This is a genomic window from Paraburkholderia sp. A1BS-2L, assembly GCF_051125205.1.
GTDB lineage: Bacteria > Pseudomonadota > Gammaproteobacteria > Burkholderiales > Burkholderiaceae > Paraburkholderia.
Genome location: NZ_CP120428.1, coordinates 2,855,584 through 2,912,027 on the forward strand (window position 1 = coordinate 2,855,584; position 56,444 = coordinate 2,912,027).

A 56,444-nucleotide genomic window follows, 5' to 3' on the forward strand; every position below is an offset into this window, starting at 1 on the left:
TCGCCGTGCTCAAAATCAATCTGCCGAATCTGCCCACCATCACGCTCGGGCGCATGGAACGGGCGCGCGTGGGCGACGTCGTGCTCGCCATCGGCAACCCGTTCGGCGTGGGTCAGACGGTCACGATGGGCATCATCAGCGCGCTCGGGCGCAACCATCTTGGCATCAACACGTTCGAGAACTTCATCCAGACCGACGCGCCCATCAACCCGGGCAACTCGGGCGGCGCGCTCGTCGACGTGAACGGCAACCTGCTCGGCATCAACACGGCCATTTATTCGCGCTCGGGCGGCTCGCTCGGCATCGGCTTCGCCATTCCCGTCTCCACCGCGCGCAGCGTGCTGGAGAGCATCATCACGACGGGCACGGTCACGCGCGGCTGGATCGGCGTGGAGCCGCAGGACGTGACGCCCGAGATCGCCGAGTCGTTCGGGCTGAACCAGAAGCAAGGCGCGATCGTCGCGGGCGTGCTCCAGGGCGGCCCCGCCGACAGGGCCGGCATTAAGCCCGGCGATGTCCTGACTGCGGTGAACGGCGAGGACATCACCGACACCACGCGCCTGTTGAACGTCATCGCCCAGATCAAGCCGGGCACCGCCGCCAAGGTTCACCTCGTGCGCAAGAACAAGGACATGGACCTGAACGTGACGATCGGCAAGCGCCCGCCGCCGCCCAAGCAGCAGAATCAGGACGACGAAGGCGACGACGGCGGTTGACGGCTCGCACGCAGCCGGCAAACGCAAGAAAGAAAGGCCGCGAACGGTACCGTTCGCGGCCTTTCTTTCTTGCTCCATGACTGGCTCAGGACTCGCTCGCCGCCTCGCTCTCGTCGGTGGCGCTCTTCTCGCCCGTCCCGACGAAAAGCCGCGCCGCAATAATCCCCGCTTCATACAGCACGATCAGCGGCACTGCGAGAATGAGCTGCGAAAACACGTCCGGCGGCGTAACGACCGCGGCAACGATGAACGCCCCAACGATCACGTAAGGACGAATCTCCTTGAGCTTCTTCACCGTCAGCACTCCCATGCGCACGAGCAGCACGACGATGATCGGCACCTCGAAGGTCACGCCAAAAGCGATGAACATCGTGAGTACGAAGCTCAGGTAATTGTCAATATCCGTCGTCATCTCCGCGCCGAGCGGCGCGTTGTAATGCGCCATCACCCGGAAGATGGTGGGAAACACGACGAAATACGCGAATGCCATGCCGCACAGGAACAGCGTGTAGCTGCTCCCCACCAGTGGCGCGACCAGCTTCTTTTCGTGCTGGTAGAGGCCTGGCGCGACGAACGCCCAGATCTGATAAAGCACGAACGGCAGCGCGATCACGAAGGCGACCAGCATCGTCACCTTCATCGGCACGAAAAACGAGCCGGTCACGTCGGTGACGATCATCTTGCCGTCACGCGGCAAGTTCTGCATCAGCGGGCGGGCGAGCAGCCTGAAGATGTCCGGCGCCCAGTACACGAGCCCGACGAACACGACGATCACGGAAATGCCCGCGCGAATGATGCGGTCGCGCAGTTCGACGAGGTGCGAGATGAAGGTCTCTTCAGCGCCCTCGTCTTGTGTTTGGTGGGGGTCGCTCACACCGGCCCTCGGGGGTTGGAGATAGACAAATTCAAACTCGACTGCGGTAGCGGGGCATCAGAGAAAACGCGTGGGCCGGCGCAAGCTGGCCGGTGTGTGCTGCGCGACGCGCGCCGCGCCCGATTGCACGCGCGTGCGCCGCAGCGTCGCGCGCTTGTACCAGACCGGCGTAGCCGTTTGCTTCACGCGCCAGTTCTTGCGTTTGACGCCTGCCGCATTCGCGCCGCCCGAGCGCCACGAGGTGCCGCCCGAAGCCCCCGTACCGCCGGTCACGCCGGCCCCAACCGGATCGGCGCTGCCCGCTGTGCTGGAGGCGCCACCCGTGCCCGCGTTCCAGGCGTCGTTCAGCTCGGTTTCGTGCTTGCGCAGGTTCTCGTGAACGGTGTTCTCGACGTTTTGCGCAGCCTGCTCGAACTCGCCCTTCATGCGGCGCAACTCGTCCAGTTCGATCTCGCGCGTGACTTCCGCCTTGACGTCGTTGACATAGCGCTGCGCGCGCCCGAACAGCGCGCCTGCCGTGCGCGCAACGCGCGGCAGACGCTCCGGCCCGAGAACGACCAGCGCGACGACACCGATCAGCGCCATCTTGGTTAGACCCAGATCGAGCATGAATGAAGCTTTCCGTCAGCCTTGGGGCGGGAAATAACGGCTGCCGCGCTTAGCGGAAGTCGTTCGAACGCGGGGTCTTGTCCTTGGCGTCGACATCGACCGTGCCGCCGCTCTTTGGCAGTTCGCGCTTTTGCGCATCAGCGCCGGACTCTTCGCCCTCGCGCATGCCTTCCTTGAAACCCTTCACCGCACCGCCCAGATCGCTACCGATATTGCGCAGCTTCTTCGTGCCGAAGACGAGCGCCACGATCAACAACACGATCAGCCAATGCCAGATGCTCAACGAACCCATGATCAAAACTCTCCTTAACCCCGTTGCCGCGCCTCATGCGCAGCGAATAAACATTGGCGCGTGAACGCGCTTCATGACACTCGCGACTATCGACCGGTCCGGCGCAGCGCCGTGGATTCCAGTCTCAGGCGGGTTGTCCGGCAATGCCGCCCGGTATGCTACCTGTAAGCTATTTCGGCTGCGTGGCAATGCGTCCCTTTTTCAACCACTCTTGGGGATTCTGCCGTACCGGCACGCAGGCGCGCTATCCCATGCGCTGCCACGGACGCGGTCCGGCCAGCAGATGCGCATGCAGGTGATAGACTTCCTGCCCGCCTCCGGGCCCCGTGTTGACCACGGTGCGATAGCCCGTCTCGCCCCCTGTATAGGACACGCCCAGCTCTCTCGCCAGCTGTGCCACCAGCACAAACATTCTACCAAGCAGCGCAGCGTCGTTTTCACCGCAGTCAGCAAGGGTGGGTATATGTTTTCGCGGGATGACCAGCACGTGAGTTTGTGCCGCCGGCCGGATGTCACGGAACGCGACGAACTCGTCGTCTTCATAGACGCGCGTGCTCGGGATCAGGCCGTCGGCGATCTTGCAAAAGAGACAGGTGCTGCGGTCGTGACTCATAGTGTTCCTGGGCAGCCGTACGGAGAGAAAGCGTGCCGGGTTTCGCTCTGAGACCCGGCGCTACCGCGTCAAAACCACGCGCGCGGGTCGGACAACGGCTTGTTGTCGTGCAGATACAGCCAGCCTTTGATGATACGGTACAACGTCCAGATCGCGACAGCCCACAAAATTGGAATGCCGATCAACACGAAAAAGAGCGCAATACCGATCAGATGTCCTGCAAGCCCGAGCCAGAACGTGCGGATCTGCCACGTGAAGTGCTGCTCGTAGGGTGTGCCCGCCGCTTCGTCGCGCTTGATGTAATTGATGATGATCGCCACCAGCACGGTGACGCCGCCGGTGAGCCAGTAGAACGCATAAAGCCCGTAGAGGACGTGCGTGAGCGTGCGCAGGCTGCGCAGACGATCCGCGTCGAGCGGATCGCGCTCCGGGGTTCGGTAAGCAGGAGGCGGATAGCCGCCGGGGGTGGACATATGTGGCATCTCCCTGTCGAGCACGACTCGCGTGCATCTCATGGGCGAGGGCCACTGATGGCCCGGCCCAAAAATTCGACTCGAATCCGGGGCCTGAATTCAATCTCGCAGCATCAGTCGCCGTTTTCTTCGCGCTCGCGGCTCTTGCGCAGGGCCTTTTCTTCGAGACCCGAGAGCCCTTCGCGGCGCTCCAGTTCCGCCAGCACGTCGGCGGGGCTCAGCTCGAAATGCGAAAGCGCGACGAGGCAATGGAACCACAGATCAGCCATTTCCCCAACCAGCGCCTTCGGCGCGCCGCCCTGGCGCACGTCCTTGGCGGCGAGCACGACTTCGGTAGCCTCTTCGCCGACCTTCTTGAGCACGGCGTCATCGCCCTTGTGGAACAGGCGCGCGACGTAGGAAGCGTCGGGGTCGCCGCCCTTGCGGCTATCGATCACCGCGGCAAGGCGCAGCAGGGTGTCGTTGGTGTTCAATTGCGTCATTTGTAGATGTGTTCGGGGTCTTTCAGCACCGGATCGACAGCGACCCAGCGGCCTTCGTCGGCGGTGCCTTCGAATTGCTGGAAAAAGCACGAGTGACGGCCGGTGTGGCACGCGATGCTCGACACTTGCTCGACCTTGAGCAGCACGACGTCTTCGTCGCAGTCGAGGCGGATGTCGTGAACGTGCTGCACGTGGCCCGACTCCTCGCCCTTGAACCACAGGCGCTGGCGCGAGCGCGAAAAATACACCGCGCGGCGCAGTTCGACCGTCCTGGCGAGCGCTTCCCGGTTCATCCACGCGAACATCAGCACGTCGCCGGTCGTGGCCTCCTGGGCGATCACGGGCACGAGGCCGTTGGCGTCCCAATTGACCTTGTCGAGCCAGCCAGCCTTCGCAAAATCGTTCGTTTCAGCGTTGCTCATGGCGTCACATCCTCACCGAAATGCCCTGCTCGGCCATGAAGCGCTTGGCCTCGCCCACGGTGTGCTCGCCATAGTGGAAGATGCTCGCCGCCAGCACGGCGTCGGCATGGCCCTTTACGATGCCGTCCGCGAGATCCTGCAGGCCGCCCACGCCGCCCGAGGCGATCACGGGAATCGGCACGGCGTCGGACACCGCGCTCGTGAGGGCGAGATCGAAGCCGCTCTTGGTGCCGTCGCGGTCCATGCTCGTGAGCAGGATTTCGCCCGCGCCCAGCTCAGCCATCTTGCGCGCCCATTCGACGGCGTCGATGCCCGTGGCCTTGCGGCCGCCGTGCGTGAACACTTCCCAGCGCGCGGGTTCGCCCGGCGCTGAAGTACGCTTCGCGTCGATGGCGACGACGATGCACTGCGAGCCGTATTTGTCGGCCGCATCGCGCACGAGCTGCGGATTGGCGACGGCCGACGAGTTCATGCTGACCTTGTCGGCGCCGGCGTTAAGCAGCCGCCGCACGTCGGTGACGGCGCGCACGCCGCCGCCCACGGTCAGCGGAATGAAGACCTGCGAGGCCACCGCTTCGATGATCGGCAGAATCAGGTCGCGCTGGTCCGAAGTGGCCGTGATGTCGAGAAAAGTGAGTTCGTCGGCGCCCTGGTCGTCGTAGCGGCGCGCGATTTCGACGGGGTCGCCCGCATCGCGCAGCTCGACGAAGTTGACGCCCTTGACGACCCGCCCGGCGGTCACGTCGAGACAGGGAATGATGCGTTTGGGTAGAGCCATGATCTTGCCGATGTTGCCAGGCGCGCCGAAACCGCAGCAGCTACGCCTATAGTCGCGCGATAGCGGTTATCGCGAAATTAGCCGGAGGCCGTATCTTCGGGAACGGACTTGCCGCCCCTTGCCGGTCGCACCGAGAACCCAAAGTGGATCCGACCTCCACCCGGGAGGCCGTCCACGCGACGCATCAAGCGTCGTCCTTAAGCGTCGTCAGACTCACGCAGGCTGTCTGCGTGCGTTTGCGCCTGGGCGAAATCGAGATCGCCCGAGTAGATCGCGCGGCCGCAGATTACGCCTTCGATGCCTTCGTCCTCGACTTCGCACAGCGCGTCGATGTCGGCGAGATTCGACAGGCCGCCGCTCGCGATCACCGGAATCTTCACCGCGCGCGCGAGGCGCACCGTCGCTTCGATGTTGATGCCCTGGAGCATGCCGTCGCGGCCGATGTCGGTGTAGATGATCGACTCGGCGCCGTAGTCTTCGAACTTGCGCGCGAGATCGACCACTTCGTGGCCCGTGAGCTTGCTCCAGCCGTCGGTGGCAACCTTGCCGTCCTTCGCGTCGAGCCCGACGATGATATGGCCCCCGAACGCCGTGCACGCTTCCTGCAGGAAGCCCGGGTTCTTCACCGCGGCCGTGCCGATGATCACGTATGAGAGGCCGTCGTCGAGATAGCGCTCGATGGTGTCGAGGTCGCGGATGCCGCCGCCAAGCTGCACGGGGATCTCGTCGCCGACTTCGCGGATGATCTCGCGAATCGCGTCCTCGTTCTTCGGCTTGCCGGCGAACGCGCCGTTCAGGTCGACGAGGTGCAAACGCCGCGCGCCGCGCTCGACCCAATGTCGGGCCATGGCCGCCGGTTCCTCGGAAAAAATCGTCGCCTGGTCCATATCGCCTTGTTTAAGGCGAACGCAGTGACCGTCTTTGAGATCGATGGCCGGAATCAGCAGCATAGCAATCGGGTGATATCTGGGAATGTGGTTGGAATCAGCCGGCAACGGCCGGGAAGAACCCCGATCCGACGCCGTTTCGCTAGTTTAGTACAACTCTTTCGGCAGCCTTGCTGATGCAAATCGGCTTTGGGCGATGCTTGCACGCAGGCCCTCCGGCCGGGCGCTTCGAACCAACAGCGCCGTCCGTGAATCAGGGGTTCCAGTGAACGAAGTTGCGATAGACGCGCAAGCCCGCCGCAGCGCTCTTTTCCGGGTGGAATTGGGTGGCGAAGATGTTATCTCGCGCCACCGCCGAGGTAAAGTCCGCGCCGTAAGGCGTTTCGCCTACGGTGTGAGCCGGATCGGCCGGAACCACATAATAGCTGTGCACGAAATAAAAGAAGCTCTCGTCGGGCACGCCGTCCCACAGCGCGTGAGCGCGCGACTGGCGCACGCGGTTCCAGCCCATCTGCGGCACCTTGAAGCGCGAGCCGTCGTCCTGAAGCCGCCCTTCGAGCTCGAAGCGCACGACCTTGCCCGGCAGCAGGCCGAGACCCTTCGTGTCCCCTTCGGCGCTCCAGTCGAACAACATCTGCTCGCCCACGCACACGCCCATCAGCGGCTTGGTGCGCGAGGCTTCGAGCACGGCGTCCTGCAAGCCCGATTCCGCGAGGCTGCGCATGCAGTCAGGCATCGCGCCCTGGCCCGGCAGCACGACGCGGTCAGCCGCGCGAATCGCCTCCGGGCGCTCGACGATCTGCACGTCGGCTTCCGGCGCAGCCTGTTTCAATGCCTGGGCCACCGAACGAAGGTTGCCCATCCCATAATCCACAATCGCAATTGAAGTTTTCATCTCGGATACCGCTTACAAGCTGCCCTTGGTAGACGGAATCTTGCCCGCCTGGCGCTCATCGAGCTCGGAAGCCTGGCGCAGCGCGCGGCCGAAGGCCTTGAACACGGTTTCCATCTGGTGATGCGCGTTCAGGCCGCGCAGATTGTCGATGTGGAGCGTCACGCCCGCGTGGTTGACGAAGCCGCGGAAGAATTCGATCGACAGGTCGACGTCGAACGTGCCGATGCGCGCGCGCGTGAACGGCACGTGGAACTCGAGGCCCGGACGGCCCGAAAAGTCGATCACCACGCGCGAGAGCGCCTCGTCGAGCGGCACATAGGCGTGGCCGTAGCGGCGGATGCCCTTCTTGTCGCCGATGGCCTGCGCGACTGCCTGACCGAGCGTGATGCCGACGTCTTCCACCGTATGGTGGTCGTCGATATGGGTATCGCCATGCGCCTCGATTTCCAGATCGATCAGACCGTGTCGCGCGATCTGGTCGAGCATGTGGTCGAGAAACGGCACACCGGTCGCGAGCTTCTGCTCGCCGGTGCCGTCCAGATTGAGTTTCACGCTGATTTGCGTTTCGCTGGTGTTGCGAACGACTTGCGCGACGCGCATGGCAATTTCCTTCAAACAGCCCGTAACGGAGGGTTCATGGAACGAAAGCCCGGAGCGCTCGTGACACTGTGCGCTTCAGGCCGGTGAGATCGGATTACTTGAGCACGAGCTTAAGGGCGGCGAGCAAGCGCGCGTTTTCGTCGGGGGTCCCGACGGTCAGGCGTACGCAATTCGCCAGCAATGGATGCATTTTACTCACGTTTTTGACTAAAACCCGCGCCGTCAGCAGGGTATCGAACACGGCGGAGGCATCGGGCACGCGCACAAGCAGGAAATTGCCGGCGCTTTCGAACACTTCGGCGCCCGGCAACTTTGCAACGTCGGCAGCCAATTGCGCCCGGTCTGCGCGCAATTGGGCCGCCTGCGTGTCGAGCACGTCGAGATGTTCGAGCAGGAAATCGGCGGCGGCCTGGGTGAGCACATTTACGTTATACGGCGGGCGCACCTTGTCGAATTCGTTGAGCCATGCAGTACGGCCCGCGAGGTAGCCCAGACGGATGCCCGCCAGCCCGAGCTTGGACATCGTGCGCATCACGACCACGTTGTCGAACGCGCCCGCGCGCGGCATCCAGCTCGCCTGCGCGAACGGCTGATAAGCCTCGTCGATCACGACGAGCCCGCCGGCTGCATTGGCAGCCTCGATAATGCGCTCGATGTCGGCGTCCGCGAACAGCGTGCCGGTCGGATTGTTCGGGTACGCCAGCCAGATCATGGCCGGCTGGTGTTCGGCGATGGCGACCAGCATGGCATCGCAATCGAGCGTGAAGTCGGCCTTGAGCGGCACGCCGACAAAATCCACCTGCGCAAATTTCGCCGACATCGCGTACATCACGAAGCCCGGCACCGGCGCGAGCACCTTCGCGCCCGGCTTCGCGCACGCCACCGTGACCATGCTGATGATCTCGTCCGAGCCGTTGCCGAGCAGCACGTCGCAGCCGGGCGGCACATGCATCGCGGCCTTGAGCTTCGCCATGAGCGCCTCGGGGCGCGGAGCCGGATAGCGGTTCAGCGCGATGCCCGCGAGATGCTCGCCAAGTTGCGCCGCCAGAGCGACCGGCAACGTGTACGGGTTCTCCATGGCGTCGAGCTTCACGAAGCCGGTGGCGTCGGGAACCGGGTAGCTCGTCATGGCGAGCACGTCGGAGCGGATGATGTCTTGTGGTGTTGTCATTGTCGATTGGCGCGCGCGAGGCGCGCAGCCGGCACGAACGGCCAGCTATGGCGCGCGCGGGTTACTTCGGTGTTCCAAACATCGGGCTCAGGCGAGCGTATTTCAAGCCGATGCTTGCGCACGTCTCCTCGGGGGTGCGGCACGCATGAAACTCATGCATGCCGCGCTGTTTTGATTCTGGTACCGCTTCAGACCTGCTTCATGCGGTACTCGGCGCTGCGCGCGTGGGCCTGGAGGCCTTCGCCGTAGGCGAGTTCCGCGGCGATCTCGCCGAGCGTCTGCGCGCCCTCCGCGCTCACCTCGATCACGCTCGATCGCTTGATGAAATCATAGACGCCGAGCGGCGACGAGAAACGTGCGGTACGAGACGTAGGCAGCACGTGATTCGGCCCCGCGCAGTAGTCGCCGAGGCTTTCGCTCGTGTAGCGGCCGAGGAAGATCGCGCCCGCGTGGCGGATTTCGGCGCCCCACTTCTGCGCATCGAGCGCAGAGATTTCGAGGTGCTCGGGCGCGATGTCGTTGGCGATTGCGCAGGCTTCGGCCATGTCGCGCACCTTCACGAGCGCGCCGCGGTTCGTGAGAGACGTCGCGATGACTTCGGCGCGCGGCATGGCGGGTAAAAGCTCGTTGATGGCGTCTTCCACGCGCTTGATGAACGCTTCGTCCGGGCACAGCAGGATGGATTGCGCGAGTTCGTCGTGCTCGGCCTGCGAGAACAGGTCCATCGCGACCCAGCGCGGATCGGTCGTGCCGTCGCACAGCACGAGAATCTCGGAGGGTCCGGCGATCATGTCGATGCCGACCGTGCCGAACACGCGGCGCTTGGCCGAGGCCACATAGGCATTGCCCGGGCCGCAGATCTTGTCGACGGGCGGAATGGTGCGGGTGCCGTAAGCGAGCGCGCCCACAGCCTGCGCGCCGCCGATGGTGAACACGCGGTCGACGCCGCCGAGCAGCGCCGCCGCCAGCACGAGCGGATTCTTCACGCCATCGGGCGTGGGCACGACCATGATGATCTCGCGCACGCCCGCGACCCGCGCGGGAATCGCGTTCATCAGCACGGAAGACGGATACGCGGCCTTGCCGCCCGGCACGTAGAGACCCACGCGGTCGAGCGGCGTGACCTTCTGGCCGAGCACGGTGCCGTCGGCTTCGGTGTATTGCCAGCTATGCGAGCCGCACTCGATGCGCTGCTTCTCGTGGTAGCCGCGCACGCGCGCGGCCGCCGCCTCGAGCGCCGCGCGCTGCTTGGGCTCGAGACTTTCCAGCGCCGCCTCGAGCTCGCTGATCGGCAACTCCAGCGCATCGACGCTGGCAGCGCTCAGGCGATCGAAGCGGTTCGTGTAATCGAGCACGGCGGCGTCGCCGCGCGCCTTCACATCGGCGAGAATTTGCGCGACTGAGCGCTCGATGGCCTCGTCTTCGCTCGCCTCGAAGGCGAGCACGCCATGCAGCGCCGCCTTGAAACCTTCGGCGCTCGAATCGAGTTTGCGCATCGTGATAGCCATGCTGATATCCATCCGGAACGGTTATATGCGGGTAATGCGCGGGTTATGCGCGCGACGCGCGTTCGAACGCGTCGAGAATCGGCCGCAGCGCGGCGCGCTTCAACTTGAGCGCCGCCTGATTCACGACGAGGCGCGAAGAGATCTGCATGATCTCTTCGACCTCGACCAGGTTGTTCGCACGCAGCGTGCCGCCCGTGCTGACGAGGTCGACGATCGCGTCGGCGAGGCCGACGAGCGGCGCGAGCTCCATCGAGCCGTAAAGCTTGATGAGGTCGACGTGCACGCCCTTGGCCGCGAAGTGCTGGCGCGCCGATTCCGTGTACTTGGTGGCCACGCGCAGGCGCGCGCCCTGGCGCACGGCGTTCGCGTAGTCGAAGCCCGACTTCACGGCCACCGAGAGGCGGCAGCGCGCGATGTCGAGATCGATCGGCTGATAGAGCCCGTCGCCGCCGTGTTCGAGCAGCACGTCCTTGCCCGCCACGCCAAAGTCGGCCGCGCCGTACTCCACGTAGGTGGGCACGTCGGTCGCGCGCACGATGATCACGCGCAGGTTCGGGTCGGTCGTCGGCAGGATCAGCTTGCGCGAGGTTTCCGGGTCTTCGGTCACCTCCACGCCCGCGGCCGCGAGCAACGGCATCGTCTCTTCGAAGATGCGGCCCTTCGAGAGCGCCAGCGTGAGCGGCGCGCCGGAGGCGGCGGCCGGCGTGGGCTTGGACTCGACCGTGCTCATGCCGCGTTCCCCTTGATGCGCTTCACGTTCGCGCCGATTCTGGTGAGCTTCTCTTCCATGCGGTCGTAGCCGCGGTCGAGGTGATAGATGCGGTCGATGAGCGTCTCGCCGTCGGCGCACAGGCCCGCGATCACGAGGCTCGCCGAGGCGCGCAGATCGGTCGCCATGACCTTCGCGCCCGACAGCTTCTCGACGCCGGAGACCAGCGCCGTCTTGCCGTCGATCGTGATGCTCGCGCCGAGGCGGTTCAGTTCCTGCACGTGCATGAAGCGATTCTCGAAGATCGTTTCCACGACCTGCGAGGTGCCGTCCGCGATCGCGTTGAGCGCCATGAACTGCGCCTGCATGTCGGTCGGGAAGGCCGGGTATTCGGCGGTGCGCAGATTCACGGCGCGCGCGCGCTCGTGCATGCGCACGCGCATCCAGTCGTCGCCCTCTTCGATCGTCACGCCCGCTTCGCGCAGTTTGTCGGTAACGGCGTCGAGGATGCCCGGACGCACGCGGCGCAGCATGACATCGCCGCCCGCGGCGGCCACCGCGCACAGGAACGTGCCGGCCTCGATGCGGTCGGGAATGACCGTGTGCTGCGCGCCGTGGAGCTGGTCCACGCCCTGGATCACGAGGCGGTCGGTGCCGATGCCTTCGATCTGCGCACCCATCGCCACGAGCAGGTGTGCGAGGTCGCCCACTTCGGGCTCGCGCGCGGCGTTCTCGATCACCGTCTCGCCCTCGGCGAGCACGGCGGCCATCAGCAGGTTTTCCGTGCCGGTGACCGTGATCATGTCGGTGACGATGCGCGCGCCCTTCAGGCGCTTCGCGCGCGCCTCGATGAAGCCGTGCTCGATATTGATCTCGGCGCCCATCGCCTGGAGGCCCTTGATGTGCTGATCCACGGGGCGCGCGCCAATCGCGCAGCCGCCGGGCAGCGACACCTTCGCCTCGCCGAAGCGCGCGACGAGCGGCCCGAGCACGAGAATCGACGCGCGCATGGTTTTCACGAGCTCATACGGCGCGACGAGGTTGTCGACCTTCGAGGCGTCGAGCTGCACGCGGTTGCCATCGTGCCCGGTGCGCACGCCCATCTGGTTCAGCAGCTTGAGCGTGGTGCGCACGTCCTGGAGGTCGGGCACGTTGTCGAGATGGACGGGTTCCGCGCTCAGCAGGCCCGCGCAGAGAATGGGGAGCGCCGCGTTCTTCGCACCCGAAACGGTCACTTCCCCTGCGAGCTGCTGCCCGCCGACGATGACGAGTTTGTCCATGCCTGAGGTTTCCTGATCGGTGCGGCCGGCTTGCGGCGTGGCGTCATGTGGTGCGGCGCCGCTCGCGGCGGCGCCATTGTCCTGGGTAATTCGCACTGAGATTCCAGATTATGCGTTCTGCCATTCGGCGGGCGTGAGCGTCTTCATGCTGAGCGCGTGGATTTCCTCGCGCATGCGCTCGCCGAGCGCCGCATAGACGAGCTGATGGCGCTGGATCAGGCGCTTGCCTTCGAACGCGGGCGATACGATCGTCGCGAAGAAGTGCTGACCGTCGCCCTCGACTTCGAGATGCTCGCACGCGAGCCCTGCCGAGATGTACTGCTTGACCTGTTCCGGAGTCGGCAACATGGTGGGTGGCTCCTGCCTCAATTGCATTTAGTGGCGCAGCTTGTAGCCGCTTGCGAGCAGACGCATCGCCAGCGTGGCCAGCACCACGAAAAAGACGAAAACAATCGCGAGACTTGCGAGCGGGTTAATGTCGGACAAGCCGAAAAAACCGTAGCGGAAGCCGTCGATCATGTAGAAGAACGGGTTCAGCCGCGACACCTCGCGCCAGACCGGCGGCAGCGTATGTGTCGAATAGAACACGCCCGAAAGGAACGTGAGCGGCATGATAAGAAAGTTCTGAAACGCCGCGAGCTGGTCGAACTTCTCGGCCCAGATCCCGGCGATCAGGCCGAGCGTGCCGAGGATCGCCGAGCCGAGCACCGCGAACGCGATGATGTAGAGCGGCGCGGAAAAGCTCATCGGAATGAACCAGATCGTCACGACGAACACGCCCGCGCCAACGGCGAGGCCGCGCACGATCGAAGCGAGCACGTAAGCTCCAAACATCTCCCAGGCGGCCAGCGGCGGCAATAGTACGAATACGAGATTGCCCGTGATCTTCGATTGAATGAGCGACGAAGACGAATTGGCGAAAGCGTTTTGCAGCACGCTCATCATCACGAGGCCGGGAATCAGGAAGCTCGTGTATTCGACGCCCGGATACACCTCCACGTGGCCGCGCAGCGCGTGGCCGAAGATCGTCAGATACAGCAGCGCGGTGATGACCGGCGCGAGCACGGTCTGGAAAGAGACCTTCCAGAAACGCAGCACTTCCTTGTAGAACAGGGTACGAAAGCCGCTCATGCCAGCCCCTCGATGACCTCAGGGCCGTTCATCACCTGCACGAAGACATCCTCCAGATCGGCTTTGCGCACTTCCACTTCTTCCAGTTTGCAGCCGTTCGCGCGGCACAGCGACAAGATGCGCTCGACTTCATCGTAGCTGGCGAGGCGCAACAGATGCTGGCGCTCGCGGCCATTCGGCAGATTCGACGTATCCACTTCGAGCGCGCGCAGTTCGGTGGGCAGCACGCCTTCAGAAAAGCGCACGAACAACTGCGTGCCCGCGAAGCGCTGCAGCAGCGTACTGGTGCGCTCGAGCGCCACCACCTCGCCACGCCGCAGCATGGCGATGCGGTCGCACAGCTCTTCCGCCTCTTCCAGATAGTGCGTGGTGAGCACGATGGTGTGACCTTCGCGGTTCAGGCGCGCAATGAACTTCCAGAGCGTCTGGCGCAGCTCGACGTCCACGCCGGCGGTGGGTTCGTCGAGCACGATCACGGGCGGCCGGTGCACCAGTGCCTGCGCGACCAGCACGCGGCGCTTCATGCCGCCCGACAGCGCACGCATGTTCACATCGGCTTTTTCGGTGAGGTCGAGATTGGCCATGATCTCGTCGATCCACGCATCATTGTTGCGCAGGCCAAAATAACCGGACTGGATGCGCAGCGTCTCGCGCACCGTGAAAAACGGATCGAACACCAGTTCCTGCGGCACCACGCCGAGATTGCGGCGCGCGTTGCGGTAATCGCTCACCACGTCGTGACCGCGCACGGTGATCGAGCCCTCGTCGGCGCGCGCGAGGCCTGCGAGACAGCTGATGAGCGTCGTCTTGCCCGCGCCGTTCGGGCCGAGCAGCCCGAAGAACTCGCCCTCTTCTACGGTGAAGCTGACGCCCTTGAGCGCCTGGAGCTCTTTGTAGCGCTTTTTGACGTTGCGGATTTCTATGGCTGGCATGACTCAGGCGCCGCCCGTCGTGAACGGCGCGGCTGATAGTGCATCTACGCTGCGGGGAAGACCAGAATTGGGGACGGTTTATGCCGCCTTCGAAGCTCCCGAAAACCGGGGCAACGCCCAAAAAACGTTTGATTATAGGCCAAGTCGGAGAGCCCGGCCTGGGCCCGGTCTGGACTTGAAGATGGAAGCGGCGGCCTGCGGCAACTGGGTTCGCGCGCCAAAGCGGCGCTCGACCGGCGTGGCCGCGTGGCCGCCGCGCGTCAATGTCGCTCGTGGAGGAGCGAGTCGACGCCGTAAGCGCGCGCGAGGGACGCGAGCGCGGTGGGGAGATTCAGGACGCTGAGGGTGAGGCCACGCTCGCGCGCGGCGCGCTGCCATGCGATCAGCACGGCGAGCGCCGATGAATCGAACTGCGTGAGCGACGCGCAATCGACGGCGCCGGCGCCTGCCGCGATCTGCGCGAGGCCCGCCGAGAGCGTGGCATTCGCACTCTCGAGATTCAGCGTGGCGCCGGTGGCGAAGCGCTCGCTCACGAAGCGGCCTTGCCGGCGGCGAGTTGCTGGTTACGCTGCGTGAGGAAGCTGATGAGGCCCTGCACGCCGCCCTGCTGGATCTTCTCCTGGAACTGCTGCTGGTAGGCCTGGATCAGCCATGCGCCGAGCACGTTGATGTCATACACGCGCCAGCCTTGCGGCGTCTTGTACAGACGGTAGTCGAGCTCGATCGGCTGGCCGTTGTTCATGACCGTCGAACGGACCACGACATCGGTATCGTCCGGGCTCGCACGGAACGGCTTGTACTCGATCTGCTGATCGCGCACCTGGGCAAGCGCGCCTGAGTACGTGCGGATCAGGAGCGTCTTGAACTGCTCGGTGACCTGTTGCTGCTGCTCGGGCGTGGCCGTGCGCCAGTTGCGGCCCATGGCGAGCTGCGTCGTGCGGCGGAAGTCCGTGTACGGCAGGATCTTCTCGTTCACGAGCTCCGTGATCTTGTTGATGTCGCCGGACTGGATCGACTTGTCGCCCTTGATCTGGTCCATCACCTGCTGCGTGACCGACTTCATCATGGCGTCAGGGTTGTTGGTGTCGACCGTTTGCGCGGACGCTGCGCCGGCAAACGCAAAAAACATGGCGAAAATCGGGAACAGAAAGAATTTCTTCATAGCGAGTCCTGCAAGTTGGGGAACAACGCCCCGTTGGAGGTCAACGATATCACGCGAGCATCAAGGCACCGAGTCAAAGAGTGCCAAGAAACTGCGACAAGCGTTTCAGCTTGTTACGTCAGATTTAAGGGCCGGGACAAGGACCGCCTGGCCCAATCAATGCAGGCGCAGCAGACCCGGCGCGCCAATGCCAATGCGCGCCGGCGGAACGAACTGTTCGCCCGGCACCGCGGCGCCGGATGCGCCCGCCGGTGCCGCGGCACCTGATGCCGGCGTCGCGGGCGCTGGTGTCGCGCCGTCGGGGCTGGCCGGCGCCATGCTGGCTGCCGTCGGCACTGCGGCACGCGCAGCGCCCGATGCCGGAACCGCCGCCGCCGTGCCCGATGCGGGCACGGCCGCACCCTCATCGGGCTCGCCGTAGTTCGGCAGTGGCGCGCCATCGCCGTAATCGGGCAGATTGCTCGACGTATGACCGTCGGAGAGCAGGTACTGGCGGCGCTGCAAATAGGCGTTGCGAATAAACGAATACTTGTCGATGGCCGCGCCTTCGAGCAGATCGCTCGCGCCCAACAGGTTCGCGCGCGCGCTCACCACGTCCAGACCGTAAAGACCCCACGAAAGCGCCGGCGGATTCACGTACGTAAGCGGATTGATGAAGTAGTTGCCCACCATCCCCACGCCGTCGCGCACGGTGCTCGGACCGAACAGCGGCAGCACCAGATACGGGCCGGCCGGCACACCGTAATGGCCGAGCGTGAGACCGAAGTCCTGGTTGTGCTTGGGCAGCTTGGCGAGCGACGCCACGTCGAACAGGCCGCCCACGCCGAAGACCGTGTTGATCACGATCCGCATGACGTCCTCGACCCCATCGGCGATCTTCAACTGCAGCAGATTATTGGCCGCGTTGTAGACATCGCCGATGTTCGCGAAGAAGTTCGTCACGCTGTCGCGTACCGGCTGCGGCGTGACTTTCACGTAGCCCTTTGCAACCGGCTTGAGCGCGTACTGATCGACTGTGTCGTTGAAGGTGTAGATCGAGCGGTTGAAGCCTTCCCAGGGATCGTCCTTCGACGGCGTCTGCACCGTCGAACACGCCGTCAGCGCGAGCGCCACGGCCCCGGCCGTGAGGGTGCGCATGCGAGGGATCGTCATTTTTTATTCTCCTTATTGCGCTGCCGCGCCCGAGCCAGCCGGCGCAGACGCGGGTGCCGGCGCGGGAGCGGCGTGCTCGCCGCCAGCCCCGTTCGCGGGGGCCGGCACGGGCGCAGCGGCGCTGTTGCCCGCGCTGTTGCCGGCGCTGTTGCCCGCGTTGTTACCCGATTTCGAAGCCCCCGAATCGGCAGCCTTGCTGTAGAGGAACTGGCCGATCAGGTTTTCGAGCACGATCGCCGATTGAGTCATGGAGAGGGTGTCGCCGGCCTTGAGCATTTCCGTGTCGCCGCCCGGCTCCAGCCCGATGTACTGCTCACCGAGCAGGCCCGAGGTCAGGATCTTCGCCGACGAGTCCTTCGGAAACTGATACTGCTGATCGATGTTGATGGTGACGAGCGCCTGATAGGTGTTCGTATCGAAGCCGATGGACGCCACCCGGCCCACGGTCACGCCTGCGCTCTTCACAGGCGCGCGCGGCTTGAGTCCGCCGATATTGTCGAACTTGAGCTTGACCGGGTAGGTCGGCTGGAACGAAAGCGAGCTCATGTTGCCGGCCTTCAGCGCGAGAAACAGCAGCGCAATGAAGCCCAGCACCACGAACAGGCCGACCCAGAAGTCGAGAGCAGTCTTTTTCATCGTCATTCCAATCAGAATCCGTTGCGGCGGCGCCATGCACGAGGCGCCCGCGCTCCATCCTTAGCTGAACATCAGCGCGGTGAGCAGGAAGTCGAGGCCCAGCACCGCGAGCGACGCGTACACGACCGTCCTCGTGGTCGCGCGCGACACGCCTTCGGGCGTGGGCTTTGCCTCGTAGCCCTGATACAGCGCGGTGAACGTGACGGCGAAGCCGAACACGATGCTCTTGATCACGCCATTGCCCACGTCTGCCCAGACATCCACGCCGCCTTGCATCTGCGACCAGAACGCGCCCGCGTCCACGCCGATCAGCAGCACGCCCACCACGTAGCCGCCCAGAATGCCGACCGCGCTGAAGATGGCCGCCAGAATGGGCATGGCGACCACGCCCGCCCACATGCGCGGCGCGACCACGACGCGCACCGGGTCGACCGCCATCATTTCCATAGCCGTAAGTTGCTCGCCCGCCTTCATGAGGCCGATTTCGGCCGTGAGCGAGGTGCCCGCGCGGCCCGCGAACAGCAGCGCCGTGACGACGGGGCCGAGCTCGCGCACGAGCGAGAGCGCAACCAGCAGCCCGAGCGCCTGCTCGGAGCCGTAGCGGTTGAGCGTGTAGTAGCCCTGCAGGCCCAGCACGAAGCCCACGAACAGGCCCGACACCGCGATGATCAGCAGCGAATAATTGCCGACGAAGTGGATCTGCTTCGTGACAAGGCGCGGACGGCGCAGCAGCGGGAAGAATTCCAGCACGAGGCGCATGAAAAAGCGCGTGGCATGGCCCGCACGCGAGATCGAGTCGAGGATCGCGCGGCCGAGCGAACTGATGGCGCCGATCATGAGCGGCCTCCGCCGACGCCGAAGTCCGCGTCGAGCGGCACGTCCGTCGGGTAGTGAAAGCGGAACGGGCCGTCAGGCGCGCCGTCGATGAACTGACGCACGATCGGGTCGGTCGAGGCGCGCAGCTCGGCGGGCGTGCCCTCCGCCTGCACGTGGCCGTTCGCGAGGAAATAGACGTAATCGGCAATCGCGAACGATTCGGGCACGTCATGCGTGACGAGGATCGACGTGGCGCCGAGCGCGTCGTTCAAGGTACGGATCAGGTTCGCGGTGATGCCGAGTGAAATGGGGTCGAGACCAGCAAACGGCTCGTCGTACATCATGAGCTCAGGGTCGAGCGCGATTGCGCGCGCCAGCGCCACGCGCCGCGCCATGCCGCCCGAAATCTCCGAAGGCGCGAGGTCGCGCGCGCCGCGCAGGCCCACCGCGTTGAGCTTCATGAGCACGAGGTCGCGGATCAGCTCTTCGGGGAGATCGGTGTGTTCGCGCAGCGCAAACGCAACGTTTTCGAACACCGACATGTCGGTGAAGAGCGCGCCGAACTGGAACAACATGCCCATTTTCCGGCGCAGCGCGTAAAGGCTGTCGCGTGATTGCGCGCCGATGTCCTGACCCTGAAACAGCACCTGCCCGCGCTGGGCGCGCACGAGGCCGCCGATCAGCCGCAGCACCGTGGTCTTGCCGCCGCCCGAGCCGCCCATGACCGCAACCACCTGACCGCGCCGAAAGCGCATGTTCAGGCCGGACAGGACGAGCCGGTCGCCGTAGCCGAAGTCGACGTCGCGCAGCTCCAGAAGGGTCTCAGAGTTCGAGGGCACGTAGCAGGCAGTCCATTTATACGAAGGCGGGATTATAGGGCCATCGTACGAATGCTGCCGTGGCACGCCCAAGCCCCTTGATGCAAGTCGGGCATCCCCGAGGACGCCACGGCTCGCGCTTGCGCGCCGGCCGGCCCGGAACGAATCCGGCGTGCGGCCAGCGGCGAAGCGGGCTAATTATTGCGTAAACGCGTTGCGCAACGCAGCAACCGCGGCAGCCGGGTCGGCGGCCTCGGTGACGGCGCGCACGACCGCCGCGCTGGGCGCGCCGGTTGCGAGTACCGCGGGCAGCGCGGCAAAGTCGATGCCGCCGATGGCGACCATCGGCACCACGCCGTCGAGCAGTTGCACGTAGCGCGCCAGACGCGCGAGCCCTTGCGGGGCCGTCGGCATGGTCTTGGTCGTGGTGGCGAACACGGCGCCGCACGCGATGTAGCTCGGCCGGAAATGCAGCGCGGTGAGCATCTCGAAATAGCCGTGCGTCGACAGACCGAGGCGGATGCCCGATGCGGCAAGCGCGTTCAGATCCGCCTTGCGCAGATCTTCCTGGCCCAGATGCACGCCGTACGCGCCCGCGGCCATCGCCGCCTGCCAGTGGTCGTTGATGAAGAGCTGCGCGTCATGCTTGCGGCCCGCCGCGACGCAGCGCTCGATCTCGCGCGTGAGTTCCGGCGACTTCGGCTGCTTGCTGCGCAGCTGCACGGTCTTCACGCCGTAATCGAGCACGCGCTCGACCCAGTCGGCGGTCGGCAGCACGGGATAGAGGCCGAGCTTCGCGGGGCACGGCGCGAACGGCTGCGCGGGCGCATCGGGCAGGCCGAGCACGCGCGGAAAACGGGCGATGTCGATCGGCCATGCGTCGTCCTGCTGCTCGTCGCCGTCGCGCCAGGCGAGCGCCAGCACGAGCGCATCGTGCGGATCGAAGCCGCAGTCGAGAAACGCCGCCAGCGCCGGGATCCAGTCCTCCGCGAGCGTGCCTTCGAGTGCGTAGCGCTCGCCGCCCAGATGCAGCGTGGCGCGGCCCGCCGAGGGCGTGCCGGCCGCCTCGATCACGCCCGCGCCATTGGTCATCCAGCGCGCGATGTTCGCGAGATGCGGCGCGGCGTCGGTCACGACGATCAGGTCGCCGCCATTGGGCGTGTCGGGCGGCGTCAGGCACAGGCGCCACGGCGCGTGCGTGGGCTGCCAGTCGCCGAGGCGGGCGCGAATGCGCTCCGCCGTTTCGGTGAGTTCGTCCGCGGGCGGCCAGAACAGCTCGCGATCCTTGATTCGCAGCGTTTGGGTCATTGCTCGCCTCCATCCTGATGCCAGAACGGCATGCCGACCACGGGCGTGCTCGCCACGGCCGCCTCGCGCTCGGCCATCGGTCCGGCGAGGAACGCGGTGCGGCCCGCCTCGACGCCCAGCGCGAATGCGCGCGCCATCGCCTCGGGGTGCGTGGCCTGCGCCACGGCCGTGTTCAACAGCACGCCGTCGAAGCCCCACTCCATCACTTGCGCCGCATGCGACGGCAGGCCGAGACCCGCATCGACGATCAGCGGCACGTCGGGCAGCCGCTCGCGCAGCACGCGCAGGCCATACGGATTGATCACGCCCTTGCCCGTGCCGATGGGCGCACCCCACGGCATCAACGCCTCGCAGCCCGCATCGAGGAGGCGCCGGCCGATCACGAGGTCTTCGGTGCAGTACGGCAGCACCTTGAAGCCGTCCTTCACGAGGCGCGCGGCGGCTTCGATCAGGCCCACCGGGTCGGGCTGGAGCGTGTAGTCGTCGCCGATCAGTTCGAGCTTGATCCAGTCGGTCTCGAAGACTTCGCGCGCCATGTGCGCAGTAGTGATCGCCTCGTTGACCGTGAGGCAGCCCGCCGTGTTCGGCAGGAACGGCACGCCGTGGCGCTTGAGCAGATCGAAGAAACCGGCTTCCGCCGTGCCGTCATTCATCTGGCGCCGCAGCGCGACGGTGATCATGCCGGGGCGCGCGGCCTCCATCGAATCGGAGAGCGCTTGCAGCGACGGATAGCGCGAGGTGCCGAGCAGCACGCGGCTCGCGAAGGTTTCGCCGTACAGCGTAAGTGCATCGGCGGTCTGATGATGGGTCATGGCTTGAATCCTGGGCAGGTGGCGGCGGACGGGCGGCGCGCGCAAAGCGAGCAAAGCGGCGGGATCGCGTGTGCGATCAGCCGCCGGCCACCGGGCTGACGACGTCGAGGCGGTCGCCCGCCGAAAGCGTGCGCGCACCGTGCTGGGTGCGCGTGACGAAATCGCCGTTCACGGCGACGGCAAACGGCGGACGCGCGCCGAAGGCGGCGAGCGCATCGGCGACGGTCGCGCCTTCGGGCAGCGTGAGCGGCTTCTGGTTGATCTGAATATCCATGGCAATTCGTCTGACTACGTTGTTTCCGGCAAGGCGCGAACCGTGCGCCTCGGCTCCTGTTTGTGGTGTCGCGCTCGCGGCTTTCGCTTGCGATCGGCTCCCGAGCGCCCTCGAGCCGCCGCGGTTCAAGCGGGCTCGTGGGCACCCTGCGGCGCGTGCAGCATCGACGCCCAGCGCGACTCGCGACGCAGCGACTCGAAGGCGTCGGCATCGGCGAGCTGGCCCGCCAGCAGCGCCTCGGCCACGCGCACCGCTTCGTCGGCCACGGCGGGCGCGATCATGAAGCCGTGGCGATAGAGTCCGTTCACGCGCAGCGTCGTGCCGCTCCCCCGGCCGTCGTCCCGCCCACCGTCCCAGATGAGCGCGGGACGATGATCGGGCAACGTCGGACGGCACTGCGAATTCAATTCGAGAATGCGCGCCTCGCCAAAGGCCGGATGCACGGCGAACGCCGCGCTCAGCAATTCGAGCGCCGAGCGCACGCTCACGGGCGAGCGGTCCTCGCCCTCGATCTCGGTCGCTCCGATCACATAGACATCGTCCTGCTTCGGTGCGATATAGAGCGGATAGCGCGGATGCAGCAGCCGAACGGGCCGCCTGAGGCCGATGCCCGGCGCATGCACGCGCGCCACCTCACCGCGAATGCCGCGCAGCGCCGGCAGCGCGGGCTTGGCGCCGAGGCCCCGGCAATCGATCGTCACGCGCGCGCGCGGCAGGTTGGCGTCATCCACGCTCGTATGCCAGTGCGTTTGCACGCCGCGCTGCGCGAGACCCGCTGCCAGCGCCGCCAGCGCCTGGCGGTTGTCGAGCTGGCCTTCGCCGGCCAGCAGCCAGCCGCGCGCGAAGCGCCCGGCGAGCGCCGGTTCCGCGGCGTCGATCTGCGCGGCCGCCAGCGTCGTGAAATTGGCGTCGGCCAGCGCACGCGGCGCGTTCGCGCGCACGCGGCGCTCGAACAGCGGCGCCTCGGTGCGATCGGCGTGGTGCCAGACCACGAGCGTGCCGTTGCGCTGGAAAAACACCGGCTCGGGCAACTCGGCGAGAATGCGCGGCCAGGTCTCGAGCGAGGCCATGCCCAACTCGGTGATCAACAGTTCGGCGACGGCGGCCTCGGCCAGCGGCGCGAGCATCGCCGCCGCGATCCAGGCGGCCGACTCGCCGCCCTCGGGCCCGCCGCGCTCATAGAGCGCCACGCGATGCCCCGCGCCCGCAAGACGCCATGCCACGAGACGTCCGCATAGCCCGCCGCCGAGCACGGCGAAATCGGGCATCGCGGACGCAGACGCGCAAGCACCGGCAAAAACCGGGGAATGATCAGAATAAGGTGTAGAAGAGACGGTCATCGTATCCTTTCCGTACGGCAAACAAGCATGCGTACCCAAGGACGAAACCGGCTGGCAAGGCCGGCCGTGCAAACGACGTGAAGCGCAAAACCCGACATGCGCGGCACGTGCTGCCCGGCGGGAATCTGGACGCCTGAATGAACCCGGCCGAATCGAACCGACCGGTCGAACTCATCAATCATGACGCCAGCAAGACTTTCCGGAAACTTCCCGCGCCGGTATTACCCGGATCGGGTGCGAAGGGTCTCTCTCAGCCTCACTGCGGTATACCAGTGAAGCACCCCTGTTTCGTCAGCGGTCATTAGACCACAAAAGCCGCGCACGCCGCAAACCACCACGGGACGGCCTGCCATTTCCGCTCTGGCACAATGCCCAAACCGCGGTGAATCGCCCAGCTCGCACGGGCGGTGAGACAATGTCGCACCCCAGTCGCCCGGACGCCGCGCGCTGGCGATTAAGTCTTGCTTAAGCGCTTCGGGACACAATCGCTGCGCCCCGGCGCTGCGTGCGGCGGGTATCGTCTATTCCGGCCGCGGGCCGGCACAACATCAGGACGCACATGACCAACCTCACTCCCCGCGCCACGCCGGATCAGAACGAGCATCACAAGATCACGGCCTGGAGTCTGATCAAGCCCTACTGGGTATCCGAGGAACGCTGGGTCGCCTGGGGCCTGCTGGTGGCGATCATCGCGATGAATCTCACCGTCGTGTGGATCAACGTGCAGCTCAACGACTGGAACCGCGACTTCTACAACGCGCTGCAAAACAAGGATGCCAAACAGTTCCCGCATCTGCTGATGATCTTCACCGCGCTGGCGTTCGGGTTCATCATCCTCGCGGTGTACGGGCGGTATCTGCGCCAGATGCTCGGGTTTCGCTGGCGCCAGTGGCTCACCACGCGCTTCCTGAACGAATGGCTCGGCCAGGGCGCGTTCTACCGCATCGAGCGCGACCGCCTCGCCGACAACCCCGACCAGCGGATTAGCGACGACCTCCAGTCGTTCGCCACCACCACGCTCTCGCTCACGCTCGACCTGCTCTCCACTGTCGTCACGCTGGTCTCCTTCATCATGATCCTGTGGTCGCTCGCGGGCGCGCTCACGTTCGCGGTGGGCGGCACGCCCATTACGATTCCGGGTTACATGGTGTGGGCCGCCGCGCTCTACGCAGTGTTCGGTTCGCTCGTGATCCAGAAGGTCGGCCATCCGCTCGTGTCGATCAATTACCAGCAGCAGAAAGTGGAGGCGGACTTCCGCTTCGGCCTGATTCGCCTGCGCGAAAACGCCGAGCAGATCGCGCTCTACGACGGCATGGACACCGAGCGCAGCAACGCGCAGGGCCTGTTCCACCACATCCGCGACAACTGGTGGCGCGTGATGAAGTACACGAAGCGCCTCACCTTCGTGCTGAGCTTTTACGGTCAGATCGCCATCATCTTTCCGATCGTCGTGGCCTCGCCGCGCTACTTCGCGGGCGCCTTCACCTTCGGCGTGCTGATGCAGATTTCGAGTGCATTCGGCACCGTGAGCGACTCGTTCTCGTGGTTCATCAACAGTTACTCCACCCTCGTCGAATGGCGCGCCACCGTGAACCGTCTGCGCGAATTCGTGCGCGTGGTGCACTCGCCGCGCCTGAAGGAAAGTGTCTCGCCGGCCACCGAGCACGGCGGCATCAATCTGCATTACGTCGACAACAACGCCCTCTCGACCACGCATCTCAAGCTCGCGCTGCCCAACGGCACGCCGCTCTCCGAGGTGCGCGACATCGCCATCAAGCCCGGCTCGCGCTGGCTCGTGCGCGGCCCCTCGGGCGCGGGCAAGAGCACGCTGATCCGCGCACTCGCGGGCCTCTGGCCGTTCGGCGAGGGCTCGATCGACGCGCCCGTCGACGCGCGCATGATGTTCATCCCGCAGCAGAGCTATCTGCCGATCGGTACGCTCAAGGCCGCACTCACCTACCCCTCGCCCGCCGACGACTACAGCGACGAAGACTGTCGCGAAGCGCTACGCGCATGCCGTCTCGAAGACTACGTGGATCGCCTGCACGAGTCCGCGCACTGGACCCGCGTGCTCTCGCCGGGCGAGCAGCAGCGGCTTGCGGGCGCGCGCGTGCTGCTGCACAAGCCCGACTATCTGTTCCTCGACGAAGCAACGAGCGCGCTCGACCCCGACAACGAAAGCCGTCTCTACAAGCTCTTCATGGAACGACTGCCGAAATCGGCGATCGTGAGCGTGGCGCACCGCGAGTCGCTCGCGGCATACCATCCCGAGACGCTCGAGATCGAGCGCACGCCTGAGGAGCGGGTCGCGGCGTGAGCGGCGATACCAACACGCGCGTCGTCCTGATCACGGGCGCAGGCTCCGGCATTGGCGCAGCGCTCGCGCGGCGCCTGGCCGCGCCCGGCGTCGCGCTGATGCTGCACGCGCGCGGCGCCGATGACGCGGCGCGAGCGCGCCTCGCCGCCGTTGCCGCAGCATGCGAAGCGCAAGGCGCGGCCTGCGCGACGGCCTGCGCCGATCTGGCCGTTGCAGGCGCAACCGAGCAGCTCGTCGAAACAACGCTCGCGCGCTTTTCGGCGCTCGATCAACTGGTCGCCAATGCGGGCCACGCGCAGCGTCAGGCGCTCACGGCTCTCGAGCCCGACACGCTCGCCGCCACCTTCGCCTCGATGCCCGCCGCATTCGCGGCGCTGGTGCGCGAGGCTCGGCCTGCGCTGGTGCGCTCGGCGCACGCCCGCGTGGTGGCGCTCAGCTCGTTCGTCGCGCACCGCTACCGCGCCGATGCGCCGTTCGCCGCCACTGCGGCCGCCAAGGCCGCGCTCGAATCGCTCGCCAGGAGCGCCGCCGCCGAACTCGCGCCACACGGCGTGACCGTGAACTGCGTGGCGCCCGGCTACACCCGCAAGGACGCGGGCCCGTCGCCCAAAAACGCGCCGGCCTGGGCGCGCGCCGCCGAGGCCACGCCGCTTGGCCGCGTGGCCGAACCCGCCGACATCGCCGAGCTCATCGCCTTTTTGCTGTCCGACGCCGCACGCCATATCACCGGCCAGACGATCCACGTCGACGGCGGCCTGACGCTGGGCTGAGGCCCGGCGCAACGGGCTTCGCACACCGCCCCGAAGCCCCCCGGGCGAGGCGCCCAGGCAGGCATCACTTGCCCCACCGCACGCCCCGACCTTCAACTCCCCTGCCCGCGAATGCCTTTCGCACCGTAAAATAGCGCCGTTCGAGCGCCTGCTGCGATGCCCGCCCCGCCGGACACCGCATGCGCGACTCACCGCTTCACGGCTTCATGGGTCGTTGCGCGCACAACAAATATGGGGACGGCACAATGGGATCTTTCCAGTGGTTCAGGGAGCTGAACGAGCGCGAGCGGCGCACGCTCTACGCCGGCTTCGGCGGCTATGCGGTCGACGCGTTCGACTTCATGATCTACTCGTTCCTGATCCCGACGCTCATCGCCGCCTGGGGCATGACCAAGAGCGAGGCCGGCATGATCGCGACGAGCTCGCTGATCTCCTCGGCGCTCGGCGGCTGGCTCGCGGGCATCCTCGCCGACCGCTACGGCCGCGTGCGCGTGCTCCAGTGGACCATCGCCACCTTCGCGCTCTTTACATTTCTGTCCGGTTTCACGCATTCGTTCTGGCAACTGCTCGCCACGCGCACGCTGCAGGGCATCGGCTTCGGCGGCGAATGGTCGGTCGTGACGATCATGATGGCCGAGACGATCCGCTCGCCGCAACACCGTGCGAAAGCGGTGGGCACCGTGCAGAGCAGTTGGTCGTTCGGCTGGGGCGCCGCCGCCATTCTCTACTGGGCGTTCTTCGCGCTGCTGCCCGAGCAGTACGCATGGCGCGCGTGCTTCTGGATCGGCATCGTGCCCGCACTGTGGATTTTCTACGTGCGCCGCAACGTGAGCGACCCCGAAGTGTTCCTGCAAACGCGCCGCGCACGCGAGCGCGGCGAAACGCACGGCCATTTCCTGCAGATCTTCGCGCCCGCGCACCTCGCCACGACGCTGCTCGGCAGCGCACTGTGCACCGGCATGCTGGGCGGCTACTACGCGATCACCACCTGGCTTCCCACCTATCTGAAAACCGTGCGCCATCTGTCGGTATTCAACACGAGCGGCTATCTGGTCGTGCTGATCGTCGGTTCGTTCACGGGCTATATCGTAGGGGCCATTCTGTGCGACAAGATCGGCCGGCGCGCATCCTTCATCCTGTTCGCCATCGGCTCGTTCGCGCTCGGCATGGCCTACACGATGCTGCCGATCACCGACACCGCCATGCTGCTGCTCGGCTTTCCGCTCGGCATTGTCGTGCAGGGGATCTTCGCGGGCGTGGGCGCCTATCTTTCCGAGCTCTATCCGAATGCGATCCGCGGCTCGGGCCAGGGCTTCTGCTACAACCTCGGGCGCGGCCTCGGCTCGTTCTTCCCGATCCTCGTGGGCACGCTCGCGCAGACCACGGCACTCGTGAAAGCGATCGGCGCGGTGGCCGGCGCGGGCTATCTGCTCGTGATCGTCTCCGCGCTGTGCCTGCCAGAAACGAAGGGCAAGGCGCTGACCGACGATCCCGCAACTGCGACCGGCAGCGAGTCTGCCCGTCCTTCGGCGGACCCCACTGCACAATGAGCGCGAACGTGGTGCAACACCGTCCGTTCCCGCCCCACTCACTACGACCGGCATGAAAACGATTGTCCTCGGCGCCGGTGTGATCGGCGTCGCCACTGCGTATTACCTGAGCGAACGGGGCTGCGACGTCACGGTGATCGAGCGCGAGCCGGGCGTCGCGCTCGGCACGAGCTTTGGCAACGCCGGCGTGATCGCGCCGGGGTACGTCACCCCCTGGGCCGCGCCGGGCATGCCGGCCAAGCTCGTCAAGTACCTGCTCAAGCCCGCTTCGCCGCTGATTTTCCGGCCCACGCTCGATGCCGCGCAATGGCGCTGGATCGCGCGCTGGCTGCGCGAGTGCGACCTCGAGCGCTTTCGCATGAACAAGCAGCGCATGCAGCGCATCGCCTACTACAGCCGCGCGTGCCTGCACGCGTTTCGCGCGCAGCATGCGTTCGAATATGGGCGCAGCCAGGGCTACCTTCAGATCTTTCGCAGCGACTACGACGTCGAACTCGCCCAACCGGCGCTGGGCGTGCTGCGCGACGCGGGCATCGCCTATCGCGAACTGGACGCCGCAGGCTGCGCGCAGATCGAGCCGGGCCTCGCGTGGTCGAGCTTGAAACCCGTGGCCGGCATCTATCTGCCCGACGACGAGGCCGGCGACTGCGCACGCTTCACGCGCGAACTGCGTGCCGTGTGCGAGACGAGCGGCGTGAAGTTCGTTTTCGACACCGAAGTGCTCGCACTCGAAGCCATCGGTGGCCGGGTGAGCGGCGTGCGCGTGCGGCCCGTGCCCGGGCGGCGCACGGCGAACAACCGCCGCGAGCTGCGGGAGCAGCGCCGCGAGCAACGCCGCGCGCCCGCCGAAGTGCTGCGCCCCGCGGACTTGAACGAGGTAGCCGATACCGAGCCGCAAACGCTCGCGGCGGACGCCGTCGTAGTGGCGCTCGGCGTGGAAAGCGCGGCGCTCGTCGCGCCGTTCGGCGTGCGGGTGCCGCTGTATCCGGTGAAGGGCTACTCGGCCACGCTGCCCGTGGTCGACGAGCAGAAAGCCCCGCGCGCCGCACTCATGGACGAATCGCTCAAGACCGCCATCACGCGCTTCGGGCCCTACCTTCGCGTGGCCGGCACCGCGGAGCTCGGCGATCACCGCACGACGCTGCGCGAGCAGGCGCTGCAAACGCTCATGAAAGTGCTCGACGACTGGTTTCCGCACGCGGCCACGCCTTCTTCCGCGCAGTTCTGGGTCGGACGCCGGCCGATGGTCCCCGACGGCGCGCCGCTGCTCGGCCGTTCCGGCGTTCAAGGGCTGTGGCTCAATGTCGGCCACGGCTCGACCGGCTGGGCGATGTCGATGGGCTCGGGACGTGTGGTCGCCGATCTGATCGCCGGACGCAAGCCCGAGATCGATCTCGATGGGTTGACGCTGGAGCGGTATCGACGCTAATTGCGGCGTCGAGCGGGTTAGACCGCCACGCTCGCGAGCGCCTCATAACGCGCGCCCTGCCGCGCGAGCGTGCTCGAATACAGCACGAGCGAAGTAAACCGCAACGGCGGCAGCGCCGGCGCTCCGTTCTCATGCGGCCCACCGCGCGCGTCGCGCGCAAAACGCGCCAGCGTGATGTGAGGCCGGAACGCGCGCGCATCGAGCGGCAAGCCCACCTCGCCCATCAGGGAGCGCACCCGCCAGTCGAGCGCCGTGAACGCATCGGACATGGCCAGCACGGCCACCATCAAGCGCGGCTGCGCACGCCCCGGCCAGCACTCGATCCTGGTGACGGACGCGGGCGGGAATGGAGACAAAGGCGGCACCGTACGCTCGGCGAGGCGCGCCGCGAGCGACTCGCCCTGCGCGAACGACATCGCGCCAATGAACGCCACCGTGAGATGCAACTGCGCATACGGCACCCGGCGCGCGTTGGGCGGCACGTCGAGCGCGGCGAGTGCGTCGCGCGAAGGCACATCGGGCGCGAGCGCGACGAAGCAGCGCCGCCATTGATCGGTCTCGCGGGCTTCGGACATGATCGGCAGGCCTCGGGATGAGGAAAACCGCCCCATGGTAGCGCGCCTGCCAGTGTTTGCTGGCCTTATGCGCTTGCGCCGGCCCGCGCAGCGACGGCCCACCTCGACGGAAGCCAGCGAAAAAAAGCCGGACCACCCTTACAGGCGGCCCGGCTTGACGGTGTTTACTGCGTGTTGCCCACTGCGGCCAGCGAGGATCGCTCGCCGGCTTGAATCTACTCAACCCATCTCAGCGCGGCAGCTCCGAGCTGCCCATCAGGAACGCGTCGACGGAGCGTGCGCACTGACGGCCCTCACGGATCGCCCACACCACGAGCGACTGGCCGCGGCGCATGTCGCCGGCGGTGAAGACCTTGTCGACCGACGTGTAGTACGCCTTCTCGCCTTCGGTCGCGGCGCGCACGTTGCCGCGCGCGTCCTTCTCGACGCCGAACGCTTCGAGCACCGGCGAGACCGGCTGCGTGAAGCCCATCGCGAGCAGCACGAGATCGGCCTTCATTTCGAACTCCGAACCCGGCACTTCGACCATCTTGCCGTCCTTCCACTCGACGCGCGCCGCGATCAGCTTCTCGACCTTGCCGTTCTTGCCTTCGAGGCGCTTGGTAGCGACCGCCCAGTCGCGCGAGCAGCCTTCCTCATGCGACGACGAGGTGCGCAGCTTGACCGGCCAGTACGGCCACACGAGCGGCTTGTTCTCTTCCTCGGGCGGCTGCGGCAGCAGCTCGAACTGCGTGACGCTCTTCGCGCCGTGGCGGTTCGAGGTGCCCACGCAATCGGAGCCCGTATCGCCGCCGCCGATCACGACTACGTGCTTGCCCTTGGCCAGCAGTTGGTCCGGCAGCTTGTCGCCCGCGTTGACCTTGTTCTGCTGCGGCAGGAACTCCATCGCGTAGTAAACGCCTTCCAGCTCGCGGCCCGGCACCGGCAGATCGCGCGGCGTTTCCGAACCGCCCGCGATCACCACGGCGTCGAACTGTTCCTTCAGTTCGGCGGGCGTGATGGTCTGCTTGGCCGTATTGCCAATGTGCGCCGGCAATTCGCCCTTGCCGATGAACACGTTGGTGCGGAACGTCACGCCTTCGGCTTCCATCTGGCGCATGCGGCGGTCGATCAGCCACTTCTCCAGCTTGAAGTCGGGGATGCCGTAGCGCAGCAGGCCGCCGATGCGGTCGTTCTTCTCGAACACGGTCACATCGTGGCCGGCGCGCGCGAGCTGCTGCGCGACGGCGAGGCCTGCGGGGCCCGAGCCGACCACAGCCACTTTCTTGCCCGTCTTGTGCTTCGCGACTTGCGGCGCGACCCAGCCTTCAGCCCAGGCCTTGTCGATGATCGCGTGCTCGATCGACTTGATGCCTACAGGATCGTTGTTGATGCCGAGCGTGCACGCCGCTTCGCACGGCGCCGGGCAGATGCGGCCCGTGAACTCGGGGAAGTTGTTGGTCGAGTGCAGGACTTCGATCGCGCTCTTCCAATCCTGGCGGAACACGAGATCGTTGAAGTCCGGAATGATGTTGTTGACCGGGCAGCCGTTGTTGCAGAACGGGATGCCGCAGTCCATGCAGCGCGCGCCCTGGACCTTCGCGTCGGCGTCGGAGAGCGCCGCGACGAATTCCTTGTAGTGCTTCACGCGCGTGAGTGGTGCTTCGTACGCCTCATGCTGGCGCTCGAACTCGAGAAAACCGGTTGCCTTGCCCATTTGGTTCTCGTCTATCTCTATCTAATTCGGTGAGGGGACCGCGCCCGCCGCCGCGCGAGTTGTCGTAACTCATGTCGCGCGGCGGGCGCTCCTTCGTCTTGGCGTCGTCGTCGCGAAAACTAAGCGGCCAGCTCTTCCTGGTTCGCCTTCTTCGCGCCGAGCTCGCCCAGTGCGCGCTTGTATTCCGTCGGGAACACCTTCACGAACTGGCGGCGCGCCGCATCCCAGTTTTCCAGCAGCGCCTTCGCACGCGGCGAGCCGGTGAACTGGAAGTGACGCTCGACGAGTCCCTTGAGCAGCACTTCGTCGGTTTCGCGCGCGTGCCACAGCGCGCGGTCCACGGTGCGTTCCTGTTCGGCCTGTTGCAGGACCGGGTCGAGCGCGACCATCGACTTGTTGCACTTGCCGGCGAACGTGCCTTCCGGGTCGTAGACATAAGCCACGCCGCCCGACATGCCTGCCGCGAAGTTGCGGCCCGTCTCGCCGAGCACGACCACCGTTCCGCCCGTCATGTATTCGCAGCCATGGTCGCCCGTGCCTTCCACAACGGCCGTCGCGCCCGAGTTGCGCACCGCGAAGCGCTCGCCCGCCACGCCGCGCAGGAAGGCTTCGCCTTCGAGTGCGCCGTACAGCACCGTGTTGCCGCAGATGATGTTTTCTTCGGACTTGCCACGGAAGTCGTTGGTCGGACGGATGATGATCCGGCCACCCGACAGGCCCTTGCCTACATAGTCGTTACCGTCGCCGACCAGATCCAGCGTGATGCCGCGTGCGAGGAACGCGCCGAAGCTCTGGCCCGCCGTGCCCTTCAGCTGGATATGGATCGAGTCGTCGGGCAGACCGTCGTGACCGTACTTCTTCGCAACCACGCCCGAGAGCATCGCGCCCACCGTGCGGTTCACGTTGCGCACCGGCTGGATGAACGAGACGTGCTCGCCGCTTTCGATCGCGGCCTTCGCCTTCTCGATCAGCGTGTGATCGAGCGCGCGGTCCAGACCGTGGTCTTGCGATTCCACGTGCATACGCGCGACTTCGGCGCCCACTTGCGGCTGGTAGAACACGCGCGAGAAGTCGAGACCCTTCGCCTTCCAGTGCTCCACGCCCTTGCGGGTGTCGAGCAGATCGGCGCGGCCGACCAGATCGTCGAACTTGCGGATGCCCAGTTGCGCCATGATTTCGCGCACTTCTTCGGCAACGAAGAAGAAGAAGTTCACGACGTGCTCGGGCTGGCCCGAGAACTTCGCACGCAGCACCGGATCTTGCGTCGCGACGCCGACCGGGCAGGTGTTCAGGTGGCACTTGCGCATCATGATGCAGCCCTCGACGACGAGCGGCGCCGTCGCGAAGCCGAATTCATCCGCGCCGAGCAGCGCGCCGATCACCACGTCGCGGCCCGTCTTCATCTGGCCGTCGGCCTGCACGCGGATACGGCCGCGCAGCTGGTTCAGCACCAGGGTTTGCTGGGTTTCGGCGAGGCCGAGCTCCCACGGCGTGCCCGCATGCTTGACCGACGAGAGCGGCGAAGCGCCCGTGCCGCCATCATGGCCGGCGATCACGACGTGATCGGCCTTGGCCTTCGCCACGCCGGCCGCGACCGTGCCCACACCCACTTCCGACACCAGCTTCACCGAGATCGACGAAACCGGATTCACGTTCTTCAGATCGTGAATCAGCTGCGCGAGGTCTTCGATCGAGTAGATGTCGTGGTGCGGCGGCGGCGAAATCAGGCCCACGCCCGGCACCGAGTAACGCAGCTTGCCGATGTATTCCGAAACCTTGTGGCCCGGCAGCTGACCGCCTTCGCCCGGCTTCGCGCCCTGCGCCATCTTGATCTGAATCTGGTCCGCCGACGACAGGTACTCCGCCGACACGCCGAAGCGGCCCGACGCAACCTGCTTGATCTTCGAGCGCAGCGAGTCGCCATCCTTCAGCGGGATGTCCGTCACGACTTCGGAGCCGATGATCGAGCGCATCGTGTCGCCGTTCTTGATCGGAATGCCGCGCAGTTCGTTGCGGTAGCGCTTCTCGTCTTCGCCGCCTTCACCCGTGTTCGACTTGCCGCCGATGCGGTTCATCGCGACGGCGAGCGTGGCGTGCGCTTCGGTCGAGATCGAGCCGAGCGACATCGCGCCCGTTGCAAAGCGCTTGACGATTTCCTTGGCGGGCTCGACGTCGTCGATCGAGATCGCGCGCGCCGGGTCGAGGCGGAACTCGAACAGGCCGCGGAACGTCATGTGACGCTTCGTCTGGTCGTTGATCAGATGCGCGTACTCCTTGTACGTCTGGTACGAGTTGCTGCGCGCCGAGTGCTGGAGCTTGGCGATCGCGTCCGGCGTCCACATGTGGTCTTCGCCGCGCACGCGGTACGCGTACTCGCCGCCCGCGTCGAGCATGTTCGCGAGCACCGGGTTGTCGCCGAATGCGTCGTGGTGCAGGCGGATCGCTTCCTCTGCCACTTCGAACAGGCCAATGCCGCCCACCTTCGATGCCGTGCCCTTGAAGTACTTCTGCACGAGGTCGTCCGCGAGGCCGACCGCTTCGAAAATCTGCGCGCCCGTGTACGACATGTACGTGGAGATGCCCATCTTCGACATCACCTTGAGCAGGCCCTTGCCCACTGCCTTGGTGAAGTTGTAGACGGCCTTATCCGCCGACAGGTCGCCCTTCAGGCCCTGCGCCATCTGCGCGAGCGTTTCCATCGCGAGGTACGGGTGCACGGCTTCCGCGCCAAAACCGGCGAGCAGCGCGAAGTGGTGCGTCTCGCGCGCCGAACCTGTTTCCACAACGAGACCCGTGCTCGTGCGCAGACCGTGCTGCACGAGGTGGGAGTGGATTGCCGAGGTGGCGAGCAGCGCCGGAATCGCGACATTGCCGCGGTCCGCGCGGCGGTCCGAGACGATCAGGATGTTGTAGCCCGACTTGACCGCGTCGACGGCTTCCGCGCACAGCGACGCGAGACGCGCCTCGATGCCTTCCTTGCCCCAGGCCACCGGATAGCAGATGTTCAGCTCGTAGCTGCTGAACTTGCCGCCCGTGTACTGCTCGATCGCGCGGATCTTCGCAATGTCCTTGAAGTCGAGCACCGGCTGCGACACTTCGAGACGCATCGGCGGGTTGATGTTGTTGGTGTCGAGCAGGTTCGGCTTCGGGCCGATGAACGACACGAGCGACATCACCATGTTTTCGCGGATCGGGTCGATCGGCGGGTTGGTGACCTGCGCGAACAGCTGCTTGAAGTAGTTGTAGAGCGTCTTGTTCTTGTTGGACATGACCGCCAGCGGCGAGTCGTTGCCCATCGAGCCGACAGCCTCTTCACCCGATGCCGCCATCGGCGCCATCAGGAACTTGAGGTCTTCCTGCGTGTAGCCGAACGCCTGCTGACGGTCGAGCAGCGCAGCGGCTTCGGCGCGCGCCGTGGCGACGTCTTCCGCCTTCGGCTCGATCTCGTCGAGCTTGATGCGCACGGCGTCGATCCAGCTCTTGTAGGGCTTCGCGTTGGCGAGGTTGTCCTTGAGTTCCTTGTCGTCGATGATGCGGCCGTGCTCCATGTCGATCAGGAACATCTTGCCCGGCTGCAGGCGCCACTTCTTGACGATCTTCGACTCGGGGATCGGCAGCGTGCCGGCTTCCGAGGCCATGATGACGAGATCATCATCCGTGACGATGTAGCGCGCCGGACGCAGGCCGTTACGGTCGAGCGTCGCGCCGATCTGGCGGCCGTCGGTGAAGGCGATCGCGGCGGGGCCGTCCCACGGCTCCATCATCGCGGCGTGGTACTCGTAGAACGCCTTGCGGTTCTCGTCCATCAGCGTGTGCTGTTCCCAGGCTTCCGGGATCATCATCATCATCGCGTGGACGAGCGGGTAGCCTGCCATCACCAGCAGTTCGAGACAGTTGTCGAACGAAGCCGTGTCCGACTGGCCCGGGTAGATCAGCGGCCAGAGCTTGGGCAGGTCGTCGCCGAGCACGTGCGAGGCGATCGCGCCAGTACGGGCGTTCAGCCAGTTCACATTGCCCTTCACGGTGTTGATTTCACCGTTGTGGGCGATCATGCGGTACGGGTGAGCCAGCTCCCACGCCGGGAAGGTGTTCGTGGAGAAGCGCTGGTGCACGAGTGCGAGCGCCGAGACCACGCGCTCGTCTTGCAGGTCGCGGTAGTACACGCCCACCTGGCCCGCGAGCAGCAGGCCCTTGTAGACGATCGTGCGCGCCGAGCACGACGGCACGAAGTATTCCTTGCCGTGCTTGAGCTTGAGCGCCTGGATACGGTGGCTCGCAGTCTTGCGGATCACATAGAGCTTGCGCTCGAGTGCGTCGGTGACCATCACGTCCTTGCCGCGGCCGATGAAGATCTGGCGGATCAGCGGCTCGCTCGCCTTCACGGTGGGCGAGATCGGCATCGCATGGTCGACCGGCACGTCACGCCAGCCCAGCACGACCTGGCCTTCGGCGCGCACGGTGCGCTCGAGTTCCTGCTCGCACGCGAGACGCGAGGCGTGCTCCTTCGGCAGGAAGATCATGCCGACGCCGTATTCGCCGGACGGCGGCAGCGTCACGCCCTGGCGCGCCATCTCTTCGCGATAGAACGCGTCCGGAATCTGGATCAGGATGCCCGCACCGTCGCCCATCAGCGGATCCGCGCCCACGGCGCCCCGGTGGTCGAGGTTTTCGAGAATCTTCAGACCTTGCTGAATGATTTCGTGGCTCTTCTTGCCCTTGATATGGGCGACGAAGCCGACGCCACACGCGTCGTGTTCGTTTTGCGGGTCATACAGACCTTGCGCGGCGGGCACCGCGGCGCGCTGCAGGTGATCGTTCATGGGGACACCGTCCAAGAGGGGCCAGGGGATGGCCGTTGATTCCGTACTTTTTAGTTTCCCGCCGCTTGCGTGACCGCTGTACGGCGTTGCGCGGGCGATGTTGGCTTCCCGCGTTGTGCGTCCAGGAGAGCCGAAAGGCGAATATACGCAACGAATCAAGAACATGCAAATAAAACCTAATGATTGATCCCCAATTATCAAGATGGTGCATCGCACACGTATTTTATTGGGGTCATATTTAATTCGGACGAAATAAAACGGCACCCGAAGATGCCGTTTTTCTGGTAACCCCTTGATCTGGAAGCGGATTAGTGCGTTCCTGTGCCGGGCTTGCGCTCATGATGAACCGGCGATGAACCGGAGCCGCTGCCCGAGCCAGACGACGCCGAACCCGCCGAATGCCCCCCCGCACCACCCGTATTTGCCCCTGGCGTTGCGCCGGAACCACTCCCCGCGTGCGTGCCGCCATGGCCTCCCGAATGCGCATCGGGATTCCCGCCAGCAGGCGGCGAATAATTGGGGTTCGATTGCCCGCCAGCATGGGACTGTGACACGTTCGGCGCCCCTGCGCTGCCGCCCGCGGCCGCGGTGGCTGCTGCGCCAACCGCACTGGCGGCCGGCGCGCCGGCCGCTGCAGACGCGGCGGGCGTCTCGCGCACCTTGCGCGGCCGACCGCGCGGCAGCGGCGAGACGCGCCGGTTCGCCGAGCGCGAAGCCCACTCGCGATAGGTATCGCTACCGAGCACCCAGCCTTTGAGCGTGGCCTGCATCAATTGCGTGGTCTCGCGCTCGTCGAACGGCTGCTCGCAGAGTTCGCGATAGGCGCGCTGGCGCTCGAACGGCGTGTTGCCGAGCGCCCAGTACAGCGGGTGGTCGGTAATGAGGCTATCCACCGTGAGTCCGATGTGATGTCGATAACTCGACCATCGGTAGTCTTCCGCTGCCGTCACGAGGTGATTGCGCACCGGCGCGAGCTCGACGACGCGGCTCGCGAGCAGGAAGAAACGCTCGCCCTCGATGACCGTGGCGCGATAACGCCCCTCCCAGAGCGTGCCGCGCCGGGCATAGCGGCGGTTGAAATGCGCCACGTAGCGTCTGCCGACCGCCTGCATCGCCTTGGGAAGGCTCGATTCGTCAGAGGGCGTGACGAGCAGTTGCACCGCACCGGGCATCAAAACCCAGGCGTGAACCGCCAGATGATGATCGCGCGCCGCCGCCTTCAGGCAGTCGATGAACAGTTCGTAATCCTGGTCGTCGACGAACGCGGGCTGCTGGTCCAGTCCGCGCAGAATCACATGCTGCGGCTGGTCGGGAACATAAAGACGTGCAAGCCGTGCCATGCTCGATTTTCCTGGTACGTTAGTGAATACCCGCATGCCCGCCAAGCCGCGCCAGCACTCATTTTCGCGGGCATGCCGGCTTGAGCGGAACGCTCGCGGCGCTTAGGGAAAAAGCTCTAACGGTCGTGTATGGTTTGTTGCAAACGTTGTGTTCATAATGAGCGGGCCTTTCATGGAGGAGCACATATATGAAATTAAAACAGGCGCTGGCAGCCACCGCCGCACTCGCCTGCGTGTCGGGGGCTTACGCACAATCGGCCAACACCTTCTACGTTACAACCGGATGGTTCCACTTCGCGCCGCAGGACAGCAGCGACCCGCTCAAAATCGACAGCGCGGGAGGCAGGCCCGTCAACCTCGCCATTCCGAACACAGGCGCCAGCATTAGCTCGTCCGACACACTGGGTCTCTCCTTCGGCTACTTCGTTACCGACCACATCGCAACTGAAGCCGAATTGGGCATTCCGCCGAAGTTCGATCTCTACGGCGGCGGCAGCTTCAACCAGTTCGGCAAGGTTGGCGAAGCGCGCCTGTGGAGCCCGGCACTGCTGCTCAAGTACTACTTCAACACGCCTGAAGCAAAATTCCGTCCTTACGCCGGCATCGGTTTCACGTATGTGTGGTTCACCGACGCGAAAATCACGAACCCCACATTCGAGCAAGGCGTACTTGGGGGTCCGACCAGTGTTTCGACGGATCGTTCCTGGGCGCCCGTATTTAATGTGGGCTTCAACTACAACTTCACGAAGCACTGGTTCGCTGGCTTCTCGCTCTCGTACATCCCGGTCAGTGTGATCGCCACGTTCGATACCACCGTCGCCAACCAGTTGGGCACCCAACGACGCTCCGAAGCCAAGATCCACCTGAATCCGCTCGTCACCTTCCTGAAGGTCGGCTACAACTTCTGAGCGCCCGCGCGCTTCGGAACACCCCGCGCCAGCCTTCCTGGCTCTGCTCTCCGTCCTGCCCTCACGGTAACCGACGGAGGGCGGCGCCTCCTACATCAACGGCGACTATCTCCTACATCTCGATTGGCTTTTCTTGATTCTATGCCTCTCGGAAAATCCGTGCTGTCCCCGTAATCATTTGTCGCAAACAAGATGCGCCGATTTGCTCTCCAGCCCCCGCTCGCGGGCCGCGAAGCCCCGCCAGGCGGGTCTTGCCGGCGAGCCTAAGCGTAATCCCGCCTGTACACCTGGGCGCGTCGGGCACCCGAAATGCGCAATACTTGAAGCCCTCCGCCCGCTGCGCCTCGCTTTTAGGACGCAGGCACGGCGGGCCCCCTGTGTTTTTAAACGACGGAGTCATTCATGAGCGCATTTCCAAACACGCGAGACGCCATCGGAGAATCCTGGACGCGCACGGGCCGCCATGCGCGCCGCATGGCGCGCCACGGCCGCAACGCGGCCGCCGACATCGCCGAAGAACTGCGGGATTTGCTCGCCGAACTGGAAACGACGCTGGGTGAAGGCACGCAAGCCGACGCTACCGCGCTGCGCGCCGACATTCGCAAGCGTCTGGATTCGGCACGCGAGCGCCTGGAAGTTGCACGCGCTTCCGCGCGCGAACGCACCGACGCAGCCATGGCCCAGGCCGACGACTACGTGCATGCCAACCCGTGGCAAGCCCTCGCCATCGTAGGCGGCGTCGCGCTGGTCGCAGGCGCGCTGCTTTCGCGCCTGCGCTGAAGTCGCACTGCGCGCCGCAAGCTCGCCCGGGGTTGCGCACCGATGGGCTTGCGACCGGCCCGGCACCCCTCAGGCGTGCCTGAAACCGTGCTATCCGTCGAGCGCGTGCGGCCCGATCAGGTCGATGCGGTCAGTACAGATGGTGTCCACGCCCCAGCTCACGAGTAGCCGCGCGCGCTCGAGGTCGTTCACCGTGTAGGCGAGAATATAAAGGCCGGCTTTCTTGATGCGGTGAACCAGTCCCTCGTCGAGATGCCGGTGACTCGCATGCAGCGAAACGCAACCGAGTGCGGCCGTCTGCTCGCGCCAGTCGTCGGGCACGCGCTCGACGAGCAGGCCGCACGCCAGATCCGGAGCGGCATCGCGCGCCGCCGCGAGCGCCTCGGGCGAAAATGAGGAAAGCAGCGGCTGTACTGCGGACCTGTCTTGCCCCGACGCCCGCCACAGCCGCGCCGTCTCCGCTCCGACGATACGGCCCGTCTCCGCCTCCCGCCCCGGACACGGCTTGATCTCCACATTCGCCGCCAGGCCTTCCTCGCGGCAGCACTGCGCCACCTCGGCGAGCGTCGGCATGTGCTCGCCTTCGAAGCGCGAATCGCACCAGCTGCCCGCATCGAACGCCGCAATCTGCGCATAGCGCAGTTGCGCCGCCGCGCCGCGCCCGTTCGAGGTGCGCTCGACGGTGTCGTCGTGCAGCAGGAACGCTACGTTGTCGGCCGACAGTTTGGCGTCGAACTCCACCATCGTGTGTCCGAACCCGGCGCCGACGCACAGGCCCGCCAGCGTGTTCTCAGGTGCGAGCGTACCGCCGCCGCGGTGCGCGGCAACGCGCGGATACGGCCAGTTATTCATCGTCTGGACTCCGGATTCAAGACAGGGGCGCTCAAACCTCGTCGGACACGACGAAGAGGCGCCGGTATTCCTTGAGGGCATAACGGTCGGTCATGCCCGCGATGTAGTGCGCGATCTGGCGCGGTTGCGAGGCTTCGTCATGGGTTTGGTACGCGGGGGGCAGCAAGCGCGGATCGTCGGAAAACGCCTCGAAAAGACCCTTCACGATGCGCTGCGCCTTGTTCGCCATGCGCATCACGCGGTAATGCCGGTACAGGTTACGGTACAGAAACCGCTTGAGCGCGGCGGCCTGGGCTGCAACACGCTCACTGTGCGCGACGATGGGCGGCGCAGCGCGCACATCGCCCAGCGATTGCGGCGCGAGCCTCGCGAGATTGCGGCTCGTCTCGTCGATCAAGTCGACGATCAGCGTGTTGATGATGCGCCGCACGATCTCATGCACGAGGCGCCGCCCCTCTATTTGCGGGTACTCGGCGCGCGCGGCTTCGTAGTGCATTTGCCAGAGGTCGACCTCGGCGAGCTGCTCGATGGTGAGGAGCCCCGAACGCAGCCCGTCGTCCACGTCGTGATTGTTGTAGGCGATTTCGTCCGCGATGTTGGCGATCTGCGCTTCGAGCGAAGGCTGGCGCCCGAGCAGGAAACGCTCGCCCAGTTCGCCGAGCTGCCGCGCGTGCTCGCGCGAGCAGTGCTTGAGGATGCCTTCGCGTGTCTCGAAGCACAGATTCAGGCCGTCGAACGCGCCGTAGTGCTCCTCGAGCTCGTCAACGACGGCGAGGCTCTGCAAGTTGTGCTCGAAGCCGCCGTGCCCGCGCATACATTCGTTGAGCGCGTCCTGGCCCGCATGGCCGAACGGCGTATGGCCGAGGTCGTGCGCGAGCGAGATGGCCTCGACGAGATCCTCGTTCACGCGCAGATTGCGAGCGACCGAGCGGGCGATCTGCGCGACTTCGAGGCTGTGCGTGAGCCGCGTGCGAAAGAGATCGCCCTCGTGGTTCACGAACACCTGAGTTTTGTATTCGAGCCGCCGGAACGCTGTGGAATGGACGATGCGGTCGCGGTCGCGTTGAAACTCGCTGCGCGCGGCGGGCGGCGGCTCGGCGAACCGGCGGCCACGCGATTGCGCGGAACGTGCCGCGTAGGACGCGAGTCCCGCTTCGAGATCGACGGGCACACCGACAACGCCCGGCGCGTGAACGCCGTCCGGACCTGCGCGCTCACCGGGATGTTCGCCTCTAATGTCGCTGCGGGTGTCGCTCAACGGTTCCTCCGCAAGGATCGCATCTGGGGCGGCCGCGGCCTCTCGGGCACGGGCCGCGCAAGCTCAGGCCGCCAGCTTCAGGCCCTTGAATCAGCCCTTCACGGCGGCGGCCAGCGTCGCCTGCACGGCTTCGTCGGGCGCGCGGCCGATATGCGTCTTCCCGAAGCGCTCGAGCAGAATGAACTTGATCGCGCCGCCCTCGGCTTTCTTGTCGACCTGCATGAGATCGACATAGCGCGCCGCGCCCAGCGCCGGGGCCACGATGGGCAGATTCGCCGCCTTCACCACGCGCACCAGCCGCTCGCGCGACGCTTCGTCGAGCATGCCGAGACGCACCGAAAGATCAGCCGCCATCACCATGCCGCAGCCCACGGCCTCGCCGTGCAGCCACTCACCATAGCCGAGGCCCGCTTCAATCGCATGGCCGAACGTATGCCCGAAATTCAGGATCGCGCGCAAGCCGCCTTCGCGCTCGTCGGCGGCCACCACCGATGCCTTGATCTCGCACGAGCGCTTCACCGCATGCGCGAGCGCCTCCGGCTCGCAGCGGTTGAGCGCCGCCACGTTCGCCTCGATCCATTCGAAGAATTCGGCGTCCGCGATCGCCCCGGTCTTGATGACCTCGGCCACGCCCGCCGCGAGTTCACGCGCCGGCAGCGTGCGCAGCGCGCCGATATCGGCAATCACGGCCTGCGGCTGATAGAACGCGCCGATCATGTTCTTGCCGAGCGGATGGTTGATGCCGGTCTTGCCGCCCACCGACGAATCGACCTGCGAGAGCAGCGTCGTGGGCACCTGGATGAACGGCACGCCGCGCATATAGCAGGCGGCCGCGAAGCCCGTCATGTCGCCGGTCACGCCGCCGCCCAGCGCGATCAGCGTGGTCTTGCGGTCGGCGCGCGCGGTAAGCAGCGCGTCGAAGATCAAGTTGAGTGTTTCCCAGTTCTTGTACGCCTCGCCATCGGGCAGCACGACCGTGTGGACGTCCTTGCCGAGCGGCGCGAGCGCAGCGCGCAACTGGTCGCCATAAAGCGGCTCTACGACCGTGTTGGTCACGATGGTCACCGACTTGCCGGCGATATGTGGCGCGAACAGCGCCGTCTGGCCAATGAGGTCGGTGCCGATGTGGATGGGGTAGGCGCGGTCGCCCAGTTCGACGTTGACGGTAATCATGCGAGGCATTCGTTCAGGGTGGGTGACACGAGCAGGAACGCCCTACTCGCTCGCCGGGGTTCGAGCGACGCCGGCCATGTCGAGCTGCATCAACACCATGTTGACGAGGCCGTTCACGGACGGGCGGCCGGTCTCGATCACGAAGTCGGCGACCTCGCGATAAAGCGGATCGCGCTGCGCGTAAAGCGCTTCGAGCCGCCCCTTGGGGTCTTCGGTCTGCAGGAGCGGCCGGTTCTTGTCGCGGCGCGTGCGCAGCCAGAGGTCGTGCGGATTCGCGCGCAAATAGACCACGAAACCCCGCTCCTTGAGCGCCGCGCGGTTCTCGGGCCGCAGCACCGCGCCGCCGCCCGTCGCCAGCACGATGCCTTCGCGCGCGCTGAGGTCGTCGATCACGTGCGCCTCGCGCTCGCGAAAGCCCGCTTCGCCTTCCAGCTCGAAGATCACCGGAATGCGCGCGCCCGTGCGCGCCTCGATCTCGTGATCGGAGTCGAAAAACGGACGCTCAAGCCGACGCGCGACCGCCCGGCCCACGGTCGTCTTGCCGGCGCCCATGAGCCCTACGAAAAATACATTGGCGTTTGCGTCCCGCACTTGCAGCGTTTCCTACGAAAGGTTGGTGCCGCAGCTTACTGGCAAAGCGGCCGCGTTGTCGAGCCTGCAGCGCCCACGGTCCGGCCCTTTTCGGGAGTCCTCGCGGCGCTGCATTAATTTGAGACCAAACCCAGCATCTTACGCCCGCGCGCATCGTTCAATCTCCGCTGACCACGCGCGGCGTGATGAACACCACCAGTTCGCTGCGTCGGTCACGATGCGCGCGATGCGAAAAAAGCGCGCCCAATAACGGTATTTTGCCCAGGAGCGGCACCCGCGTCACATCGTCCCGGTCATCGGTCGCATCGATGCCGCCAATCGAGACCGTTCCGCCGTCCTCGATCTCCACCCGCGTCTGCACGTGCTTGGTGTGAATCGCCGGCCCTGCGGCGGTTTGCTCGCCCACGCTGTCCTTGGCCACGTCGAGATCGAGAATCACGCGGCCATCCGGCGTGATCTGCGGCTCGACCTCCAGCTTCAGCGTGGCGCGGCGAAATTGCACGCCCGAGACGCCCTGTCCGACTTTCGCCTGATACGGCAACTCGGTGCCCTGCTCGACGACAGCCTTGGTGCGGTCAGCGGTCACGACGCGTGGACTGGATACCACGCGCCCTCGCCCTTCGGCTTCTAGCGCGCTCAACTCGATGTCGAGCAGGCGGGTCGCGCGCGCGGCCAGCAGCGTGAGGCCGAGTTGGGCGGCGTCGAAACCGGAGAGCGGCCCTGCAGGCAAGTCGTAGACCGCGCCGACCGCATCGCCGTGCAGCCCGCGCGGGACGCCATCTGGATTGGTCGGATAGAGCCCGAGCCGCACGCCCAGCTCGCGCGACAGACCTTCGTCGCCTTCGACGATGCGCGCCTCGATCAGCACCTGGCGCGCGGGCGCATCGAGGCGCTGGATGAGCGGCGCGATCTGGTCGAGACGCGCCGGCAAATCCGTGATGAACAGCAGATTCGTGCGCGTGTCCGCCACGGCAGCGCCCCGCTTCGAGAGCGCGCGCTGCGTGCCCGAGCCGGTGAGGAGCCGGCGCAGGTCCTCGGCGCGCGCGTACTGAAGCTCGAACGTGCGGCTCGCAAGCGGCTCCAGTTCGGCGGCGCGCGCGTGCGCTTCGAATAGCTGCCGCTCACGCGCCGCCATGTCTGCCGCAGGCGCGACCCAGAGCACACGGCCTGTGCGCTCCATGGCGAGGCCGTTCGACACGAGCAGCAGATCGAATGCGGCACGCCATGGCACACGATCGAGCCGCAGCGTGACCTGGCCACGCACGCGCTCGCTCGCAACGATGTTCAGCTTCGTGAACTGCGCGAACGCGTGCAGCACAGCCGTGAGCTCCGCGCGCTGAAAATTGAGCGAAATCGGGCGATCGGGCGGCAGGCCATCATCGTCCGATGCTGCGCCGCTCAAGCGGGCAGGTGGACGCAGCGGCACGGGTGGCCCTTCGAGCGGTGGCGGCGCCTCGGGCGCAGCCGGCACTGCTGCACGCTGCGCTACTGGATCGCCGCCCTCACCCTCGGCAGCACCGGGTAGCGAAGCATTATCTGCGCCGTTTTCGGGCGCGAACGGATTCGCGACCCAGCCTGGCGGAGCAGCGGACTCCCCGCCCGTTCCGCCAGCACCGAGCGGTGGTTGTGGCGGCAGCGGCGGCGCCTCATAACGCGCCACCGGCGCGGCAGCCTGGCGCCACGCCGGCAGCGGTGGCGGCACAGCGCCCTGTGCGATGGGCACTGCCTGCGCCATCGATGCAAGCACGCAGCTCAGCCAATGGATCGTGAGGCGCTCCGGGGCCCGAAGCCGGCTTTCGTCAGAACACACCGATTGCCGGGATTTCATTTGGTGTCCTCCGCCCAGCCCAAGGTATGCGTCGCGCCATCGAGCGAGAGCACGATGCGCACCGGATCCACGCTCGACACCCGTGCGCCCGCAAGCGTGGCGCCGGTCTGCACGGCCACCGTGCCTTCGGCGGTTTCAACCAGTGCAACGGCTCGCCCGCGCTCCACCAGCATGCCGGACAAACGCATCGCAGCGTCGCCCTGTATCCCCGCAGCGCCCTGAACGCCGGGGAACCCACTTCCGAACGGATCGGCAAGCGTGCCGCCTTCGTCGCCATTGCGCACAAAGGCAGCAGCGGGCAGTCCGTCGAACACCTGCAGCACGGCCGAGATCGCGAGGCTGCCTCCGCTGCGCCTGACTGAGAGTTCGCTGGGCACCACAAGCTCGGGCAACGTCGCTAGTCCGCCGAGGAAGGCCGACAATTGCCCGAAGCTACCCAGCGCGACCAGCTTCGTCGTGCGGAACGCCGGTGCCGGGGCACTGCCCGAAGCCGCTGGCTCGAGCGCGATCAGCACGAGCCCGGCCTGCGCCGCGAGCTGCGAGATGCCGCGAATATCACCGGCGGCGCTGCCCTCGCGCTCGCGCTGCGGCCCGTCTTGCGCGTCGCGCTGCAAAGGCGGCAGGCGCGCCAGTGTTTGCCGCGCGCCCGCGAGTCGCGCATGGGCATCGGCAAGCGCTGATTGCGTCGCCTGCACGCCGCCCACGTCCAGGACCACACACGCGCCGCTCACCAGACACATAGCGAGCACACCAAGCACCGCAGCGACCACGGCGCGGCGCCGGCCGCTCCACGCGTGTATGGGCCGCCAGCCGCGCAAGCGCGTGGAGAACACGCCGCCGTGCGTGCTTTCGCGCCCAAACGGGCGGGCGCGCATCGCCAGCGCGGCCATCATTTCGCCTCCTTCGCGCTCACGCTACGCGCCGTGCTGGCCGCCTTCGCCGCCGCGCCTTTCCACATCAGCCGCACGGCCACACGAATCGGCGCACGGGCTGGCACCATGCCGCGCGACGCACCAGGCGGAACGCGCTCGCGCATGAGCCCAGGCTCCTGTGCACGCTTCAATTCGCGCACGTCGACGGCCTCGACTCCCGGGATCGCGTGCAGGCTTGCGAGCCATGCCGCGGCTGCCGCCTCGTCGGACGCGCTTGCGTGCAACTCCGATTCTTCGGCGCGTTGCGCAAGCTGCTCGAGGGTCACGCCCACCGTGCGCGCCCCCGACAACGCATCTATGAGCGCAAACACGTGTGAAAGCGGCTTCGCCCGCTGCTGCGCTTCGGAACGCGCGGCGCGGCGCCTCTCGGCTTCGCGTTCGAGCTTGCGCGCAAGCTCCAGCGGCACCGCCAACCGTGCGAATTGTTGCTCTACCGCCTCGCTGCGCACCTCGATTCGCGTGCGCTCGAACATTTGCCATCCGGCTACGGCGCTGCCGCATGCACAGCCTACGGTCAACGCCGCCAGCCACTCGAACGCGCGGCGACGGCGCAAACGCCGCATCGCGGCGGGCCGCCATGGCAGCAAGTTGAATCCACCGCTCCACGCTCCCGGCACGGCGCTCTGCTCGCGCACGCTACCCGCTCGCAAGCTCATTCGCTCACCCCGCGCATGGCGAGGCCGAACGCGACGGCACACGACGGGTCGTGCAGCAGATTGGCGTCGAGTGGGTGTTCAATGTCTGCGAGCGGCGCGCACTCGAACGGCAGCACAGGAGTGCCGAGCACATCGCCGATATCGGCGAGCGAAAGATGCGCACCGTGCAGCAAGCCGAGGTCGCCGGCCACGAACGTGCAGCCGGTTTGCCCGTCGCCCGCCAGATCGCGCAGCGCTTCGACCAGATCGGCGTGCTCCAGCGCCGGAAAACGCATGGTTCGCACAACGGTCTCTTCGGCAACGAACCAGCCGTGCACGCCGTCCGCGCCGATCCACAACGCCACCCACGCCTCGTGCGGCGACAACTCGAACTCAGCGGCATGACGCATCGCGCGCAGTGCCGCATGCGCCTCGTCGTCTACGGCGCATAGCGTGACGCCCGCCATCGCCGCGCATTCGATGCGCGCCTCCAGATGGGCACGCGCCGTGGCCGCAATCGTCACCTGGGTTTCGTGCGCGGACGCTACGCCGCACTCCAGTGCAAGCGGGCCCACACGCCAATCCACCGCCAGCTCGGCGCGCTCGACACCCGACACGCGCTCCGCCTCGGCGAGCACGAGCGGCTCGAGCTCGGCGTAAAGGCCTGAAATGTCCGGCCGGTCCATCCCGCCGGTGCGGCTGCTCCCCTCCACAGACGCCAACCGCGAGAGCGGCATGGATGCCAGCAGCGTCGCGCCGGCGGGCAGCGCCATCGAGCAACGCAGAGTGGCCTGCGCACAAGCGGATGGCAGCGCGCCGAACACCTCCTGCAGCGCGCCTGCCAGCGCCTGACGATTGACGATCTCGGCGCCCGAGAGCGCCTCGCGCGCAAGCGGCGCACGGCCCAGCCATTCGATGCGCAACGGCCCGCCGCCGAACACCCGCTGACTCAGAACAACCAGCGTGACGCCACGCGCGCCCACATCGACGCCCGCAGCAAAGCGGCGCGCACCCAGCAACAGCGGATTGAGCAAGCTCATCGCATTCCTCCCATGTGCGTCGCGCCGCGAACCATTCGTGACGCGCTCAGGGGGAAATTGTGCGAAGCGGCGCTTGCCGCGCACACTCGTCCGGATGGCCAATCCGTGCATGCCGTGGCTTCGTGTCGACCGGTACAACCGAATACAACCGACTGCGACCGTCATACGATCTTCTCGCACATGCGAGACACGGCTAGAGTGCGTCTATGCCGCGTGGCCGTCCCGCTCGCCTCGCTCCCACCCGGCCTCGCCCATCCGGCGTAAGCATTCCGAAAGCGCGCCTGGGCAGGCGGCTATAATCGCGGGACTGTTTTTCCGGTGTCCGTATGCACGAAGCTCTGCCTCCCTCATCCGTTCCGCCGTCCACGCCGCCCGCGCCGCCCAAACGCAAGCGGCCGTGGTGGCTCAAGCTGCTCATCGGCACTGCCGTGCTGATCGTGGGCGCGGCCGCCAGTGCGGCGCTCGTGCTCGGCTATGCGCTCATCGTCGCTACCCCGAACCTGCCGTCGCTCGACGCGCTCACCGACTATCGGCCGAAGGTGCCGTTGCGCATCTATACGCGCGACCACGTGCTGATCGGCGAATTCGGCGAGGAACGGCGCGATATCGTCCATATCCAGGACGTGCCCGATAACCTCAAGAAAGCGATCCTCGCGATCGAAGACGCGCGCTTCTACGAGCACGGCGGCGTCGACCTCACGGGCATCGCGCGCGCGGGCTTCGTCGCGCTCACCAATGGCCACGCCTCGCAGGGCGCGAGCACGATCACCATGCAGGTGGCGCGCAACTTCTTCCTGTCGAGCGAGAAGACCTACACACGCAAGATCTACGAGATGCTGCTCGCCTACAAGATCGAGTCGAAGCTCTCCAAGGATCAGATTCTCGAGGTGTACATGAATCAGATCTATCTGGGACAGCGCGCCTACGGCTTCGCGAGCGCCGCGCGCGTGTACTTCGGAAAGGATCTGAAAGATCTCACGCTCGCCGAATGCGCGATGCTCGCGGGTCTGCCCAAGGCGCCCTCGGCGTACAACCCGGTCGTCAATCCGAAGCGCGCCAAGGTGCGCCAGGAGTACATCCTCGAGCGCATGCTGGAACTGCACTACATCACCCAGCAGCAATTCGATGCGGCCGCGCAGCAGCCGCTCGTCGTCAAGGGTGCGGGCAAGGAATTCAGCGTGCACGCCGAGTATGTAGCGGAAATGGTGCGCCAGATGATGTACGCCCAGTATCACGAAGAGGCGTACACGCGCGGACTGAGCGTCGTCACGACCATCGATTCGGCCGATCAGGATGTCGCCTATCGCGTGCTGCGCAAGGGCTTGCTCGATTACGAGCGGCGGCGCGGCTATCGCGGGCCCGAAGCGTTCATCGAACTGCCCGCCGACGCGGACGACCGCGAGCAGGCCATCGACGACGCGCTGCTCGAGCACCCCGACAACGGCGAGCTCGTCGCGGCCGTGGTCACCTCGGCGAGCCCGAAGCAGGTGCAGGCGACCCTCATGGACGGCAACACGGCCACCATCACCGGCGACGGCCTGCGCTTCGCGCAATACAACCTGAGCGCGCGCGCGCAGCCGAACCAGCGCATTCGCCCGGGCGCCATCATCCGTATCATGCGCAATAGCGCCGGACATAACGCCGCTAACAGCTCCGCAAACAGCGCGGGAAGCAGCGCCGGCGAATGGTCGATCACACAGTTGCCGCAGATTGAAGGCGCGTTCGTCTCGGTCGTGCCGCAAGACGGCGCGATCCGCGCCCTGGTGGGCGGCTTCGACTTCAACAAGAACAAGTTCAACCACGTCACCCAGGCATGGCGCCAGCCGGGCTCGAGCTTCAAGCCGTTCATCTATTCGGCCTCGCTTGACAAGGGGCTCGGGCCGGCCACCATCATCAACGACGCGCCGCTCTTCTTCAGCGCCGCCGAAACGGGTGGCCAGGCGTGGGAGCCGAAGAACTACGGCGGCGGCTTCGACGGCCCGATGACCATGCGCACCGCGCTCATGAAGTCGAAGAACCTCGTGTCGATCCGCATCCTCAACCACATCGGCACGAAGTACGCACAGCAATACATCACGCACTTCGGCTTCGACGCCGAGCGCCATCCCGCCTATCTGCCCATGGCGCTCGGCGCGGGTCTCGTCACGCCGCTGCAAATGGCGGGCGGGTATTCGGTGTTCGCCAACGGCGGCTATCGCGTGAATCCGTACCTGATCGCCGAAGTCACCGATCAGCGCGGCATGGTGGTCGCGCAGGCGCAGCCGCTCGTGGCAGGCCAGAACGCGCCGCGCGCGATCGACCCGCGCAACGCGTACATCATGAACAGCCTGCTGCAGAGCGTGGCCCAGCGCGGCACGGGCGCGAAGTCGAACGTCCTCAAGCGCACCGACCTCGGCGGCAAGACCGGCACGACCAACGACTCGCGCGACGCCTGGTTCGCGGGCTATCAGCACACGCTCGCGGCCATCGCATGGATCGGCTACGACAATCCGCGCAGCCTCGGCGACAAGGAAACCGGCGGCGGCCTCGCGCTGCCCGTGTGGATCGAATACATGCAGAAGGCGCTCAACGGCGTGCCCGAATACAAGATGCCGATGCCCGATGGCATCGTCACCCTCGGCGACGAGCTTTATTACGCCGACGCCACGCCGGGCCACGGCTTCGTCTCGACGGTCGGCATCAGCCAGGCCGCGCTCGACGCCCAGACGAGCGGCGCCGCGGGCATGGGCGGTCAGGCAGGCGCAGGTTCGGCGCCCGAGCAGGTCAACGCCAAGGAGAAGGAAGACATCATGAATCTGTTCCGCGGCCATTGAGCACGCTCAGCACCATGAAGAACGGGCACCCGAGGGTGCCCGTTTTCACGTTGAGCGCCTGACCACTTCGCCGCTCGACCGCTTCACCGCGAGATTCGCAGCGGCATTCAAAGCGGCATCATGGCGACGTCACGGCTTGAACGTGACAGGCTCGCCCGCCTGCTCGCTCGCGTAGGCCGTGAGCGCCGAAAAGAACTCAGTGCCCGTGCGTGTGTCGCGCCATTCGCCATCGATAAAACGATAATGAAAGCCGCCCGCTTTCGCCGCGATCCAGATCTCGCGCATCGGCGGCTGCAGATTCACGATGATCTTCGTGCGATTCTCGAATTCGAGTGTCAAAACGTTGCCGCTGCGCTCGAGTTCGATATCGGCCTCGGCCTCGTCGGCGACGCGCTCCACCGCCGCCAGCACGGCCTCCGCGCGGCTCAGGTAGTCACTATCTGGCATGCTAAACTCCACCGGTTAATCATTCAGGGACAATTATGCGTGTCAATTCCAGGATGCGCGCACCGGCATCCCGCGTATCGACGCCCCGCGTATCGACGCCCGGCGCAATTCTAGCTGCTTTCGCGATCGGCGCTGTAGCCGCGCTTTCGTTGGCAGGCTGCGGCCAGAGAGGGCCGCTCTACATGCCCACGGTGCCACCGCTCCCGCAGAAGCCGAATTTCGAGACGCAAACCGGCGACAACGCACGGCCGACGCCCGCCACCGTGCGGCCCGCATCGGGCATACCGGCGTCGGGCATACCGGCATCGGGCGCGCAAGCCGGCGAGCTTCCCGACACATCGGGCACGCCGCTTTCGCTGTCCCCGGATGCCGAACTCAAATCCGTGCCCGCCAGCGGCGCGCAGCCCGATTTGCAACCTGCTTCCGCCGCAACCCCGGTTCAGTAAGCCGCAAACCCGCACCGACTTCAATCAGACGCCCGCATGACCCAGCCCGCTTTTCATCGCGCCTTTCACCGTGACAACGGCACGCTCTTCGTCGAAGGCGTGTCCGCCGCCGACCTCGCCGCGCAGTACGGCACTCCACTCTACGTCTACTCGCGCGCGGCGCTCACTGCTGCATGGCACGCCTACGCCGACGCGTGCGCGGGCCGCCGCGCCACGGTGCACTTCGCAGTCAAGGCGAACAGCAACCTCGCGGTGCTCAACGTGTTCGCGCGCGAAGGCGCGGGCTTCGACATCGTCTCGGGCGGCGAACTCGCCCGTGTGCTGGCAGCGGGCGGCAAAGCGGCAAACACGGTGTTCTCGGGCGTGGGCAAGCATCCTGACGAAATGCGCTTGGCGCTGGAAGCAGGCGTGAAGTGCTTCAATGTCGAGTCGATTCCCGAGCTCGACCGTCTGAACGCCGTCGCTGGCGAACTGGGCAAGAAGGCGCCGGTTTCGCTGCGCGTGAACCCGGACGTCGACGCGAAGACGCATCCGTACATCTCCACGGGCCTGAAGTCGAACAAGTTCGGCGTCGCGTTCGACGAGGCGCGCGCGACCTACCGCGCGGCGGCAGCCATGCCGAATCTGGACGTGGTCGGCATCGACTGCCATATCGGCTCGCAGATCACCGAAGTCGCACCGTATCTCGACGCCATCGACAAGGTGCTCGAGCTCGTCGACCAGATCGAGTCGGATGGCGTGCACATCCATCACATCGACGTGGGCGGCGGCCTCGGCATTCGCTACGATGATGAAACACCGCCCGATGTCGGCGCATTCGTGCGCACCGTGCTCGATCGCATCGAGGCCCACGGGGCGAAGACCGGCAGGACCCGCGAGGTGTACTTCGAGCCGGGCCGCTCGCTGGTCGGCAATGCAGGCATCCTGCTCACGACCGTCGAATTCCTGAAGCCCGGTGTGGAGAAAAACTTCGCGATCGTCGACGCTGCGATGAACGATCTCGCGCGTCCAGCCATGTACGAGGCGTATCACGCCATCGAGCCGGTCACCGAGCGCGCTGACTCCGCGCAGACCTGGGACATCGTCGGCCCCGTGTGCGAGAGCGGGGACTGGCTCGGCCGTTCGCGCACGCTCGCGATCGAGGCCGGCGACGTGCTCGCGATCCGCTCGGCGGGCGCCTATGGCTTCGTGATGAGCTCCAACTACAACACGCGTCCGCGCGCGGCCGAAGTCCTGGTCGACGGCGCGCGCGCGCACGTCGCGCGCGAGCGCGAGACGGTGCAGCAACTGTTCGCCGGCGAGCATCTGCTGCCGGATTGAGCACCGTGTCGGGCGCAAAGCGCCGGCATTGAATGCAAAAAGCGACGCCTCTCGTGCGTCGCTTTTTTATTGCCCGCGCGAGGGAAAGCGAGACAAGCGGTTAGCGCGACGTCACCGGCCGCGTCTTCCAGCGCGCAAGCAGCCACGCGCCGATCCGCCAGCCGAGCAGCACGACCATGATCGCGCCATAGAGCTTCGGCAACGCGAGATCGTGCTTGCCCGCCTTCATCCACCAGAAGTGCAGGATCGCGAGCACGCCGATCGCGTACACCAGCCGGTGCAGCGTCTGCCAGCGACGCCCGAGCTTGCGCGCCATCGCGCGCGTCGAGGTGATGGCGAGCGGAATCAGCAATACGAACGCGGTGAAGCCCACCGTGATGAAGGGCCGCTTGCCGACGTCCTTGAGCATCGCGGCCACGTCAAACCACTTGTCGAACCAGATATAAGTGGTGAAATGCAGCGCGGCGTAAAAGAACGCGTAGAGCCCGAGCATGCGCCGAAAGCGTATCAGCGCATTGAAGCCCGTAAGGCGGCGCAACGGCGTGACCGCGAGCGTAATGCAAAGGAACACGAGCGTCCATAGGCCCGTCGAGCGCGTGATGAACTCGATCGGGTTCGCGCCGAGCCGGTCCGTGACGCCGAAGAACACCAGCCGCGCAAGCGGATACCACGCCGCGACGAACACCACGCCCTTGGCCCACGGCAGCCAGCGCGGACCGGTGGCCGCGGGCAACGCCCGCGCCGCGCGCGCGGTCGCCGCACCGGTGCGCGGAGAAACGGTCGTTGATTCCATCGGATGCTCCATTACCGTCTCTCGGCTCAGAAGTTCTTGCGCAGATCCATGCCCTGATACATCGACGCCACCAGATCGCCGTAACCGTTGAACATGAGCGTCTTGCGCTTGGGCGCGAAAAAACCGTCCTCGCCGATGCGCCGCTCCGTCGCCTGACTCCAGCGCGGGTGATCGACGTTCGGATTGACGTTCGAATAGAAGCCGTATTCGTTGGCGGCGTAAGTGTTCCAGCTCGTGGGCGGCTGCTTTTCCACGAAGCGGATCTTCACGAGCGACTTCGCGCTCTTGAAACCGTACTTCCACGGCACCACCACGCGCAGCGGCGCACCATTCTGGTTCGGCAGCACCTGTCCGTAGAGCCCCACGGTGAGCAACGTGAGTGGGTTCATCGCCTCGTCCATGCGCAGTCCTTCGGAGTACGGCCAATCGAGGATCGGATCGGCGAGGCCGGGCATCTGCGAGCGGTCGGCGAGCGTGATGAACTGCACGTACTTCGCGTTGCCGGTGGGCTGCGCGCGGCGAATCAACTCCGCAAGCGACACGCCGATCCACGGAACCACAATCGACCAGCCCTCCACGCAGCGGTGCCTGTACACGCGCTCCTCGAGCGGCGCGAGCTTGAGAATCTCGTCGATGTCGTAGACTTTCGCGTTCTTCACCTCGCCCTCCACGCTCACCTTCCAGGGGCGCGGCCGCAGCGTATGCGCGTTTTCCGCCGGGTCGCCCTTGTCGGTGCCGAACTCGTAGAAGTTGTTATAGGTCGTGATGTCCTTGTAGGGCGTGACCTTGTCGAGCGCGACGAACTTCGTGTTGGTCTTCGCGGCCAGCTTGAGCGCCTTCGCATCCGGCGACGCGTATTCCGCGAACGCATCGCGCGCGCCGAACAGGCCCGCCACGCCGCCGAGCGCTGCCGCTCCGGCCGCCTGCAGCAAACGGCGGCGCTGTTCATACACCTTTTGCGGCGTGATCTCGCTCGCGGCAATGTCGTCGCCGTTGAGGATGATCCTGCTGCTGCGCTTGATCCACATGATGTTGCTCCTGTCGAATGGACCCACTCGGCCCCGCCGCGCCCGCGCGCCGTTGCGAGCCCTCCACTACCGGGCAAACGCACGCGATCCGCAATTCTTCCGCCCCGCAAATAAAAAACCGCCGGAGCGCGAGGCTTCCGACGGTTAGTTCGCTGGGCGGACGGCGGCGGTTACACCGTCCGCCAACATCATGTGCTCCCGGGCGTTACCGGGCGTTACAGCTTGCCGTAGCTGTGCAGGCCCGAGAGGAACATGTTCACGCCGAGGAACGCGAAGGTCGTGACGAGCAGGCCCGTTAGCGCCCACCACGCGGCCACGCCGCCGCGCAAGCCCTTCATGAGACGCATGTGGAGCCATGCCGCGTAGTTGAGCCACACGATCAGCGCCCACGTTTCCTTCGGGTCCCAGCTCCAGTAGCCGCCCCACGCCTGCGCCGCCCATAGCGCGCCAAGAATGGTCGCGATGGTGAAGAACGCAAAGCCGACCGCGATCGACTTGTACATGACGTCGTCGAGCACGTCGAGCGCGGGCAGGCGGTCCGCCAGCATGCCGCGCTCTTTCATGATGTAGGCCACGCCCACCATCGCCGAAAGCGCGAAGCTGCCGTAGCCGATGAAGTTCGCCGGCACGTGAATCTTCATCCACCAGCTTTGCAGCGCGGGCACGAGCGGCTGGATCTGCTGCGCGTCGCGCGAGATCGAGTACCACATCAGGAAGCCCACGGCCGCGCTGATCACGAGCAGCACGAATGCGCCGAGCGCGCGCGTGTTGTAGTGCTTTTCGTAATACAGATAGAACAGCGCCGTGATGAGGCTGAACAGCACGAACACTTCGTAGAGGTTCGAGATGGGAATATGGCCGACGTCGGCGCCGATCAGATACGACTCGTACCAGCGCACCATCAGGCCGACGAAGCCGATCAGCACCGCCGTCCACGTGAGCTTCGTGCCGATCGCGCCACCCGTGGGCGAGCGCGAAAGCAGACCGACCCAATAGAAGAACGTCGCTAGCACGAACAGCGCGCTCATCCACAGGATGGCCGACTGGCTCGACAGGAAGTACTTGAGGAAGAACGCCTGGTCGGCGCGCGCGAGGTCGCCCTGATAAATCTGGATCGCGCCGACCGACAGCACCGCAATGCCCGCCATCAACAGACGCGCCGGCTTCCAGCGCCAGCCCAGCACGACGAGCGCCGGCACCGTGCCGCACAGCACCAGCTTGTCGTAATAGTTCATGTGCGCGTGATAGCGCGAGAGCGCGAAGCCCGCGCCCAACACCAGGGCCAGCGCGAACAGCCAGTCGAGTGCCGTGAGACGGCGCAGGAAGGAGCGTTCGTCGAAGAACGCGTCCGCGTGGGGATCGTGCGCAAGCGCCGCATCGTGCGGCGCAGCCGCTGCCGCGCGGTCGGCGCGGCGGGTTTGCGCGGAAGAAGTTACTTGAGTCAAGTCCATGGGCTTACCGGTGTCGATCGTGAGTTTCCGTGGATCGCATCAATCACGTGAGTCGCGTGAATCGCATGAGTGGCGCGTGGATCAAGGGGTACGGTCCGTCCCGCTGCTGCCGGCGCCGGTGGCCTCGGGTTTCGCACCCAAGGCTCGGGAGACCGCTTCGCGGGTACGGGCAAACTCTTTCTCGAAGTCGAGGGTGCGGCGCGCGGTCGACATCGCCATGATGACGTCGACACCCCCGCCGTTGGCCCCGCTCCGGTCCTTCAGCCAGAACCACAGACGTCGCTCGCGCACATAGAACATCGAGAAGATGCCAAGTACGAGCAACAGGCTGCCAAGATACACGACTTTCTTGCCTGGCGCGCGCGTCAGCTGAAATACCGAAGCTTGCACCTGCTTGAATGAATCAAGCTGTAGATAGACAGGCGCCCCGTACAGGAAGCTGTCCGAAACCGCATTGATCGAGTCCTGGACGAAGCGCGTCGATTGCGCGTCAGGCGTGAGCACAGGCTCGCCGGCCCGCGTGCGCGCGAGCTGCCAAAGGTCCCACGTCGCGCCTTCGAGCATGCGCAGCAGCAGCCCGGCGGCCTTTTCCTGCTGGCCCTTGGGCACAGACTTGTCGATAAAGATCGCCACGGCCTGGAAGCCGCCCTCTTGCGCCTCGGACGTGCCTTGCGCCGAAGGATCGGCGCCCGCGAAAAGGGTCAGGACGCGCGAAGCGCTTTCTTGCAGATGCTGCTGCAACTCGCGGTTCGCATCGGGGACCGAGCGCGCGGCGAAGCGCTGCGCGGCCTGCTCGCGCAGCGCCGGATCCTCGAACGCGGCGCGCAGCAGCATCCATTCCTTCATCGTGCCGCCGCTGTCGGCCGGAATGCGCAGGTAACGGAACGGCTCGTCGGGGTTCTCGCGCATGCCCGCGAGGAATATCCGCGCGCCGCCCACGTCGACGGGCAGCATGTAGTTGT

General features: G+C 65.9%; 53 protein-coding genes, 3 pseudogenes and 1 riboswitch (2 of these 57 only partly in view). Of the genes and pseudogenes, 11 read left to right on the plus strand and 45 right to left on the minus strand.

The window, feature by feature from the left end; all coding sequences use genetic code 11:
* On the plus strand, positions 1-716 hold the 3' portion of the coding sequence (locus P5W98_RS12970; RefSeq protein WP_421024872.1) for a Do family serine endopeptidase. It extends 496 nt beyond the left edge of the window; 716 of the gene's 1,212 nt are visible here — the last part of the coding sequence; the start codon falls outside the window, past its left edge; the stop codon is at positions 714-716.
* Positions 717-801: 85 nt separating this feature from the next.
* Here P5W98_RS12970 and tatC read toward each other — a convergent pair whose 3' ends face one another.
* From tatC to P5W98_RS13110, 28 genes are all read right to left on the minus strand, one after another.
* Positions 802-1,590: a twin-arginine translocase subunit TatC gene (gene tatC / locus P5W98_RS12975; protein WP_421024873.1), complete on the minus strand. Its 789-nt coding sequence runs from the start codon at positions 1,588-1,590 to the stop codon at positions 802-804.
* 57 nt (positions 1,591-1,647) lie between these two features.
* The gene (gene tatB / locus P5W98_RS12980; protein ID WP_421024874.1) at positions 1,648-2,199 is read right to left on the minus strand and encodes a Sec-independent protein translocase protein TatB; all 552 of its coding nucleotides are present in this window, start codon (positions 2,197-2,199) and stop codon (positions 1,648-1,650) included.
* Between the two features lie 49 nt (positions 2,200-2,248).
* A complete protein-coding gene (tatA, locus tag P5W98_RS12985; RefSeq protein ID WP_421024875.1) occupies positions 2,249-2,491 on the minus strand; it encodes a Sec-independent protein translocase subunit TatA in 243 nt (80 codons plus the stop codon).
* A gap of 244 nt (positions 2,492-2,735) precedes the next feature.
* Positions 2,736-3,104 (minus strand): histidine triad nucleotide-binding protein, encoded by a 369-nt coding sequence (locus tag P5W98_RS12990; protein ID WP_421024876.1) that lies wholly within the window; start codon positions 3,102-3,104, stop codon positions 2,736-2,738.
* A gap of 68 nt (positions 3,105-3,172) precedes the next feature.
* Positions 3,173-3,577: a DUF4870 family protein gene (locus P5W98_RS12995; protein WP_421024877.1), complete on the minus strand. Its 405-nt coding sequence runs from the start codon at positions 3,575-3,577 to the stop codon at positions 3,173-3,175.
* 113 nt (positions 3,578-3,690) lie between these two features.
* Entirely contained in the window at positions 3,691-4,059 is a 369-nt protein-coding gene (locus tag P5W98_RS13000) for a phosphoribosyl-ATP diphosphatase (RefSeq protein WP_129562950.1), read from the minus strand.
* A complete protein-coding gene (hisI, locus tag P5W98_RS13005) occupies positions 4,056-4,481 on the minus strand; it encodes a phosphoribosyl-AMP cyclohydrolase (protein WP_421024878.1) in 426 nt (141 codons plus the stop codon). Before hisI ends, P5W98_RS13000 begins: the two co-directional genes overlap by 4 nt.
* 4 nt (positions 4,482-4,485) lie before the next feature.
* On the minus strand, positions 4,486-5,259 hold the full coding sequence (hisF, locus tag P5W98_RS13010) for an imidazole glycerol phosphate synthase subunit HisF (protein WP_421024879.1): 774 nt from the start codon (positions 5,257-5,259) through the stop codon (positions 4,486-4,488).
* Between the two features lie 197 nt (positions 5,260-5,456).
* Entirely contained in the window at positions 5,457-6,209 is a 753-nt protein-coding gene (hisA, locus tag P5W98_RS13015; protein ID WP_035531639.1) for a 1-(5-phosphoribosyl)-5-[(5-phosphoribosylamino)methylideneamino]imidazole-4-carboxamide isomerase, read from the minus strand.
* A gap of 190 nt (positions 6,210-6,399) precedes the next feature.
* A complete protein-coding gene (gene hisH, locus P5W98_RS13020; protein WP_421024880.1) occupies positions 6,400-7,041 on the minus strand; it encodes an imidazole glycerol phosphate synthase subunit HisH in 642 nt (213 codons plus the stop codon).
* 12 nt (positions 7,042-7,053) lie between these two features.
* Positions 7,054-7,641, minus strand: a complete 588-nt coding sequence (gene hisB, locus P5W98_RS13025; protein ID WP_421024881.1) for an imidazoleglycerol-phosphate dehydratase HisB — start codon at positions 7,639-7,641, stop codon at positions 7,054-7,056.
* A gap of 94 nt (positions 7,642-7,735) precedes the next feature.
* Entirely contained in the window at positions 7,736-8,812 is a 1,077-nt protein-coding gene (gene hisC / locus P5W98_RS13030; protein WP_421024882.1) for a histidinol-phosphate transaminase, read from the minus strand.
* A gap of 188 nt (positions 8,813-9,000) precedes the next feature.
* The gene (hisD, locus tag P5W98_RS13035) at positions 9,001-10,320 is read right to left on the minus strand and encodes a histidinol dehydrogenase (protein ID WP_421024883.1); all 1,320 of its coding nucleotides are present in this window, start codon (positions 10,318-10,320) and stop codon (positions 9,001-9,003) included.
* A gap of 43 nt (positions 10,321-10,363) precedes the next feature.
* On the minus strand, positions 10,364-11,050 hold the full coding sequence (hisG, locus tag P5W98_RS13040; RefSeq protein WP_421024884.1) for an ATP phosphoribosyltransferase: 687 nt from the start codon (positions 11,048-11,050) through the stop codon (positions 10,364-10,366).
* Entirely contained in the window at positions 11,047-12,309 is a 1,263-nt protein-coding gene (gene murA, locus P5W98_RS13045) for a UDP-N-acetylglucosamine 1-carboxyvinyltransferase (RefSeq protein ID WP_421025279.1), read from the minus strand. Before murA ends, hisG begins: the two co-directional genes overlap by 4 nt.
* 108 nt (positions 12,310-12,417) lie before the next feature.
* A complete protein-coding gene (locus P5W98_RS13050; protein WP_035531648.1) occupies positions 12,418-12,657 on the minus strand; it encodes a BolA family protein in 240 nt (79 codons plus the stop codon).
* Positions 12,658-12,684: 27 nt separating this feature from the next.
* Positions 12,685-13,440 (minus strand): ABC transporter permease, encoded by a 756-nt coding sequence (locus P5W98_RS13055; RefSeq protein WP_035531649.1) that lies wholly within the window; start codon positions 13,438-13,440, stop codon positions 12,685-12,687.
* A complete protein-coding gene (locus P5W98_RS13060) occupies positions 13,437-14,372 on the minus strand; it encodes an ABC transporter ATP-binding protein (RefSeq protein ID WP_421024885.1) in 936 nt (311 codons plus the stop codon). Before P5W98_RS13060 ends, P5W98_RS13055 begins: the two co-directional genes overlap by 4 nt.
* A 260-nt stretch (positions 14,373-14,632) precedes the next feature.
* Positions 14,633-14,905 (minus strand): STAS domain-containing protein, encoded by a 273-nt coding sequence (locus tag P5W98_RS13065; protein ID WP_421024886.1) that lies wholly within the window; start codon positions 14,903-14,905, stop codon positions 14,633-14,635.
* A complete protein-coding gene (locus tag P5W98_RS13070) occupies positions 14,902-15,534 on the minus strand; it encodes an MlaC/ttg2D family ABC transporter substrate-binding protein (protein WP_421024887.1) in 633 nt (210 codons plus the stop codon). The genes P5W98_RS13065 and P5W98_RS13070 overlap by 4 nt, the downstream gene beginning before the upstream one ends.
* Before the next feature lie 156 nt (positions 15,535-15,690).
* On the minus strand, positions 15,691-16,686 hold the full coding sequence (locus tag P5W98_RS13075) for an MlaA family lipoprotein (protein WP_421024888.1): 996 nt from the start codon (positions 16,684-16,686) through the stop codon (positions 15,691-15,693).
* Between the two features lie 12 nt (positions 16,687-16,698).
* Positions 16,699-17,328 (minus strand): outer membrane lipid asymmetry maintenance protein MlaD, encoded by a 630-nt coding sequence (gene mlaD, locus P5W98_RS13080; protein ID WP_421024889.1) that lies wholly within the window; start codon positions 17,326-17,328, stop codon positions 16,699-16,701.
* Positions 17,329-17,382: 54 nt separating this feature from the next.
* On the minus strand, positions 17,383-18,159 hold the full coding sequence (gene mlaE, locus P5W98_RS13085) for a lipid asymmetry maintenance ABC transporter permease subunit MlaE (protein WP_421024890.1): 777 nt from the start codon (positions 18,157-18,159) through the stop codon (positions 17,383-17,385).
* Entirely contained in the window at positions 18,156-18,977 is an 822-nt protein-coding gene (locus tag P5W98_RS13090) for an ABC transporter ATP-binding protein (protein ID WP_421024891.1), read from the minus strand. Before P5W98_RS13090 ends, mlaE begins: the two co-directional genes overlap by 4 nt.
* Before the next feature lie 177 nt (positions 18,978-19,154).
* Positions 19,155-20,264 (minus strand): thiamine phosphate synthase, encoded by a 1,110-nt coding sequence (gene thiE / locus P5W98_RS13095; RefSeq protein WP_421024892.1) that lies wholly within the window; start codon positions 20,262-20,264, stop codon positions 19,155-19,157.
* Entirely contained in the window at positions 20,261-21,076 is an 816-nt protein-coding gene (locus P5W98_RS13100; protein WP_421024893.1) for a thiazole synthase, read from the minus strand. The genes thiE and P5W98_RS13100 overlap by 4 nt, the downstream gene beginning before the upstream one ends.
* A 76-nt stretch (positions 21,077-21,152) precedes the next feature.
* The gene (gene thiS / locus P5W98_RS13105) at positions 21,153-21,350 is read right to left on the minus strand and encodes a sulfur carrier protein ThiS (RefSeq protein ID WP_028218467.1); all 198 of its coding nucleotides are present in this window, start codon (positions 21,348-21,350) and stop codon (positions 21,153-21,155) included.
* 125 nt (positions 21,351-21,475) lie between these two features.
* Positions 21,476-22,618, minus strand: coding sequence for an FAD-dependent oxidoreductase (locus tag P5W98_RS13110; protein WP_421024894.1), 1,143 nt, complete (start codon positions 22,616-22,618; stop codon positions 21,476-21,478).
* A 262-nt stretch (positions 22,619-22,880) separates the two neighbouring features.
* Positions 22,881-22,985: riboswitch (TPP riboswitch) on the minus strand.
* A 264-nt stretch (positions 22,986-23,249) separates the two neighbouring features.
* On the opposite strand from P5W98_RS13110, the gene P5W98_RS13115 reads away from it, so the two are divergent.
* From P5W98_RS13115 to P5W98_RS13130, 4 genes are all read left to right on the plus strand, one after another.
* Positions 23,250-25,007, plus strand: coding sequence for an ABC transporter ATP-binding protein/permease (locus tag P5W98_RS13115; RefSeq protein ID WP_421024895.1), 1,758 nt, complete (start codon positions 23,250-23,252; stop codon positions 25,005-25,007).
* Complete coding sequence (locus P5W98_RS13120) at positions 25,004-25,777, plus strand: SDR family NAD(P)-dependent oxidoreductase (protein WP_421024896.1); 774 nt, start codon at positions 25,004-25,006, stop codon at positions 25,775-25,777. The genes P5W98_RS13115 and P5W98_RS13120 overlap by 4 nt, the downstream gene beginning before the upstream one ends.
* Before the next feature lie 245 nt (positions 25,778-26,022).
* Positions 26,023-27,327, plus strand: a complete 1,305-nt coding sequence (locus tag P5W98_RS13125) for an MFS transporter (protein ID WP_421024897.1) — start codon at positions 26,023-26,025, stop codon at positions 27,325-27,327.
* Between the two features lie 52 nt (positions 27,328-27,379).
* On the plus strand, positions 27,380-28,756 hold the full coding sequence (locus P5W98_RS13130; protein WP_421024898.1) for a D-amino acid dehydrogenase: 1,377 nt from the start codon (positions 27,380-27,382) through the stop codon (positions 28,754-28,756).
* A 17-nt stretch (positions 28,757-28,773) separates the two neighbouring features.
* Here P5W98_RS13130 and thpR read toward each other — a convergent pair whose 3' ends face one another.
* From thpR to P5W98_RS13150, 4 genes and pseudogenes are all read right to left on the minus strand, one after another.
* Complete coding sequence (thpR, locus tag P5W98_RS13135) at positions 28,774-29,331, minus strand: RNA 2',3'-cyclic phosphodiesterase (protein WP_421024899.1); 558 nt, start codon at positions 29,329-29,331, stop codon at positions 28,774-28,776.
* 229 nt (positions 29,332-29,560) lie between these two features.
* Entirely contained in the window at positions 29,561-31,027 is a 1,467-nt protein-coding gene (locus P5W98_RS13140) for a glutamate synthase subunit beta (protein ID WP_421024900.1), read from the minus strand.
* A 119-nt stretch (positions 31,028-31,146) separates the two neighbouring features.
* Entirely contained in the window at positions 31,147-35,847 is a 4,701-nt protein-coding gene (locus P5W98_RS13145) for a glutamate synthase-related protein (protein WP_421024901.1), read from the minus strand.
* Between the two features lie 650 nt (positions 35,848-36,497).
* Positions 36,498-37,187 (minus strand): annotated as a pseudogene (locus tag P5W98_RS13150) (transposase); the annotation flags it as partial.
* 188 nt (positions 37,188-37,375) lie between these two features.
* Between P5W98_RS13150 and P5W98_RS13155 the strand changes: the two are divergent.
* Together P5W98_RS13155 and P5W98_RS13160 are read left to right on the plus strand one after the other, a co-directional pair.
* A complete protein-coding gene (locus tag P5W98_RS13155) occupies positions 37,376-38,095 on the plus strand; it encodes an OmpW/AlkL family protein (RefSeq protein WP_421024902.1) in 720 nt (239 codons plus the stop codon).
* 402 nt (positions 38,096-38,497) lie between these two features.
* Entirely contained in the window at positions 38,498-38,875 is a 378-nt protein-coding gene (locus tag P5W98_RS13160; protein WP_421024903.1) for a DUF883 family protein, read from the plus strand.
* A gap of 90 nt (positions 38,876-38,965) precedes the next feature.
* On the opposite strand, the gene ugpQ is transcribed toward P5W98_RS13160, so the two are convergent.
* From ugpQ to pilM, 8 genes and pseudogenes are all read right to left on the minus strand, one after another.
* Entirely contained in the window at positions 38,966-39,727 is a 762-nt protein-coding gene (ugpQ, locus tag P5W98_RS13165) for a glycerophosphodiester phosphodiesterase (protein ID WP_421024904.1), read from the minus strand.
* A 31-nt stretch (positions 39,728-39,758) separates the two neighbouring features.
* A pseudogene (locus tag P5W98_RS13170) lies at positions 39,759-40,889 on the minus strand (deoxyguanosinetriphosphate triphosphohydrolase); the annotation flags it as partial.
* A 186-nt stretch (positions 40,890-41,075) separates the two neighbouring features.
* Positions 41,076-42,158: a 3-dehydroquinate synthase gene (aroB, locus tag P5W98_RS13175; RefSeq protein ID WP_421024905.1), complete on the minus strand. Its 1,083-nt coding sequence runs from the start codon at positions 42,156-42,158 to the stop codon at positions 41,076-41,078.
* 42 nt (positions 42,159-42,200) lie between these two features.
* Positions 42,201-42,755 carry a shikimate kinase AroK gene (gene aroK, locus P5W98_RS13180; protein ID WP_421025280.1) on the minus strand — a complete coding sequence of 185 codons (555 nt, stop codon included), beginning with the start codon at positions 42,753-42,755 and terminating at the stop codon, positions 42,201-42,203.
* Positions 42,756-42,906: 151 nt separating this feature from the next.
* The gene (locus P5W98_RS13185; protein WP_421024906.1) at positions 42,907-44,577 is read right to left on the minus strand and encodes a type IV pilus secretin PilQ; all 1,671 of its coding nucleotides are present in this window, start codon (positions 44,575-44,577) and stop codon (positions 42,907-42,909) included.
* Positions 44,574-45,470: a hypothetical protein gene (locus P5W98_RS13190; RefSeq protein ID WP_421024907.1), complete on the minus strand. Its 897-nt coding sequence runs from the start codon at positions 45,468-45,470 to the stop codon at positions 44,574-44,576. The genes P5W98_RS13185 and P5W98_RS13190 overlap by 4 nt, the downstream gene beginning before the upstream one ends.
* The gene (locus P5W98_RS13195) at positions 45,467-46,165 is read right to left on the minus strand and encodes a hypothetical protein (RefSeq protein ID WP_421024908.1); all 699 of its coding nucleotides are present in this window, start codon (positions 46,163-46,165) and stop codon (positions 45,467-45,469) included. Before P5W98_RS13195 ends, P5W98_RS13190 begins: the two co-directional genes overlap by 4 nt.
* Positions 46,162-47,184, minus strand: a complete 1,023-nt coding sequence (pilM, locus tag P5W98_RS13200) for a type IV pilus biogenesis protein PilM (protein ID WP_421024909.1) — start codon at positions 47,182-47,184, stop codon at positions 46,162-46,164. Before pilM ends, P5W98_RS13195 begins: the two co-directional genes overlap by 4 nt.
* Before the next feature lie 326 nt (positions 47,185-47,510).
* On the opposite strand from pilM, the gene P5W98_RS13205 reads away from it, so the two are divergent.
* Positions 47,511-49,997 (plus strand): penicillin-binding protein 1A, encoded by a 2,487-nt coding sequence (locus P5W98_RS13205; protein ID WP_421024910.1) that lies wholly within the window; start codon positions 47,511-47,513, stop codon positions 49,995-49,997.
* A 129-nt stretch (positions 49,998-50,126) separates the two neighbouring features.
* Here the strand turns inward: P5W98_RS13205 and cyaY are convergent, their stop codons facing one another.
* Complete coding sequence (gene cyaY, locus P5W98_RS13210; protein ID WP_035531687.1) at positions 50,127-50,444, minus strand: iron donor protein CyaY; 318 nt, start codon at positions 50,442-50,444, stop codon at positions 50,127-50,129.
* Between the two features lie 53 nt (positions 50,445-50,497).
* On the opposite strand from cyaY, the pseudogene P5W98_RS13215 reads away from it, so the two are divergent.
* From P5W98_RS13215 to lysA, 3 genes and pseudogenes are all read left to right on the plus strand, one after another.
* Positions 50,498-50,605, plus strand: a pseudogene (locus tag P5W98_RS13215) (hypothetical protein); the annotation flags it as partial.
* A 21-nt stretch (positions 50,606-50,626) separates the two neighbouring features.
* Complete coding sequence (locus P5W98_RS13220; RefSeq protein WP_434662629.1) at positions 50,627-50,890, plus strand: hypothetical protein; 264 nt, start codon at positions 50,627-50,629, stop codon at positions 50,888-50,890.
* 36 nt (positions 50,891-50,926) lie between these two features.
* A complete protein-coding gene (lysA, locus tag P5W98_RS13225) occupies positions 50,927-52,210 on the plus strand; it encodes a diaminopimelate decarboxylase (RefSeq protein WP_421024911.1) in 1,284 nt (427 codons plus the stop codon).
* A 100-nt stretch (positions 52,211-52,310) separates the two neighbouring features.
* Here lysA and msrQ read toward each other — a convergent pair whose 3' ends face one another.
* The 4 genes from msrQ to P5W98_RS13245 all read right to left on the minus strand — a co-directional run.
* Positions 52,311-53,015 carry a protein-methionine-sulfoxide reductase heme-binding subunit MsrQ gene (gene msrQ / locus P5W98_RS13230; protein WP_421024912.1) on the minus strand — a complete coding sequence of 235 codons (705 nt, stop codon included), beginning with the start codon at positions 53,013-53,015 and terminating at the stop codon, positions 52,311-52,313.
* A 14-nt stretch (positions 53,016-53,029) separates the two neighbouring features.
* On the minus strand, positions 53,030-54,031 hold the full coding sequence (gene msrP, locus P5W98_RS13235; protein WP_421024913.1) for a protein-methionine-sulfoxide reductase catalytic subunit MsrP: 1,002 nt from the start codon (positions 54,029-54,031) through the stop codon (positions 53,030-53,032).
* 215 nt (positions 54,032-54,246) lie between these two features.
* Positions 54,247-55,482, minus strand: coding sequence for a c-type cytochrome biogenesis protein CcsB (gene ccsB / locus P5W98_RS13240; protein WP_421024914.1), 1,236 nt, complete (start codon positions 55,480-55,482; stop codon positions 54,247-54,249).
* An 81-nt stretch (positions 55,483-55,563) separates the two neighbouring features.
* Positions 55,564-56,444, minus strand: partial view of a cytochrome c biogenesis protein ResB gene (locus P5W98_RS13245; RefSeq protein ID WP_421024915.1) — the final stretch only. The gene runs 1,324 nt beyond the window's last position; the window shows 881 of its 2,205 coding nt (coding positions 1,325-2,205); the start codon falls outside the window, past its right edge — the gene reads right to left on this strand; the stop codon is at positions 55,564-55,566.

Coding starts and splice junctions, on each gene's coding strand:
- tatB (WP_421024874.1), bottom strand. CDS start 2,199: ATGCTCGATCTGGGTCTAACCAAGATGGCGCTGATCGGTGTCGTCGCG.
- tatA (WP_421024875.1), bottom strand. CDS start 2,491: ATGGGTTCGTTGAGCATCTGGCATTGGCTGATCGTGTTGTTGATCGTG.
- P5W98_RS12990 (WP_421024876.1), bottom strand. CDS start 3,104: ATGAGTCACGACCGCAGCACCTGTCTCTTTTGCAAGATCGCCGACGGC.
- P5W98_RS12995 (WP_421024877.1), bottom strand. CDS start 3,577: ATGTCCACCCCCGGCGGCTATCCGCCTCCTGCTTACCGAACCCCGGAG.
- P5W98_RS13000 (WP_129562950.1), bottom strand. CDS start 4,059: ATGACGCAATTGAACACCAACGACACCCTGCTGCGCCTTGCCGCGGTG.
- hisI (WP_421024878.1), bottom strand. CDS start 4,481: ATGAGCAACGCTGAAACGAACGATTTTGCGAAGGCTGGCTGGCTCGAC.
- hisF (WP_421024879.1), bottom strand. CDS start 5,259: ATGGCTCTACCCAAACGCATCATTCCCTGTCTCGACGTGACCGCCGGG.
- hisA (WP_035531639.1), bottom strand. CDS start 6,209: ATGCTGCTGATTCCGGCCATCGATCTCAAAGACGGTCACTGCGTTCGC.
- hisH (WP_421024880.1), bottom strand. CDS start 7,041: ATGAAAACTTCAATTGCGATTGTGGATTATGGGATGGGCAACCTTCGT.
- hisB (WP_421024881.1), bottom strand. CDS start 7,641: ATGCGCGTCGCGCAAGTCGTTCGCAACACCAGCGAAACGCAAATCAGC.
- hisC (WP_421024882.1), bottom strand. CDS start 8,812: ATGACAACACCACAAGACATCATCCGCTCCGACGTGCTCGCCATGACG.
- hisD (WP_421024883.1), bottom strand. CDS start 10,320: ATGGCTATCACGATGCGCAAACTCGATTCGAGCGCCGAAGGTTTCAAG.
- hisG (WP_421024884.1), bottom strand. CDS start 11,050: ATGAGCACGGTCGAGTCCAAGCCCACGCCGGCCGCCGCCTCCGGCGCG.
- murA (WP_421025279.1), bottom strand. CDS start 12,309: ATGGACAAACTCGTCATCGTCGGCGGGCAGCAGCTCGCAGGGGAAGTG.
- P5W98_RS13050 (WP_035531648.1), bottom strand. CDS start 12,657: ATGTTGCCGACTCCGGAACAGGTCAAGCAGTACATCTCGGCAGGGCTC.
- P5W98_RS13055 (WP_035531649.1), bottom strand. CDS start 13,440: ATGAGCGGCTTTCGTACCCTGTTCTACAAGGAAGTGCTGCGTTTCTGG.
- P5W98_RS13060 (WP_421024885.1), bottom strand. CDS start 14,372: ATGCCAGCCATAGAAATCCGCAACGTCAAAAAGCGCTACAAAGAGCTC.
- P5W98_RS13070 (WP_421024887.1), bottom strand. CDS start 15,534: ATGAAGAAATTCTTTCTGTTCCCGATTTTCGCCATGTTTTTTGCGTTT.
- P5W98_RS13075 (WP_421024888.1), bottom strand. CDS start 16,686: ATGACGATCCCTCGCATGCGCACCCTCACGGCCGGGGCCGTGGCGCTC.
- mlaD (WP_421024889.1), bottom strand. CDS start 17,328: ATGACGATGAAAAAGACTGCTCTCGACTTCTGGGTCGGCCTGTTCGTG.
- mlaE (WP_421024890.1), bottom strand. CDS start 18,159: ATGATCGGCGCCATCAGTTCGCTCGGCCGCGCGATCCTCGACTCGATC.
- thiE (WP_421024892.1), bottom strand. CDS start 20,264: ATGACCCAAACGCTGCGAATCAAGGATCGCGAGCTGTTCTGGCCGCCC.
- P5W98_RS13100 (WP_421024893.1), bottom strand. CDS start 21,076: ATGACCCATCATCAGACCGCCGATGCACTTACGCTGTACGGCGAAACC.
- thiS (WP_028218467.1), bottom strand. CDS start 21,350: ATGGATATTCAGATCAACCAGAAGCCGCTCACGCTGCCCGAAGGCGCG.
- P5W98_RS13110 (WP_421024894.1), bottom strand. CDS start 22,618: ATGCCCGATTTCGCCGTGCTCGGCGGCGGGCTATGCGGACGTCTCGTG.
- P5W98_RS13115 (WP_421024895.1), top strand. CDS start 23,250: ATGACCAACCTCACTCCCCGCGCCACGCCGGATCAGAACGAGCATCAC.
- P5W98_RS13125 (WP_421024897.1), top strand. CDS start 26,023: ATGGGATCTTTCCAGTGGTTCAGGGAGCTGAACGAGCGCGAGCGGCGC.
- P5W98_RS13130 (WP_421024898.1), top strand. CDS start 27,380: ATGAAAACGATTGTCCTCGGCGCCGGTGTGATCGGCGTCGCCACTGCG.
- thpR (WP_421024899.1), bottom strand. CDS start 29,331: ATGTCCGAAGCCCGCGAGACCGATCAATGGCGGCGCTGCTTCGTCGCG.
- P5W98_RS13140 (WP_421024900.1), bottom strand. CDS start 31,027: ATGGGCAAGGCAACCGGTTTTCTCGAGTTCGAGCGCCAGCATGAGGCG.
- P5W98_RS13145 (WP_421024901.1), bottom strand. CDS start 35,847: ATGAACGATCACCTGCAGCGCGCCGCGGTGCCCGCCGCGCAAGGTCTG.
- P5W98_RS13155 (WP_421024902.1), top strand. CDS start 37,376: ATGAAATTAAAACAGGCGCTGGCAGCCACCGCCGCACTCGCCTGCGTG.
- P5W98_RS13160 (WP_421024903.1), top strand. CDS start 38,498: ATGAGCGCATTTCCAAACACGCGAGACGCCATCGGAGAATCCTGGACG.
- ugpQ (WP_421024904.1), bottom strand. CDS start 39,727: ATGAATAACTGGCCGTATCCGCGCGTTGCCGCGCACCGCGGCGGCGGT.
- aroB (WP_421024905.1), bottom strand. CDS start 42,158: ATGATTACCGTCAACGTCGAACTGGGCGACCGCGCCTACCCCATCCAC.
- P5W98_RS13185 (WP_421024906.1), bottom strand. CDS start 44,577: ATGAAATCCCGGCAATCGGTGTGTTCTGACGAAAGCCGGCTTCGGGCC.
- P5W98_RS13190 (WP_421024907.1), bottom strand. CDS start 45,470: ATGATGGCCGCGCTGGCGATGCGCGCCCGCCCGTTTGGGCGCGAAAGC.
- P5W98_RS13195 (WP_421024908.1), bottom strand. CDS start 46,165: ATGAGCTTGCGAGCGGGTAGCGTGCGCGAGCAGAGCGCCGTGCCGGGA.
- pilM (WP_421024909.1), bottom strand. CDS start 47,184: ATGAGCTTGCTCAATCCGCTGTTGCTGGGTGCGCGCCGCTTTGCTGCG.
- P5W98_RS13205 (WP_421024910.1), top strand. CDS start 47,511: ATGCACGAAGCTCTGCCTCCCTCATCCGTTCCGCCGTCCACGCCGCCC.
- cyaY (WP_035531687.1), bottom strand. CDS start 50,444: ATGCCAGATAGTGACTACCTGAGCCGCGCGGAGGCCGTGCTGGCGGCG.
- P5W98_RS13220 (WP_434662629.1), top strand. CDS start 50,627: ATGCCCACGGTGCCACCGCTCCCGCAGAAGCCGAATTTCGAGACGCAA.
- lysA (WP_421024911.1), top strand. CDS start 50,927: ATGACCCAGCCCGCTTTTCATCGCGCCTTTCACCGTGACAACGGCACG.
- msrQ (WP_421024912.1), bottom strand. CDS start 53,015: ATGGAGCATCCGATGGAATCAACGACCGTTTCTCCGCGCACCGGTGCG.
- msrP (WP_421024913.1), bottom strand. CDS start 54,031: ATGTGGATCAAGCGCAGCAGCAGGATCATCCTCAACGGCGACGACATT.
- ccsB (WP_421024914.1), bottom strand. CDS start 55,482: ATGGACTTGACTCAAGTAACTTCTTCCGCGCAAACCCGCCGCGCCGAC.